Here is a 57671-nt window from a genome sequence, read left to right on the forward strand (position 1 = left end):
TGCCTGTAGGCTTTAAACACATCAGCTCACAAATGGAAGCCGACGACTCACTTATTGGTGGAGAGAGCTCTGGCGGCTTGACCATTCGCGGCCACATCAAAGGTAAAGATGGCGTATTCGCCTCAAGCTTGTTGGTGGAGATGATTTCCGTGACAGGTAAGAAATTGTCTGAACTTCTCGATGAAATCTACGGCAAGTACGGCTATGCCTACATGGCGGAAGGCGATTGCAAATTCAAACCAGCGCAAAAAGAAGTACTGTTCAACAAGATCTATGTGGAAAAACTGTTGCCTGAGTTTGAGTTTGAAATCGAAAAAGTCAACTACGAAGATGGGGCAAAAGTGTACTTCAAGAACGGTGGCTGGATCATTGCCCGCTTCTCAGGTACAGAGCCACTACTGCGAATTTTTGCAGAAATGCAAAATAAGGACACTGCGGAACGTGTTCTTCAACAGTTTAAAGACTTTTTGTCTCTATAACTGACCTTGTGCACTGTCCGAGCACAATCCTATAGGTGAAGAACACTTGCCCGGCATCACCGCCGGGCCTTTTTGTTTTTACCTAAACTCAGGTTGTTTGTGTTAAGCAAAAGCCAGCACGCCTTGAGTTTCCACTTTTACCGTCACGCTATCACCCACATTTAACGCCTGGGATGAAGTCGCCAACAAACGGTCACCATTCACGTCAATCACATAACGGCAATGATCGCCCATAAAGTGCAGCTCCAGTACTTTCACTGCACTCTCTTCATTGGCTTCAATCTGTACATGCTGCGGGCGCAGTAATAACGCACATTCAGCATCAACTGGAATCGCTTGCTGAGCATTCGCTTCGACCAGACCTAAATGGGTTTCAAACTCGCTATCAGAAATACGTTTTGCCGCAAGATAACTGCCACCACCTAAGAAATCCGCGACAAACTTGCTCGAAGGTTGGTAGTACAACTCAGACGCTGTGCCATACTGCTCTATGACACCATGGTTCATTACCGCCATCTTATCTGCAAAAGCAAAAGCTTCTTCACGACTGTGAGTCACAAAAATCGCCGTAACACCCTGCTCTTTAAAGATCTTGCGGATCTCACCAATTAACTCATGGCGAACTTGGGTATCGATGTTCGAGAACGGTTCATCAAGCAGTAGCAGGTCTGGCTTGTAAGCGAGCGATCGAGCAATCGCCACGCGCTGTTGCTGACCACCGGAAAGCTGATGAGGATAGCGATCACCGTAGCCTTTTAGATGCACTAAACCCAACATTTCCTCTACTTTAAGGAGCTTTTGTTGTGCCGTTTCATTCTTCAAGCCAAACGCGATGTTCTCTGCCACAGTCAGGTGGGGGAACAAGGCATAGTCTTGGAAAATCATCCCGATATTACGCTGCTCTGGAGGCAACCAGTTTTCACCATCATCAATAGTAAGGCAGTTTAAGCTCATTTGACCTGAACTTAGTGGCAACAAACCAGCAATGGCTTTCAATAACGTTGTTTTACCGCAGCCACTCGCACCAAGTAGACATACGATTTGCCCTTGCTCTACCTCAAGAGAAAGGGACTCAAGGACAGTTTGAGCGTCATACTGACAAGTTAAGTTTCTAATTGATAGTGCGCAACTCATTAGTGATTTTGCTCCAATGAACGGTTAACAACAACAAGCGGGATCAACCCAACAAGAACCAGTAATACCGCCGGAAGGGCAGCCAATTCTAAATGTTCATCCGAGGCGAAGTTATACACATACGTCGCCAGCGTTTCAAAGTTAAATGGGCGCAGTAACAACGCTGCGTTGAGCTCTTTCATCGACTCAATAAACACTAAGAGTCCGGCGATCAATGCACCGCGTTTTACCAATGGAAAATGCACTCGCCATAGCATGGTATTCGGCGTACAGCCCATGGTTCGAGAGGCCATGTCTAATGATGGAGAAATCTTATTCAAGTTGCTTTCCACGCTGCCAATTGCGACTGCAGAGAAACGCACCACCATAGCGAAGATCAACGCAAACATTGAACCAGAGAAAATCAGCCCCGGTCTGCTCCACTCCATCGCTTTAGCAAAATCGTTAACGCGGTGATCCATAAACAGTACCGCCACCATCACACCAATGGCCAACACGGTACCAGGCACAGCATAACCCATTGAAGATAAACGCATAAAAACTAAGCTAGTACGTCCACCATTGACTCGCTGACTAAAATTAACAACCAAAGCAATCACAACCCCGATAATTGCCGCAATGATCGACACCACGAAACTATTCCACGCGTATTCACGGAACTCAGGCGTCCAGCTTTGAGCAAAATAGGTGATCGCGTAATCAACAAGCTGAAGCAATGGAAATATAAAGGCAATGGCAACTAGGCCCCAACACCAGATTAATGCGCCCCACTTCTTCCATCCTGTTAGCTTATAGCGAAATTCCTCATGGCTATTAAATTGACTTTGGAAAAGCTTTTGCTTACGACGACTGTAACGTTCAGCACTCAATAACAACACGACAACCATCAACATCAACGCAGATATCTTAGCGGCAGCATTAAGGTTCGAGTAACCAAGCCAAGTATCATAAACGGCCGTGGTTAACGTATTGACTGCGAAATAGCTAACCGTGCCAAAATCGCCGATGGTTTCCATTGCTACAAGCGACAAACCAACGGCAATCGAGGGGCGAACCAAAGGCATCGATATACGCCAAAAACTCTCCCAAGGAGAGCACTTTAATAAGCGGGCACTTTGTAATAAGGAAACATTTTGCTCCATAAATGCAGCGCGACACAGCAAATACACATACGGATATAGCACAAGAGAAAGCACAAAAGTGGCACCAGACAAGGTGCGAATATCAGGGAACCAATACTCCCCTGGCCCCCAACCCGTTATATCACGTAAAAAAATCTGGATTGGACCGGCAAAATCAAACCAGTCGGTAAAAATGTAACCAATGATATAACCCGGCATAGCGAGCGGTAGCACCAATGCCCATTGCAACCACTTCTCGGTTGGCAGCTTACACATGGCCATGAACCATGCGCTAGGAATGCCAAGAATAAGGGAAAGCATCATCACACCCGCCGTCAGTGTGACGGTGTTGTAGATGTAAGTCGGCATAACCGTTGCCATTAAGTGGGCGAACAAGTCATCCGTTTCGCCAATGGCGGTATAGAAGATCGCTAAGATCGGCAAAACCAGTAACAGAGCTATCACTCCGCTACTGGTTTTCCATAGAGAACGTTTATCTTTCATTGCCTAAATACTTCAAGGCTATATGAAATATAAATGCAGGTGCAAGTACATCTCATATCCTTTAATCAAATGGGAGTATAGTTATACCCCCACAAGGAATTAAAGGTCAAATTTCACTTCATCTAGAAGCTTAATTGCCGCTTCATGATTTGCAGCAATCTCGTCTAGAGAAATCTTATCCGCAGAGAAATCACCCCACGACTCCACTAACTCAGAACGCTTTACGCCCTCTTTTACTGGATACTCATAGTTCACTTCTGCGTACATTTGCTGTGCTTTATCGCCCGTAAGGAATTCCATTAATTTTACCGCATTCTCTTGGTTTGGAGAGTATTTCGCCATCGCCATGCCAGAGATATTTACGTGTGTACCCGTAGTGTCTTGGTTAGGGAAATTGATGTATACCGCATCAGCCCAAGCTTTCTGCTCTTTATCGTTCACCATCTTACCTAGGTAGTAGCTGTTACCTAGCGAAACATCACAGAGGCCTTCTTTGATCGCTTTAACTTGACCACGGTCGTTACCTTGCGGCTTACGAGCTAGGTTCGCTTTTACGCCTTCTAGCCATTCTTTTGTCTCCGCTTCACCGTGGTGTGCGATCATAGAAGAAACGAGAGATACGTTGTAAGGGTGCTTACCGCTACGAGTACAGATTTTGCCTTTGAATTCTGGCTTTGCTAGATCTGCGTAGTTGAAGTCGCTACCTAGCTTACCAACACGGTCACGTGAAGAGTAAACGTTACGAGTACGTAGCGTTAGAGCAAACCATTCGTTTTCTTTATCTTGGTACTGTGCTGGTACATTTTCTTCAATGATTTTACTGTCTACCTTTTGAACTAAACCTTTGTTAGTCAGTTCCGCTAGACGGCTGATGTCTGTGGTAAGGATTACGTCAGCTGGGCTGTATTCGCCTTCTTGAGCCAACTTCTCTGCTAGACCTTGTTTCGCAAACTTAACGTTTACTTTGATGCCAGTATCTTTAGTGAACTCATTAAACATAGGCTCAACTAGGAAAGGTTGACGGTAAGAGTAGACGTTCACTTCCTCAGCAGCCATTGCCGCTGGAGCCAACGTTGCGCATGTCATCGCGGAAAGGGCTAGCAGTTTTTTCATTGTTCAATCCTTCAATATGCTAATGATAACGTTTATCAGTTGCGTTATTATATGCATGTCCAATTTGAAAACAATGACTCAAATTAAAAAAACCTGCGTTTAGGCAGGTTTTTTAATAGCGACGCAAATTTTATATTAAGCCATTCAGCCTTATTTTACGGTAACAAACTCAGGGTAAGCACCAACACCACAATCATGCATATCCATGCCTTCTAGCTCTTCTTCCTCTGACACGCGGATACCAATCGTTGCTTTTAGGATGGCCCATACCACTAGGCTCGCACCGAATACCCAAGCAAAAATCACTGCCGCACCAAGAAGCTGAGCACCAAACGTTGCATCACCGTTACTTAGTGGCACAACCATTAGCCCAAAGAAACCACACACACCGTGAACTGAGATAGCACCAACTGGATCATCAATCTTAAGCTTATCTAGAGCAATGATGCTAAATACGACTAGAGCACCCGATACCGCACCGATAGCGACGGAGTATAGTGGGGATGGTGATAGCGGGTCTGCGGTAATCGCAACCAGACCTGCCAATGCACCGTTAAGAATCATAGTCAGGTCTGCTTTACCCCATGTTGTCTTACATACGCACAGTGCAGCAATGGCACCTGCAGCCGCTGCTGCATTGGTGTTCAAAAAGATTTGACCTACGGCCGTTGCATTCTCAAAGTCAGACACCATTAACTGAGAACCACCGTTGAAACCGAACCAGCCGAACCAAAGAATAAAGGTACCCAGTGTCGCAAGTGGCATGTTTGAACCTGGAATAGGGTAAATTTCGCCGTTTTTTCCGTACTTACCCTTACGCGCACCAAGCAGCAATACACCAGCTAACGCTGCTGATGCGCCCGCCATGTGTACGATACCTGAGCCAGCAAAATCACTAAAGCCAGCTGCTGATAAGAAACCGCCGCCCCATGTCCAATAACCTTCCATTGGGTAGATGAATGCCGTTAGTACTACGGAGAAGATAAGGAACGACCAAAGCTTCATACGCTCAGCAACCGCACCAGAGACGACTGACATTGCGGTTGCGACAAATACAACCTGGAAGAAGAAGTCCGACTCCAGTGAGTGGTCAGCACCTTCACCTTGAGTACCAATAAGTGCGCCAAATGATGGTAGCCAACCACCTTCGCTGTTATCAACATACATAATGTTGTAGCCGACCAACAGGAACATGGTACAAGCAATTGCGTACAGACAGATGTTTTTCGTTAGAATTTCTGTCGTATTTTTAGAGCGAACCAAGCCCGCTTCCAGCATGGCAAAACCCGCTGCCATCCACATGACTAACGCACCGGAAATGAGAAAGAAAAAGGTGTCGAGTGCGTAACGTAATTCAGTAACCGTGGTTGTTAATTCCATGATAGTTCTCCAATCCATTGAATTCTTAAAGTGCTTCTGCGTCCATTTCACCCGTACGAATACGCACCGCTTGGCTTAGGTCGTAGACAAAAATCTTGCCGTCACCAATTTTCCCTGTTTGAGCCGCTTTGGTGATCGCTTCTACCACGCGCTCTACATTGTCTGCATGTGTCGCGATTTCTAGTTTTACTTTTGGTAGAAAATCGACTTGATACTCAGCGCCACGGTACAACTCCGTATGGCCCTTTTGGCGACCGAAGCCTTTAACCTCTGATACTGTCATCCCTTCAATACCAGCATCAGCCAATGCTTCACGTACATCATCCAACTTAAAAGGTTTTATAATGGCATTTATGATTTTCATTGAATCTTCTCCGCAGCTTTCATCTTTATACACTTTTAATAATCCAATCTGCATGCCAACTTTATAAGCCATTGATTATAAATAAAATAACAAAAACAATAACGTTAAAACAAAAAAAGGCGCACCGAGATGGTGCGCCCTTTTCACAAATATAAGGCAATATGATTTAGATCACCCAAAACTGTGCATCACATGCCCAAAAAGTCTTTCCACTGATCAATCAGGGCACAGAAATCCTCTATACCACAGTTCGCTGTACTCTCTGCATCGTAGAAATCAAACTCACTTTCCATCTCTACTTCATATTCATGCGAAAGTGCATTTTCTTGTACTAACACCTCGTCGCCTTGAATCATCAAACTGATCTCTGAACCCACTAATTTATGTTCTTGAGAAGGTGAAGAAAAAGCCTGATCAACTAACGCTTCAACTTGAGAAATTTTGGCCGGATCTTTTCCAATTTCTTCTTGTAACCATCGACCTACAATCTCATGCCCCATACTGCATTTGACATAGTATTCGCCCATCAAAGTATTACGGATGAATTCAAATTCCATCGAGATTGCCTTTTCGTATCAATTTGGTGCGGAGTATAACGAATTGCGCCCATAAAAAAAGCACCTCAATGAGGTGCTTTGTGTTTGTGTACTCAGCTTATGCTGGCTCTTGGAAGATCACTTCTGCCGCTTTCTTAGTGTACTCATCCATTTTATGGAAGTTCAAGTAACGGTAAGTATCAGCTGCTGTCGCATCGATTTGCTTCGCGTATTCTAAGTACTCTTCCTTGGTTGGGATCTTACCTAGAATCGCGCCTACTGCAGCAAGCTCTGCTGAAGAAAGGTATACATTCGCACCTGTACCTAGACGGTTCGGGAAGTTACGCGTTGAAGTCGACATGACTGTTGCTTTATCTGCTACTCGTGCTTGGTTACCCATACATAGTGAACACCCAGGGGTTTCAATACGAACTCCAGCGCGGCCGTAAATACCGTAGTAACCTTCTTCCGTCAGTTGGTCACGGTCCATCTTCGTTGGTGGCGCCACCCATAGACGAGTGTTAAGTTGACCACCGAATTGCTCTAGCAGTTTACCTGCTGCTCGGAAGTGACCAATGTTAGTCATACAAGAACCGATGAACACTTCATCAATTTGTGTGCCTTGCACTTCAGACAGAAGACGGGCGTCATCCGGATCGTTTGGTGCACATAGGATTGGTTCGTGAATATCCGCTAGATCAATTTCAATGATGTGTGCGTATTCGGCATCTGCATCCGCTTCCATCAGTTCTGGGTTTGCCAACCACTCTTCCATCGCTGTGATACGACGCTCGATTGTACGACGGTCGCCGTAACCTTCCGAGATCATCCACTTAAGCATGGTGATGTTCGAATTTAGGTATTCTTCGATCGACGATTGAGACAGCTTAACCGTACAACCAGCCGCACTGCGCTCTGCAGAAGCATCAGACAATTCGAATGCCTGTTCAACCGTTAGGTGCTCAACACCCTCGATTTCTAGTACACGACCAGAGAATTCGTTGATTTTACCTGCTTTCTCAACCGTCAGTAGACCTTGTTGAATTGCGTAGTAAGGAATCGCATGAACGAGATCACGTAGCGTGATACCCGGCTGCATTTCGCCTTTAAAGCGCACCAAGATTGACTCTGGCATATCCAGTGGCATAACGCCTGTCGCCGCAGCGAACGCAACCAGACCAGAGCCAGCAGGGAATGAAATACCGAGAGGGAAACGAGTATGCGAGTCACCACCTGTACCTACAGTATCAGGTAGAAGCATACGGTTTAGCCATGAGTGAATAACGCCGTCACCTGGACGAAGCGATACACCGCCACGGTTCATGATGAAATCAGGTAGCGTGTGGTGCGTGTTTACGTCAACAGGCTTTGGATATGCTGAAGTGTGACAGAATGACTGCATCACTAGATCCGCCGAGAAGCCAAGACACGCAAGATCTTTTAGCTCATCACGCGTCATTGGACCGGTTGTATCCTGAGAACCGACCGTTGTCATCTTAGGCTCACAGTATTGACCTGCACGCACACCCTCTACGCCACATGCTTTACCAACCATCTTCTGAGCTAATGTGTAGCCTTTGTCTGACGCTGAAGGATCCACTGGCTTAGCGAATAACTCCGTTTCTTCTAGGCCAAGAGATGCACGAGCACGGCTTGTTAAACCACGACCGATGATCAGAGGAATACGACCACCAGCACGAACTTCGTCAAGCAATACTGTACTCAGTTTAAAGCGAGAAATCTCTTCACTGTTTTTGCGCACAACACCTTCGTATGGATAGATGTCAATTACATCACCCATGTTCATGTTTTGTACATCTAATTCAATCGGCAGTGCGCCCGAGTCTTCCATTGTGTTGTAGAAGATAGGCGCAATTTTACCACCTAGACAGATACCGCCCGTGCGCTTGTTTGGTACAAATGGGATATCTTCACCCATAAACCAAAGCACGGAGTTTGTTGCTGATTTACGTGAAGAGCCCGTACCAACAACATCACCCACGTAGGCTAGCGGGATACCGTCTTTTTGTAGCTCTTCAATTTGATTGATAGGACCAACGCTGCCAGGCTGATCTGGGTTGATACCATCACGCTCCATCTTCAGCATCGCTTTCGCGTGTACTGGAATGTCTGGACGAGACCAAGCATCTGGTGCTGGAGATAAATCATCTGTGTTGGTTTCACCCGTTACTTTAAAGACTTTAACGGTGATCTTTTCTGCGACTTTCTTTTTTGAGGTGAACCATTCCGCATCTGCCCAAGATTGTAGGACTTGTTGTGCGAATGTATTGCCTGCTTTGGCTTTCTCTTCTACATCGTAAAAAGCATCGAACATCAGCAATGTGTGAGACAACGCTTTAACTGAGATTGCCGCTAGTAGGTCATCATCTAGCAATTCAACTAGTGGAGCGATGTTGTAACCGCCTTGCATCGTACCTAGTAGCTCAGCCGCTTTTTCACGGCTTACTAATGGTGATGCCACTTCACCTTTTGCTACCGCCGTTAGGAAGCCCGCTTTTACATAAGCAGCTTCATCTACGCCCGGTGGGATACGGTTTTCTAGTAGGTCAAGAATAAATGCTTCTTCACCTTGTGGGGGATTTTTCAGAAGTTCAACAAGTCCAGCAACTTGTTCAGCGTCTAGCGGTTTAGGAACAACTCCTTCGGCAGCACGCTCTTCGACGTGTTTACGGTAGGCTTCAAGCACGACTTTTTCCTCTCATTGCGGTTCCTCCTTTATTAATTACTATTGTTAAAGTAAAGGAGTGAACATCCTTGGAAACTTGGCTCTCCATTGCCCTTGTTTTCATTCAATTCTTGATTGAGAAACAGCGTCGTAGAGGCCAAACTGTGGGCGACAGAATAGCAAATTTAACTTTAAATTAAAATCTCCCCACTTTGACCAACATAGCAACTTACGACTAAAGTCCGGTATATATTAGCTAAATATGCAAAGATTTTGCGGCTCATTACCTTTTTATTTAAATGATGTGCCAACGATCAAGTACACAGCATCTAACTCTTGCTCTGTACGACCGTATGCCAACATGACTGGCCCAATTGGAGAGTCTACCCCAAAGAAAACCGATGCAGCATTATACAGTGGCGCTTCATTGAGCTTCAGATCGTTATCCGACCAAACACCACCGTGTTCAAGCGACGCGCCTAAGTAAACAGGCGCTTCAAACAACCCGAAATCATTGTCCATCCATCGATATCGGTACACTAAGCTCGTAAAAAATAGGTTTTGTCCGATCAAGCTATTTCTAGGAATACCCGATAAATTCAGGAAGCCGCCGATCTCTCTCGGATCGAGTGGAATCGCCGAGTTTTTGCTTTCAACAACGCTGTATTCCGCTTGCCCGACTAAAGTATGACGCTGAAGACTTACCGCGCCTTTAAATCGAGCAGCGATTTCATATACGGTGTCTTCTACGCTGTCATTTGTATTAATTTGGCTAAACCCTTCAGGACTCTTGTCATGAGAAACCAAGTAGTCTAAGTCCAGCAATATTCCTCGAGTGGGAAAAGCAAAATCATCCAGTGTATCTAAGCGGTAGTTGGCGAAAACACCTAAACGCTCATAATCAATATCCCCTGCAGAAGCGAACGTCGATAATTCAATTGTTCCTGTCGAATAACGCCCACCCACTCGAAACTCTTGCCACAATGTTGGCTGCCCCCCCGCGGATAACTCGCCCATAAATTCGGTATACGAGACAGGGAAAAAGTCATAGACCGAACCGAGATCTGGATTTTCAAAATCATTCAGTGGGATATTGCGATTTTCAGAGCGATAACTGAGCTTACCGGAGACAAACAGCTCCTGGCTAGAAAGTACTGGGGAATACAGTTCCGTCTCGATAAGCTTATCGGTGCCCATATCAATGTTAAATGCCAACTCGGCACCATGAGAGTTTAAGTCTGTGAAGTTTGCCGACATTCCAATGCCGTATTGACTGTCAGTCTTGAAATCATCTTCAAGGAAAAAACGAAAGTTAAGGTAGTTGGGTCCCCAAGATTTTTCATTGACATCAAATACCAGCAAGTTTACCCCGTTAATCTCTTCAAAGTGATACGTGATCAATTCGAAACGATCCAACGCATACAGACTGTCCACAGCCTCTTCAATTTCAGCCGTCTCGATAGGGCGCCCTGTTTCTAATTCCAAACGATTGGTCAACAACACATCACTATAATGGGTGTTATTTACGATAACGATTTGATCAACGATACGTTCATCGCCATACACCAGATCTCGGCGTATATCTTGTTTCTGATCGATATACTTTTGGTATTCCGCGCTGGAAAGGCTTAACGCACTCAATTTTGATTTTTGCTTCTTCGTGATTTGGTAACCAGCTTGAAATGCGCTTGGCATCTTATCAAACTCAACCGTCTCCATTTGGCCAACATCTGGACGAAGGTAAACATCATCATCGTTAAGCGTTGCGGCTTGATCTTGAGTACTGCGGCGTACTAAATAGTTGGATAGCTGATCAGCAACCGCAAACAGGCCAGTAAAATCTTCTTTGGTGTTGTAATCAGTACTGATATCGACTGCAATCACAATATCAGCCCCCATCGAACGTGCAACGTCGACGGGCATGTTATTGACAACACCACCATCGACCAACATATGGCCATTGAGTTCATAAGGAGGGAGAGCACCTGGCACCGACATACTTGCCATCATGGCATCAACTAAATAACCATCAGCCAGAACCACCTCTTCTAGTTCCAAGATGTCTGTCGCCACGGAACGATATGGAATAACGAGATCATCGAAAGAGTCAAAACGACCAAGGTTACCCGTGGTCTCTCGCAAAATACGCAACATATTTTGCCCTTGTACCACCCCAGTTGGTGCTCTAATCTCACCAAATCGCACACCTAAATCGGTGTTAATTTGGTATCGGTCTTCATACTCTTTATCACGAACACGGCGTTGGCTACGGTCTACGCGGTCTCGGTAACCACTATTCCAGTCAACACTATAAATAAAGCTTTCAATTTCATCGGCACTCATGCCAGAGGCATACAGACCCCCGACATACGCCCCCATGCTCGTGCCTGTAATGATATCGACAGGAATGTGCATATCTTCAAGTGCTTTGAGTACACCGATATGGGCGGCACCTTTTGCTCCACCACCAGCAAGCACCACCGCAACCTTCGGACGAGCGGCATCTTCTTCGAGAGGTTGAGCAAAAGAAGGGGCTGCAATCAAGAAGCAGACCCAAAACGCAAAACGATGCGCCAATGAATTTGAGGGCAGCTTTTTGAACATTCACATCTTCCTTTACTGAGTATTAATCACCTTACTTTTACTAAGATTTGAACAGCGAAACAAGTCATAGATGGTGTTTTTGATGGTCTTACCAATCAAATAAACTATTCAACCAATTCGACTTTTTCTCACATTGCTGTTTTATCTGCCCCGTTTTATCCCACACTGGCAATTTATGTTGACTACGACAATTCATCTCTAGCGCACCATTAGGTGTTGGCTTAAAGCCCAATGTGGTCACCTCTTTTGGCCACGGCAACTCCAACCTTTCAGGGATACGTTGTGTTAAGTATTCCGCATAAACACGAAGCGCACCGCTTGAACCGGTAAGTTTGGTGGACTTGTTATCATCGCGGCCAAGCCAAATCGTGGTGACTTCACGACCATCTACCCCAACAAACCAACTATCACGGCTATCATTACTGGTGCCTGTTTTTCCCGCCAATGCCGCCCATGAAAACTGACTTTGTAGGAAACGGCCAGTACCTTGCGTAACACCTTGCTTCATCGCATAAGTTGTCAACCATGCGGCTTGCTCATCCACCGCTGGCGCAGAACGAGGCAACGATTGATACAACACATTGCCGTTCATATCGATCACTGAACGTAGTGCGCTCAACTTCGCGCGTTTACCTGAATTCGTCACTGTCTGGTACATCTGTGCGACCTGTAAAGGCGTTAACGAAAATGAACCTAAAAACATCGATGGCACTGGGCGGATCTCATCTTTGTTAACACCCAAACGTTCTAAAGTTGCTGACACTTCTGGAATACCAAGTTGCATACCAAGGCGTACCGTTGGAACGTTGAGAGACTTAGCAAGAGCCATATACAGCGGCACATCACCACGGAACTTACGATCAAAATTACGTGGCGACCATACTGACCCTTTACTGCCTTTCAGGCTGAGCGGTGTGTCATGTAATGTGGTTGCCAAGTTGTATTTCTCTGGTTGTTCCAATGCTGTTAAATAAATAGCTGGTTTCACTAGCGAACCTATCGGGCGGCTCGCATTCAACGCGCGGTTAAAACCTTCATAACCGACTCGCTTCCCCCCCACCATGGCACGAATTTCGCCACTGTGACGATCCACCGCCACCGCTGCCGCTTCTAACTCTTTACCTGCGCGCTTTTCAAGTTCAGGAATTTTCTTGGCGATCGCTTTTTCCATCTTACTTTGCGAGACTGGATCAAGTGATGTAAACAAACGCAAGCCCGTCTCAGCCTTAAATTGATCGCCAACTTTCTCTTTCAGTTCGATATTCAGCTGTTGGAAATACGCAGGTTGGCGACTCGCAATACGCGGCTTGCTTTGTGTATCGAGCGGACGATTTACCGCTTGCTCGTATTGCTCTGAGGTCAGCATGTTTTGCTGCATAAGCAGGCGCAATACCAAATCACGGCGTTCTTTCGTGCGCTCTGGGTATCGAATCGGGTTGTAATAAGATGGCCCTTTCACCATTCCGACTAGCATCGCTAACTGATCAATACGCAACTCTTGGATCGGTTGACCAAAATAGTAGCGTGAAGCCAAGCCAAAGCCATGGATCGCATCACCACCGCTTTGCCCCAAATACACCTCGTTGAGGTACGCTTCAAGAATACGGTCCTTGCTGTAGCGGTAATCCAGAATCAGCGCAATGTACGCTTCACGCACCTTACGCCATAAGGTTTTATCACGAGTTAAAAATAAGTTTTTTGCCAACTGTTGAGTCAGTGTACTGCCACCTTGTACCGTGCGTCCTGCTTTGATGTTGGCGACCAAAGCGCGACCGATCGCAAGTGGAGATACTCCATCGTGTTGGTAGAAGTCACGGTCTTCAGTTGCAAGAAGTGCATCAACAAGAATCTCAGGGAATTGATCACGACGTAAGAACAAACGCTGTTCATTTTGATCTTTTTCCAACATACCCAGCATCTTAGGTTCAATGCGTAGATAACCTAGCTCCCCTTTTGATTCCAACGATTGAATACGCTGTAAACCACTGCTAGAAAAATGCAACATGACATGGCGATCTGGCTCAGGACCATCGGCAAACTCGAATGGGCGACGGATTAATTCAATACGCGTCGATGAAGATGAATACTCCCCCGGATAGCGAGGCTGGCTCACTTTACGGTAATTCAACACATCCAGTTCGTTACGCATCTCTTGAATGGTCAGATTATCGCCCGGACTTAAATTAAGAATGCGAGCATAGACCACCGTAGGCAACTCAAATAACTGACCATCAAAGCGATCTTTCACCACGCTATCTAAATAAATGCCAACAAACACCAATACCGCAGCTAATGCGATCCCCGCTTTCCAACAAAATGACCATAACATCTTCAGCCAAGAGCGTTTATTACGATTTGGCTTTTTCGATGGTGCACGACGAGTACGCTTAGCAGTGCCTTTGCTTGATGCGTGACTTCTCGTCGCGGTGGTTTTCTTCGCTGGCGCCTTTTTTTCGTGCGGCTTTTTTGTATCAGTCATTATTTAATTGTCTTTTTGTTTTCGTTGTCGCTACATGGGTGGCAGGGTCATCTGGCCATACGTGTTTGGGGTAACGCCCTTTCATCTCTTTTTGTACTTCTTTATAACTTCCCGCCCAAAATGCGGCTAAGTCTTTCGTCACCTGAAGTGGACGCTGCGCTGGAGAAAGCAATTCAAGCACCAATCGCTTGCGCCCCAATGCCACGGTCGGTGAAGCGCTTTCGCCAAACACCTCTTGCATGCGCACCGACAATACGGGCTCACTGCCAAATTGGTAACGAATGCGCTTTTTTGAGCCAGTTGGTAAACGGTAATCTTGTGGTAACCATTCATCGATGTTTTGATTCAAAGGCCAACCGAGTCGCGCATTCAGCGCTTCACTCAAGTTCACTTTCTCAAGATCTTTCACCGATGATACCGCACCCATATAAGGCTCTAGCCATTCCTCTAAGCTCTCCAGTAGACTTGTCTCATCAAAACTCGGCCAAGCCTGCTCAGGTAACCACTCCACTGCACAGCGAATACGCTCTAATAAATTATCGGCGGCCGATGTCCAGTTTAAACTCTGTAAGCCGTGACGACGGACATAAGTGAGTAAAGCTTGTGTCATTTTTTCTTTACCCGGGCTTGGCAACGTTTCGCGCTTAATGACCAACTGCCCGAGCTTGAGCTGTTGCTCCGCAATCAATCGCCCTTTATCGTTATCCCAATCAACCATTTCGGTTGAAGAAAAAAGCGTAGCGAAAGCGTCTTGTAAGGTATTGATATCTAGCTCGCAAGCCAAGTGAATTTGGCTCGAATTAGAGTGAGAGCGCATCAAATCTATCGCGACTAAGTACTCGCAGCCACCCAACATTTCTTCTGGTCGACACTCCGCACCATGTCCGTTAGCTAAAGTAAAACGACCGTACTGGTTGGCTCTTTGTTGCGCGATACGATCAGGAAATGCCAAACTCAACACTAAAGGTAATAACGCTTCATCTATCGCAGACAAATTGAATGTAGAACCCAGTTTATGAGCAAGGGTTTGCGCTCGCTTTAGCATCATCGACTTTTTCGGGTGGATACCACTCACCCAGCGATGCAAACTATGAGCAATATTCGCCACATTGCGCTCTGGCTCTTCAATAAGGGCGACCGCTGCCAGCGCGGTATTTAGCATCTTTTCACTATGATGTTGCGCTTGTATGAGCATAGCCGCAGAGCGAGGCTCAACGCCCAACTCATGAGCGATTTTACCATCCGGCGATAATTGCCCTGACTCCGTTAGCAATCGCAAAGAAGCTAACAATTGCTTAGACTGTGCAAGAGAGGCTGCTGATGGGATATTCAACCATTTGAGTGCGGAGATATCGCCGGCCCCCCAAAACGCTAATTCCATCACCAAACTAGCGAGATCGGTGTGGAGAATTTCTGGCTGTGGTACTTGGGGTTGCTGCTTAAACTGGGCCTCAGAATAAAGTCGAACACAGATACCCTCTTCAACACGTCCTGCGCGACCTGCACGCTGTATCGCCGATGACTGTGCAATTCGAACTTGCTCAAGGCGGGTTAATCCATTTTTCAAGTCAAAGCGCGCGACGCGTTCTAGTCCTGAATCCACCACCAGGCGAATACCTTCAATGGTCAACGACGTTTCGGCAATGTTCGTCGCTAGCACAACTTTACGCTTGCCTGAAATCGTTGGAGAGATGGCCTTTTGCTGCTCAGCGAAACTGAGTTGCCCATAAAGCGGGCACACTTCTATGTTATCAGGTAGGTGTGATAAACGTTCTTCCACCTGTTTAATCGCCGCGGCACCAGGAAGGAAAGCAAGCAGAGAGCCAGGCTCTTTGTGCATCAAACTCTCGATCGTTTTTGCCATTGAGGTTGGCAAGTGATCGTTTGTCCCTAAAGGAAAATAGCGCGTTTCCACCTCAAAGCTACGGCCTTGGGATTCGATATAAGCCGCATCGGGTAACAAGGTTTGCAATGCGTCTTGATCGAGCGTTGCCGACATCACCAACAGCTTAAGATCATCACGTAGTGCTTCTTGCACTTCAAGGCTGAACGCTAAAGCGGTATCTGCATGAATACTGCGCTCATGAAATTCATCAAAGATCAGTAGATCGATGCCATCTAACTCAGGGTCATTTTGGATCATTCGTGTCATGATCCCTTCCGTGACAATTTCGAGCTGAGTATGCTGGCTTACCTTTGTCTCACCGCGAACTCGATAGCCCACTCGCTCCCCAACTTGCTCACCCAGTTGCTGCGCTAGGTAACGAGCAATATTGCGCGCCGCCAAACGTCGAGGTTCGAGCATCACGATCTTGCCTGACACAATTTGATTTTTCACAAGTTGCAATGGGAAATAGGTTGACTTACCAGCCCCTGGAGCGGCTTTGAGGATCACTTGATGTTGATTTTTGACCGCCGTAAGTAATTGCGGCATCACGGCTTCAATCGGCAATTGTGACAAAGGAAATACCCTGTGTTGTAATGGTGGCAACATTGTACATAAAACTTTCCCGTCTAAATAAGCAAAATGCATTTCGAACCTACTCTAGAGTCAGCAACTCTGCTCAAACGCTACAAACGCTTTCTTGCCGATATCGAATTAGATAACGGTGAAGTTCGTACCATCCATTGTGCTAACACTGGTGCAATGACAGGTTGTGCAACACCTGGCAACAAAGTTTGGTACTCCACCTCGGATAACCCTAAGCGAAAATACCCAAACAGTTGGGAGCTTAGTGAGACCGCACAAGGGCACAGAATCTGTGTCAATACCGCTCGCGCTAACCAATTAGCCGTCGAAGCCATTGAAAATGATGTTATTTCAGAACTCATTGGATATGACCAACTTCAAACTGAGGTGAAATACGGCAATGAAAATAGCCGAATTGATATCTTGCTCAGCGCAAGCGACAAACCAAAGTGCTATATAGAGGTGAAAAGCGTCACTCTGCTTGATGAAGAAACCCCATCAGGACAAGGCTATTTCCCAGATGCCGTCACCACACGAGGTCAAAAGCACCTGAGAGAACTCACAGATATGGCACAAAATGGAAGTAGAGCCATACTTTTATTCACTGTTTTACATTCAGGCATTGAAAAAGTATCCGCGGCACACCATATAGACGCGAAATATTCAATGTTACTAAAACAAGCACAAAACGCTGGAGTAGAAGTGCTCTGCTATAAAGCAGAACTAAGCGATACTGAAATCAAACTAATTTCTGCTGTTGATTTTATCAATTAATTGAAAAAAATGATGTTATCTTCACAATGACGATAAGTTTATAATTCAGTGATTGCCTGCTTCGTCTCTTTTTGCTATAGATACCCGCCTTAAATTGACTGCATAGCAGTTGACTAGGTGTAAGTAGGAGATGCTGTATGCCAGAATCAAAGAAAAAAACGATAGGCATCCTAGCCATTGCTGGTGTGGAGCCATATCAGGAAAAGCCTGGTGAAGAGTATATGTCACCAGAGCAAGTGGAACACTTTACTAAAATCTTAACAGCTTGGCGTAATCAGCTCAGGGAAGAAGTCGGTCGCACTGTACACCATATGCAGGACGAAGCCGCAAACTTCCCAGATCCAGTTGACCGTGCCTCTCAAGAGGAAGAGTTCAGCTTAGAACTGCGTAACCGTGACCGTGAACGTCGCTTGATCAAGAAGATCGAGAAAACGCTAGACAAAATTAACGAAGACGATTTCGGCTTCTGTGAGTCTTGTGGCGTTGAGATTGGCGTCCGTCGTCTTGAAGCGCGCCCAACAGCAGATCTTTGTATTGACTGTAAAACACTTGCAGAAATCAAAGAGAAGCAAATGCAAGGTTAATCGACCAAGCATTATGATTACTAAAAGGGAGCTCAGGCTCCCTTTTTGTTTTGGTTTAATTTATATACCCAAATAATACCAACCACAGTAAGCAAGTGCTCAACAATAGCGTAGAGGAAATGTTTGAGAACAAAGCGAAAATTTTCGATAACGAGTTATTCTAATATCGAAATTTTTAACGCCATTATCGAGCATTTTCATCAGCTAGAATAAACCACTACATACTACGCTTGGTATAACCTTGAGATACACACGCATGACACGCTACGTAGGTCGATTCGCCCCATCCCCTTCAGGCCCATTACATTTTGGTTCACTGGTTGCTGCTCTGGGTAGTTACTTCCAAGCGAAAGCAAACCATGGTGATTGGTTAGTCCGAATTGAAGATCTCGACCCGCCTAGAGAAATGCCCGGTGCTTCTGAAGCCATCTTACAAGCACTACGAGCTTACCACTTGCTTTGGGATGGGGACGTCGTGTATCAAAGTGAACGACACGACCTTTATCAAGCACAAATTGACGCTTGGCTAGCCAACGGCGATGCCTATTACTGCCAGTGCACGCGTAAGCAAATTAAAGAACATGGTGGCTATTATCCAGGCACTTGCCGCGACAAAGGCTTGCAAGAAGGCGCAATCCGCCTAAAAATGACCCAGCCCATCGCTAGTTTCTTAGATCAGAAACACGGTAGAATAGCGATTCCTGCAGCCTTAGTGAATGAAGATTTCATTATTAAACGTCGCGATGGGTTATTTGCTTATAATCTTGCGGTAGTATTAGACGACATTGATCAAGGCGTCACCGAGGTCGTTCGCGGCGCTGACTTAATTGAGCCCACCGGCCGCCAAATCAGTTTGTACCGAATTCTGGAACAACCTGAGGTACGTTACTTACATTTGCCGTTGGCGATGGACACTAACGGTAATAAGCTGTCAAAGCAGAATCATGCGACAGCCATTGATATCAATGACCCAAAACCAACTTTGCTGCATGCCATGAGGTTTTTAGGTTTTAATCTACCAGGCCATATTAAGTCCGCGAATCTCAACGACATTCTACGTTGGGGATGCGAAAATTGGCGCTTAGAACAGCTTCCATTAGAGATAGAAATCACGCCGTGATTCTCAAATGGCACCGTGTAGGCTATTATTAGCCGCAAAATCAGCCCTTGAGGCTTAGATAACTAACCAAAGCAAAATTGGATTAAACCCAGTAATTGCCAGATGCACATGAATACAAACGACTGTACAACAAGCGAACCTGCCACTATCCCAGAGCTCGCTCTCAATGTAATAACTCGTGAAGAGCACAACATTTCGCGTAAGCACATCAGTGATAATGCACTGAAGGTACTATATCGCCTAAATGGTGCTGGTTTCGATGCTTTTCTTGTGGGTGGCGGGGTTCGAGACTTACTGCTAGGACAAAAGCCCAAAGACTTTGATATTGCGACTAACGCAACACCTGAGCAAATCAAGCAATTGTTTAGAAACTGCCGCTTGATTGGCCGACGTTTTCGTCTTGCCCACATTATGTTTGGCCGAGACATCATCGAAGTCGCCACCTTCCGTGGTCACCACCAAGAGCAAAAAAATAAAAACATCTCTCAGCAATCAAAAGAAGGGATGTTGTTAAGAGATAACGTCTACGGCACCGTTGATGAAGATGCCGAACGTCGCGACTTCACGATAAACTCGATGTACTACAACATCGCAGATTACTCAATTCACGATTACGCTCGTGGGATTGAAGATTTAGAAGATCGTCTTATTCGCCTGATCGGTGATCCTGAAACTCGTTACCGCGAAGATCCAGTGCGCATGTTGCGTGCGGTCCGCTTTGCCGTAAAACTCGACTTCGACATCGAAGAAGACACGGCAGCACCAATCGAAGAGATGGCGCCACTACTGCGTGACATCCCGTCAGCACGTCTATTCGAAGAGTCACTAAAGCTGCTTCAAGCAGGTCACGGCCTAGAGACTTACCACCTGCTACGTGAATACAACTTATTCCAACAGCTGTTCCCTGCGATTTCTGAACACTTCACTGAAGATTACGAATCTCATACAGAGCAAATGCTGGATTTGGTATTGGACTCAACAGACATTCGTATCGAAGAAGGTAAACGCATCAATCCAGCATTTATGTTTGCTGCGATGCTGTGGTACCCGCTATGTGCCCTCGCTGACAAGCTAATGGAGCAACATAACCTATGCCACTACGATGCGATAATGGAAGCAAGTAACATCATCCTTGATGATCAAGTTCGCACGATTGCCATTCCACGTCGTCATACCGCCACCATTCGAGAAATTTGGCAGCTACAATTACGTCTTCCACGACGCAATGGTAAGCGCGCATCTCGTCTGATGGAGCTCAATAAATTTAGAGCTGGCTTTGATTTCCTTGAAATGCGCGGTGAAATTGAAGGTGGAGACACTCAGAAGCTTGCCAAATGGTGGGAAACTTTCCAAAATGCTGGGCGTGAAATGCGTCAAGCGATGGCAGCAGACCTTGATGGCCAATCACCAAAGTCTGGCCCTCGTCGCCGTAAAACCTATCGCAAGAAAAAAAGTAAGCCTAAATCATGATCACAGCATACATTGCGGTAGGCAGTAACTTGGCTGATCCCGTCAGCCAAGCAAACGTCGCGATCGAGGCACTCAAAACTCTACCCAATTCAGAGTTTATTCAGGCTTCTTCGCTATACAGCAGCACACCGATGGGTCCGCAAAATCAGCCGGATTACATCAATGCCGTAGTAGCAATCAATACCAATTTGATGCCCCTTGAGTTACTTAATTGCACCCAAGCAATTGAGCAAGAGCAAGGGCGTGTCCGTAAAGACGAACGTTGGGGGCCAAGAACGTTAGACCTCGACATTATTCTATACGGCAATGAGGTGATTAATTCCGAGAGACTGACAGTTCCACACTATGGAATGAGAGAGCGCGAGTTCGTACTCTACCCTCTTGCGGAAATTGCACCAAGTTTACAACTCCCTGATGGGACCGAGGTCTCGTCGCTACTTGAACGAGTAGACCGAAATGGCCTCCGTATTTGGCAGTCATAGCCAACTCCTAGTAAGGATAAAACAATGAAAAAAATAACCATTAACGATCTGATTAAATGCAAACAAGAAGGTCGTAAGTTCGCTAGCTCAACCGCATACGATGCCAGCTTTGCCCAGCTATTTGAAAGCCAAGAAATGCCAGTCCTATTAGTCGGAGACTCTCTAGGTATGGTTCTGCAAGGTAAAAATGACACATTACCAGTAACGGTTGAAGACATCGCTTACCATACGCGCTGTGTACGCGCAGGCAGCCCAAACTGTCTATTGATGGCAGATATGCCATTCATGAGCTACGCAACACCAGAGCAAGCGTGTGAAAACGCGGCAACGTTAATGCGTGCTGGTGCTAATATGGTAAAAGTCGAAGGCGGCGATTGGTTAGTCGATACAGTAAAAATGCTGACTGAACGCGCCGTACCAGTGTGCGCGCACCTTGGACTGACCCCTCAATCTGTTAATATTTTTGGTGGTTATAAAATCCAAGGCCGTGATCAAGAAAAAGCCGATCGCATGGTTAAAGATGCACTTGCACTACAAGAAGCCGGCGCTCAAATCGTTTTACTCGAGTGTGTACCTGCCGAACTGGCAGCTCGCATTACACAAGTACTTGATGTACCAGTGATCGGTATCGGTGCAGGCAACGTGACTGACGGTCAAATTTTGGTGATGCATGATATGTTCGGTATTTCAGCGAACTACATGCCTAAGTTCTCGAAAAACTTCCTTGCTGAAGCCGGAGATATGCGCACTGCTGTGGCAAAATACATTGCTGACGTCGAAAGCGGTGAATTCCCTGACGACGCTCATACTATTGCCTAGAGGATAAATGCATGCAAACTTTTGCGGAAATTTCAGCCGTTCGTGAACAAATTAAAACCTTTAAACGTGAAGGTCGTAAAGTGGCATTTGTCCCAACCATGGGTAACCTTCATGAAGGCCACTTAACACTGGTTCGTAAAGCGCGCGAATACGCTGATGTCGTTGTCGTAAGCATCTTTGTTAACCCGATGCAGTTTGAACGTGCAGACGATTTAAATAACTACCCTCGTACGCTTGAAGAAGACCTCAACAAGCTGAGCGGCGAAGGGGTAGAGGTGGTATTCACTCCAACACCAGAAATTATCTACCCTGAAGGGCTTGATAAACAAACTTTTGTCGATGTCCCTGGGCTGTCTACCATTCTTGAAGGCGCGTCTCGTCCAGGCCACTTCCGCGGCGTAACGACCATTGTCAACAAGCTATTCAATATCGTTCAACCAGACGTTGCATGTTTTGGTGAGAAAGACTTCCAACAACTTGCTGTGATTCGCAAAATGGTCGAAGATCTGGCGATGGATATCAACATCATTGGCGTACCAACTGTACGTGAAATGGACGGTCTTGCGATGAGCTCGCGTAATGGTCTGCTAACGATCGATGAGCGACAACGCGCACCGGTATTGGCTCGCACCATGCGTTGGATCAGCAGTGCAATGCGTGGCGGTCGTGATGACTATGCATCGATTGTTGAAGATGCAAATGACCAACTACGTGCAGCCGGCCTGCTGCCAGATGAAATCTTCATTCGCGACGCTCGTACACTGCGATCGATCACTGCAGAAACGACTCAAGCCGTCATTTTAATGTCGGCCTTCCTAGGAAAAGCACGCCTAATTGACAACCAAACCGTTGATATAGCAGTTGAAAGCAAAGAAGAAGCAGAGTCAAACGAAACGAATTCAACAAACGCTGAGTAAACAGAACGCTCAAATGAAAAAAGGTCGACGCTAGGTCGACCTTTTTTTATCAATTTGAAGCGCCCAGCCTATGAACGCAAACCAATGCCCTTAGTGATCAAATAGTGTGCGACGGCATACAACGCGACGATGAACACAGTCAGTACGCTGAACGAGGTCACAATGCCCACATCAGAAACACCAAGGAAACCGTAACGGAAGGCATTCACCATATAGACGATGGGGTTTAGCTTCGATACCCCTTGCCAAAAATCAGGCAGCAAACTAATCGAGTAGAATACCCCGCCAAGGTAAGTCAGTGGCGTTAATACAAACGTAGGAATAATCGAAATATCATCAAACGATTTTGCGTATACGGCATTAATCAGTCCACCCAGCGAAAATACCACAGAGGTCATAAAGACAGTCGCAATAATAATGCCCCAGTGATCCACTTGCAGATCAACAAAAAACAGCGATACGAAGGTAACAATGGTGCCCACTAACAAACCACGGACCACCCCCCCCATCACAAAGCCTAGGATGATAATGTAGTTTGGCACTGGCGCCACTAGCAGCTCTTCAATGTTGCGCTGAAATTTAGAACTGAAGAACGACGATGCGACATTCGAATAAGAGTTGGTAATAACTGACATCATGATCAAACCCGGCACGATGTATTCCATGTAACTGAAGCCATTCATTTCACCAATACGAGAGCCAATTAGGCTACCGAAGATAATGAAGTACAACGTCATGGTAATCGCCGGTGGCACTAAGGTTTGCACCCAAATACGTGTGAAACGATTGATTTCTTTGGTTAGCAGACTACTAAAAGCGGTCCAATATAACAGGTACATTATTGGTTACCTCCACGCACGATGCTAACAAACAGTTCTTCCAGACGGTTCGCTTTGTTACGCATAGAAAGCACTTTGACACCATGTTCAGATAACTGACTGAACACTGAGTTCAGCCCTTGGCTCTTATCTAACTCAATTTCCAATGAGCCATTAAGCATCGTTTGGCTATTCACACCTTGCAGAGTAGGCATGACACCATCGAACTCCACATCTAAGATAAAGGTTTCTACTCGTAGTTTGCCTAAGAGCGCCTTCATGGTTGTGTTCTCGATCAGCTCACCTTTGTTGATGATGCCTATGTTACGGCACAGCATTTCCGCCTCTTCGAGATAGTGCGTGGTCAAAATGATCGTAATGCCCTGTTCTTGGTTGATCTCTTTTAAGAAATCCCACATTGAACGACGCAGTTCGATATCCACACCCGCTGTGGGCTCATCAAGAATCAACAATTGTGGTTCATGCATCAACGCTCGTGCAATCATTAAACGGCGCTTCATACCACCAGATAAGTTACGAGCACGCTCTTTGCGTTTTTCCCACAAATCCAGCTTAGTTAAGTATTTTTCAGCCCGCTCTTTCGCCAGCACTTTCGATACGCCATAGTAGCCTGCCTGCTGTATTACAATCTGCTCAACCGTCTCAAACTGATTGAAGTTGAATTCTTGTGGCACTAACCCAAGATTCTGTTTAGCAAGCTCAAGGTGCGTATCCATGTCGTATCCGAACACTTTTGTGGTGCCAGAGGTTTTATTGACTAAAGAAGCGATAATACCGATCGTGGTCGACTTACCGGCCCCATTCGGCCCTAAAAGCGCGTAAAAGTCGCCTTTCTCTACTTTAAGGCTAATTCCCTTCAACGCCTCAAAGCCACCCGCATACGTTTTGCGAAGCTGTTCTATTTCTAATGCGTACATAGCGTATTCATTGCCATCTGTTCATGAATTGTGATTGCCAACGCCGATTGGAATAACGCATGCTGACGCAATCGTCGACCAACGGTATTGCACTTAAGTTGAATTAGTCTATCGTCGAATGACGATGATTACAATTAAACCTTTCCGCAATATTGGAAATAATGAGTGCTCTAACAAAAAAGCGCCGCGAGATTGCTCTGACAACGCTTTAAAGATAAATGACTTCAGTTACATGGTTGGCATCCGGTGTTCGTCGGGTTCCACATGCTTCACTGCCGCATTTAGCGCCTCATAGCGGAACTTGTAGGTATTCGCATCAGGCACTAAGTCAATCACGTGGAACTTCTCTAACTGCTCACGCGTGCGCAGGTTGGGACACAACAAATACACTTCACAGTTTGCATCTAGGGCGTCCTTAATCGCATTCTCCAGTGCGAGTCCCACGGTCACATCAATCATAGGCACATCGGTCAAATCGAGGATCATCACTTCATAATCGGCAATGCTGGTATGCTGACGAGAAATAGCTTTAGAGACACTGAATATCATCGGGCCTGACAGATAAAAGAACAGGACTTTGCCATTAGCACTATCTAGTAGTCCACGTTCACTGTCCGTTAGTGGCACATCGTCTTCATCTGCATCACTGATCGCTTTTACTTGGCGGGCTTGCTCACGGCTCAGTCGCTCAATAATGATAATATTGGAAATAAATACGCCAAGGCCTACCGCAACAATTAAATCCACAAATACGGTCAATAGCATGACGCCATACATGATCACCATACCCGGAAAACTGACTTTATGCGCTCGTTGTATAAAACTCCAGTCGAGAATGTTGAAACCTACATATACCGCAATACCTGCAAGCACCGCCATTGGGATCGGCTCAGTTAAGCCACTTGCCACCAAGACCACCAATGCCAGAATCAACGCACGAATCACACCGGACAGTGGCGAGCACGCTCCCACCTGAATGTTGGTTACCGTGCCCATGGTTGCCCCCGCACCGGGCAGCGCACCAAACAAGCCAGAGATCATGTTCGCCAAGCCTTGACCACGCAACTCTTTATCTGAGTCATGCTCTTTACGCGTCAGGGAATCACCAATCACCGCCGTTAGCAAGGTATCAATACAGCCCAATGTTCCAAGTACCAATGCATCGATGACCATTTCGGTGAACATCGCAGGGTCAATATGCGGAACAACCAGTGATGGCAATCCCCCTGGAATTTCACCAATGCGGCGAATATCTTCAGCATCAAACAACATCACCGACAGCAACGTCACCGCAACAAGCGCCACTAACTGAGCTGGCACATATTTACGATACTGCGTCGGGAAGAAGAACAAAATACCTAAAGTCAGGAGACCTAAAAATAACTCACTGAACTTAAGGTTAGAGATGGTATCTGGCAGTGCCGATAATGTGCCAATAACGCCACCAGTAGGGGCGGCATGTCCAAGCAGAGGAGATAATTGCAAGATGATAAGAATGACACCGATGCCAGACATAAAACCGGATATCACGCTGTACGGCATTAATGTGATGTATTTACCAAGCTTCAGCGTACCGAGCACGACCTGGAATGCCCCTGCCATCATGACCACAGTAAACGTCATTGCCAAGCCAGTTTCTGGATATTTGGCCATCATGCTGGTTAATACCGCCGTCATGATCACCGTCATCGGGCCGGTTGGCTCTGAAATAAGCGTGTTAGAACCACCAAATAGTGAAGCAAACAGCCCCACCATAATTGCGCCCCACAAGCCCGCTTCTGCACCTGCTCCAGAAGCCACACCAAAGGCGAGGGCGAGAGGAAGTGAAATAATGGCGGTTGTCACACCACCAAACAGATCCCCTTTCAGGTTGATATCCTTAAAGCGACGACCGAACATCGAATTTGCTCCCAGCATTAAAAATACAAAATGATATCAATCTACCAAATATTTTGATAAAGAAAAAAAGCAAAAAAAACCTCTAAGTACATAGGCTTATTCGCTTAATGAATGATGGCTGCATATTTTATGATTTTAACGACGAGAACTAGTCAGATGAGTCATCTTTGATGAATATTTATCGGGATCGTAATTGTAACATTGTGTATAGTTACAGCGCTGATCGCTTTATTAGCACTGGAGAGTGGTTGGTCTTTTTGATTTTTAGGGAAGTAGATTGTCAGATGCCGGAAATTAAACAATTATTCGAAAATAATTCAAAGTGGTCAGAAGAAATCAAATCGGATCGTCCTGAATATTTTGCAAAACTCGCACAGGGCCAGAAACCAGATTTCCTTTGGATTGGCTGTTCAGACAGCCGCGTACCAGCAGAACGATTAACTGGACTTTACTCTGGCGAGTTATTTGTTCACCGCAATGTGGCTAACCAGGTCATCCACACCGACCTGAACTGCCTATCTGTGGTGCAATACGCCGTCGATGTCCTTAAGGTAAAGCACATTATTGTTTGTGGACACTATGGTTGCGGAGGCGTTAATGCTGCTATCGACAACCCTCAACTTGGCCTCATTAATAACTGGCTGCTCCACATCCGAGATATCTACTTCAAACACCGTACCTACCTCGATCAAATGCCTCAGGAAGATCGCGCTGATAAACTTGGGGAGATCAACGTTGCTGAACAAGTCTATAACCTGGGCAACTCAACCATCATGCAAAATGCGTGGGAACGCGGTCAAGATGTCGAAATTCATGGCGTGGTTTATGGTATTGAAGATGGCCGATTAGAATACTTAGGCGTTCGTTCTCATTCGCAAGAAACCGTAGAAGCTTCCTATCAAAAAGCCCTTTCCGCTATTTTAAATGACGACAAAAAATTGCTTTGTCGATGAGTTTAAAAAAAGCGCCCTTTGAGATCAAAGGGCGCTTTTTTTTAATTTTCAAAGTTCCTACGCAATCATTACTCTTGCGGTACAACCTTACCAATGTATGGCAAATGGCGGTATTTTTGAGCGTAATCGATACCAACACCCACAACGAATTCGTCAGGAATCGCAAAGCCAAACCAATCCACTGGCACGTCAACTTCACGTCGTGATGGCTTGTCTAGCAATGTACAAATTGCGATAGATTTTGGCTCACGTAGCGACAGAATTTCGCGGATCTTATTTAGGGTATTACCCGTATCGATGATGTCTTCTACGATCAATACATCTTTGCCTTTAATATCATCGTCAAGATCTTTTAGGATACGAACATCACGCGAGCTTTCCATCGTATTACCGTAACTTGAAGCGGTCATGAAATCGACTTGGTGAGTCAGTTCGATAGCACGCGCCAAGTCGGCCATAAATACAAATGAACCACGTAGCAAGCCTACAAGCACCAGATCTTCACTGCTCTGGTAACGCTCTGTAATTTGTTTACCTAATTCACGAATTCGCTCCTGAACGTCTTGCTCAGAAATCATGACTTCTATTGTATGTTTCATACTGTGCTCAATTTGTTTGTGGGTTGAGGTAAGTCGTACGCAAACGATCACCCTGTCTTGCGGCTGTAGTGTATCACCACGATCAGTGGGTGAAAAGTCGCATACTTGATCCACGCTCCGTTTGGTGTACGCCTCAATTTTAAGACATTTCCAGCAGCATATCGCATCAATAATGACATTGCTGTCTATAAATTAACCATAAAATATTGACCTTGCACATATGCACCATTAGACTCATCAATGCTTAAAGTAATAATTAAAAAAAATCAATTAGGGGGATTACCCCCAATATTATCAACTCAATGGCAAGGAAAATGGATATGGACTCTATTGCAAAGAGGCCTCGTACTAGGCTTTCACCTATAAAACGTAAACAACAACTAATGGAAATCGCGTTAGAAGTGTTTGCTCGTCGTGGCATTGGCCGTGGTGGCCATGCTGATATTGCTGACATTGCTCAAGTTTCGGTTGCGACGGTTTTTAACTATTTCCCAACTCGTGAAGATTTGGTTGACGAAGTGTTGAATCATGTGGTACGTCAGTTTTCTAACTTCTTATCAGATAACATTGACTTAGATCTTCACGCTCGTGAAAACATCGCCAATATCACCAATGCAATGATTGAGCTTGTCAGCCAAGATTGCCACTGGCTAAAGGTATGGTTCGAATGGAGCGCATCAACGCGTGATGAGGTATGGCCATTATTTGTGACTACCAACCATACTAACCAACTGTTGGTGCAAAACATGTTCATCAAAGCCATTGAGCGTGGTGAAGTGTGCGATAAGCATGAACCGGGAGATTTGGCTAACCTATTCCACGGCATTTGTTACTCAATTTTTGTTCAAGCTAATCGTTCAAAAACCGAAGTAGGACTCACGAACCTAGTAAACTCATACCTAGATATGCTTTGTATCTACAACCGTGAGCACTAAGGTTTCGCTCCCCAACTTCCAAATAAGTGTGACAAGTCCACCTCGATTGGTGGGCTTTTTATACCTACTATTATTGACATGTCTGATATAAAAAAACCGCTGACGAATCAGCGGTTTTTATCATTTAATCTTCAAGAAAAATTATTTTTTCTTTTTCACTGCTTTTTTGTTTGGAAGATCAGTGATTGAACCTTCAAATACTTCAGCAGCCAGGCCCACAGACTCGTGTAGCGTTGGGTGAGCGTGGATGGTTAGAGCGATGTCTTCTGCATCACAACCCATTTCAATTGCAAGGCCGATTTCACCCAATAGTTCACCACCGTTAGTACCAACGATAGCACCACCAATTACGCGGTGAGTCTCTTTATCAAAGATAAGCTTAGTCATACCGTCTGCACAGTCAGATGCAATTGCACGACCTGATGCTGCCCATGGGAATGTCGCCACTTCGTAGTTGATGCCTTCCGCTTTCGCTTCTTTCTCAGTCTTACCAACCCATGCCACTTCTGGCTCAGTGTAAGCAATTGAAGGAATCACTTTAGGGTCGAAGTAGTGTTTCTTACCAGAGATAACTTCCGCCGCTACATGGCCTTCATGCACACCTTTGTGAGCAAGCATTGGTTGACCAACGATGTCACCGATAGCGAAGATGTGCGGTACGTTAGTGCGCATTTGCTTATCAACATTGATGAAGCCACGCTCATCAATTTCAAGACCTGCTTTTTCACCATCGAATAGCTTACCGTTTGGCACACGACCGATAGCAACAAGAACCGCATCGTAACGCTCAGCTTCAGCTGGCGCTTTTTTGCCTTCCATTGAAACGTAGATACCGTCTTCTTTCGCTTCAACTGCTGTTACTTTCGTCTCAAGCATTAGCTTGAACTTGTCTTTGATACGCTTAGTATAAACTTTAACGATGTCTTTATCCGCGGCAGGGATAACTTGGTCAAACATCTCTACTACGTCGACTTTAGAACCTAGAGAGTGGTAAACCGTACCCATTTCTAGACCGATGATACCACCGCCCATGATAAGCAGTTTTTCTGGTACTTCTTTCAGTTCTAGCGCATCCGTTGAATCCCAAATACGTGGGTCTTCATGCGGGATAAACGGAAGTTTGATTGGGCGAGAGCCCGCTGCAATGATAGCGTTATCGAAGTTAACTGTTGTTGACTCGCCTTCGCCTTCTACAAGGATAGCGTTAGGGCCTGTGAACTTACCGTAGCCGTTAACCACTGTCACGTTACGCATCTTAGCCATGCCGCTAAGGCCGCCAGTCAGTTGGTTTACAACTTTCTCTTTCCAGATACGGATCTTGTTGATGTCTGTTTGTGGTTCACCAAAAACGACACCGTGATCAGCCATCGCTTTCGCTTCTTCAATCACTTTTGAAACGTGAAGAAGCGCTTTTGATGGGATACAACCTACGTTAAGACATACACCACCTAGGGTGCTGTAACGCTCAATTAGTACGGTTTCAAGACCTAAATCCGCACAACGGAATGCCGCGGAGTAACCAGCAGGACCAGAACCAAGTACAACAACTTGGGCTTTAATTTCTTTGCTCATTTTGACCTCTTGTAGTCATTATCCCTAACAGGCTGAGTGAGTATTGATTCTTTATATTTAAAGTCAGTTCGTTATAAACCGTTATTTCAGACCGGCATCAGTTTACAGAGATGTTAATGGTGTGAAAAGTAAATCAATTTAGCCTGTGAGCTAGACAACAATTCGACAATGAAAAGCCTCTTTTCATTCTCCAATTGTTCGGTAATTCAATTAACAGAGGCGGCAATGTGCCGCCTCTCAATCATCTCATCTTAATTAAAGAACAAGACGACGGATGTCTGATAGGCACTCATTTAGGTAAGTAATGAAGCGCGCACCTTCAGCACCATCGATCACACGGTGGTCGTATGATAGAGATAGTGGAAGCTGTAGGCGTGGTTCAAATTCTTTACCGTTCCATACTGGCTTCATCTCAGACTTAGATACACCAAGGATACCCACTTCTGGTGCGTTTACGATTGGCGTAAATGCTGTACCACCGATGCCACCTAGGCTTGAGATAGTGAAACAGCCACCCTGCATGTCTGCCGCTGTTAGCTTACCAGCACGTGCTTTCTTAGAAACCACCATCAGCTCTTCAGATAGCTCGTAGATGCCTTTCTTGTTCACATCTTTAAACACAGGAACAACTAGACCGTTTGGCGTATCAACAGCAATACCTACGTTTACGTACTTCTTAAGAATGATGCTTTCGCCATCTTCAGATAGTGAAGAGTTAAACGCTGGGAACGCTTCTAGCGCTTTAGCGACTGCTTTCATGATGAACACAAGTGGCGTGATCTTCATGCCCGTGTCTTTCTTCGCTTCGATTGCATTCTGCTCTTTGCGGAATGCTTCTAGCTCAGTAATGTCTGCGTTATCCCACTGTGTAACGTGAGGGATCATCACCCAGTTACGGTGCAGGTTTGCACCAGAGATCTTCTTGATTTTAGAAAGCTTCTGAACTTCAGTTTCGCCAAACTTGCTGAAGTCAACTTTTGGCCAAGGTAGTAGACCAAGCGCTGAGCCGTCACCGCCTTTGCCAGATGCTGCTGCACCAGACTCAAGACGCTTAAGCGCATCTTTAACGTAGTTTTGAACGTCTTCTTTTAGGATACGGCTCTTACGACCAGAACCCTTAACCTTAGATAGGTTAACGCCAAACTCACGAGCTAGACGACGAACCACTGGAGATGCGTGTGCGTAGTCATTGTTCTCTTGGAAGTCGCCAGTTGCTGCTGCCGCTGAAGCTTCAGCTTTTGGACGGTCCGCCGATGCGGCCGGAGCTGCTGCCGCCGCTTGAGCTGGAGCCGCTGCAGGTTCAGATGCCGCTACAGGAGCTGCGCCTGCAACTTCGAATACCATAATCAGAGAGCCAGTTGTTACTTTATCGCCAGCGGCAATCTTGATTTCTTTAACAGTACCAGCGAATGGCGCTGGTACTTCCATAGACGCTTTGTCGCCTTCAACAGTGATTAGAGATTGCTCTTCTTCTACTGTGTCGCCAACCGCTACCATTACTTCAGTAACTTCAACTTCGTCACCGCCGATATCTGGAACGTTGACTTCTTTCGCTGCTGATGCCGCTGCTGATGCCGCTGGAGCTGCCGCAGGTGCTTCTACTGCTGCAGGAGTCGCTGCTGCGCCTGAACCTGTGACTTCAAATACCATTACTAGAGAGCCAGTAGAAACTGAGTCACCAGTAGCGATTTTGATTTCTTTAACGATACCAGCGAATGGTGCTGGTACTTCCATAGAAGCTTTGTCGCCTTCAACAGTGATTAGAGATTGCTCTTCTTCTACTGCATCGCCAACTGCAACCATGATTTCAGTCACTTCTACTTCGTCGCCACCGATATCTGGAACGTGAACTTCTTTAAGCTCAGCCGCAGTAGGAGCCGCTACTGGCGCCGCTTCAACTGCTGGAGCAGCTGGTGCTTCTACTGCACCTTCCGCTTCAAAAATCATGATTAGAGAACCTGTAGAAACAGAATCACCTTCCGCTACTTTGATCTCTTTTACGATACCCGCTTGAGACGCAGGTACTTCCATAGACGCTTTATCGCCTTCAACCGTGATCAGTGACTGCTCTTCTTCAACCTTGTCGCCAACGCTTACAAGAATCTCAGTTACTTCAACCTCATCAGCACCAATATCCGGTACAATAATTTCGATTGCCATTGCTTATCTACCTTTTAATTAAGCGTTGTCTTATGCGTATAGCGGGTTAGTTTTTTCAGTGTCGATGTTGAACTTAGCAATAGCTTCAGCCACAACAGACTTCTCAACATCACCACGTTTAGCCAATTCAGTTAGCGCAGCAACGACTACATAGCCAGCGTTAACTTCGAAGTGGCGACGTAGGTTTTCACGGCTGTCAGAACGACCGAAACCATCCGTACCAAGAACTTTGTAAGACTCAGTCGGCATAAATGCACGCACTTGCTCAGCATAGTTCTTCATGTAGTCCGTTGCTGCGATTGCAGGCTCACTACCAAGAACCGTTGTGATGTAAGGTACTTTCGCTTCCGCTTCAGGGTGAAGCATGTTGTAACGCTCAGCGTCTTGGCCGTCACGAGTTAGCTCATTGAAAGACGTCACAGAGAACACATCAGAGGCTACGCCGTACTCTTCACTTAGGATCGTCGCTGCTTTGCGCACTTCATTCATGATAGTACCAGAGCTCATTAGCTGAACTTTGCCCTTACTACCCGCGTGAGACTCAAGCTTGTAGATACCCTTACGAATGCCTTCCTCAGCGCCTTCTGGCATGGCTGGCATTGCGTAGTTTTCGTTCATTACCGTTAGGTAGTAGAACACGTTCTCTTGCTCTGGGCCGTACATGCGACGGATACCGTCTTGCATGATAACCGCGAGCTCGTAAGCAAACGTTGGATCGTAAGAGATACAGTTAGGGATGGTGTTCGCTTGGATGTGAGAGTGACCATCTTCGTGCTGTAGACCTTCACCGTTCAGTGTTGTACGACCTGCTGTAGCACCTAGTAGGAAGCCACGAGCTTGTTGGTCACCTGCAAGCCATGCCATGTCACCAATACGTTGGAAACCGAACATTGAGTAGTAGATGTAGAACGGGATCATTGGAAGATCGTTAGTGCTGTAAGAAGTCGCAGCCGCAACCCAAGACGCCATTGAACCGAGTTCGTTGATACCTTCCTGAAGAACCTGACCAGATGTCGCTTCTTTGTAGTAAGAAACGATGCCTTTATCTTCAGGTGTGTATTCTTGACCGTGTGGGTTGTAGATACCAACCTGACGGAATAGACCTTCCATACCGAATGTACGAGCTTCATCACAGATGATAGGAACAATGTTCTTACCGATGTTCTTGTCTTTCAGTAGGATATTTAGCGTACGTACGTAAGCCATTGTCGTTGAGATATCACGCTTCTGCTCACCGAGTAGTGGTGCAAATGCATCTAGCTCAGGCACTTTGAATTCTTGAGTGAATTTAGGCAAGCGAGCTGGCGTGTAACCATGTAGTGCTTTACGACGAGCATGTAGGTATTCGTACTCAGGTGTACCTTCTTCCAGTTTCAAGTATGGAAGTTCTTTAATCTTCTCATCTGAAAGAATGTCTTGTAGACCCAGACGATCACGCAGGTGCTGAACATGAGTCATGTCCATTTTCTTCACACCGTGTGCAATGTTCTTTCCTTCTGCTGCGTCACCCATGCCGTAACCTTTAACCGTCTTAGCTAGGATTACGGTTGGCTTGCCACCTGTCTCTTTCGCATTGTTGAATGCAGCGAATAGTTTAGATGAGTCGTGACCACCACGCTTAAGTGCAAAGATTTCGTCATCCGTCATATCGGCGACAAGTGCCGCAGTTTCTGGATACTTACCAAAGAAGTGCTCACGTACGTATGCGCCATCTTTAGATTTGAATGTCTGGTAGTCACCATCGATCGTTTCATTCATAAGCTGAAGAAGTTTACCAGACGTATCTTTCGCTAGAAGTGCATCCCAGTTGTTACCCCAGATAACCTTAACAACGTTCCAACCAGCACCTTTAAACAGGCCTTCTAGTTCTTGAATGATGCTACCGTTACCCATAACAGGACCGTCTAGGCGCTGTAGGTTACAGTTGATTAGGAAACATAGGTTATCCAGCTTTTCACGCGCAGCGAAAGAGATAGCACCACGTGATTCTGGCTCATCCATCTCACCGTCGCCTAGGAACGCGTACACACGTTGAGCTGAAGTATCTTTCAGGCCACGACCTTCTAGGTACTTAAGGAAACGCGCTTGATAGATAGCAGAGATCGGGCCAAGACCCATAGATACGGTCGGGAACTGCCAGAACTCAGGCATGAGTTTAGGGTGCGGGTATGATGGGATACCTTTACCGTCCACTTCTTGACGGAAATTGTCTAGCTGCTCTTCTGTTAGACGGCCTTCAACGAATGCACGAGAGTAAATACCCGGAGAGATGTGACCTTGGTAGTAAACCAAATCGCCACCGTCCGTCTCGTTTGGAGCGCGGAAGAAGTGGTTGAAACACACTTCGTAGAACGCAGCGGCTGACTGGTAAGAAGCCATGTGACCACCTAGGTCTAGGTCCTTCTTAGAAGCACGCAATACGATCATGATTGCGTTCCAACGAATAATCGAACGAATACGACGCTCAAGCGTCACATCACCAGGGTAAGCTGGCTCTTGTGCTGCTGGAATAGTGTTGATGTAGTTTGTGTTGATGCCCGTTGGCATATCAACGCCGTCTAAGCGTGCTTTTTCTAGAACAGTTTCTAGTAAAAACTGTGCACGCTCTACACCCTCTTCACGAACAACGGATTCAAGGGCCTGTAGCCAATCTTGAGTTTCCAATACGTCTACGTCATGCTTCATGTCAGACATGGCGATCTATCCTTCTGTTGGTTGGATCTGATTATTTAAGTAAGCGATTCTTTATTAAGAATCGTTACCTTGCTGAATTCGACGCAGAGAACGCTCTCGTCGAGACTCTTCTCGAGTCAAATCCAACAATATTTCTTCAATATAAGCTAAGTGCGAATGGGACATTTCACGCGCCTTTTCTGGCTGTCCAGAAACAATCGCATCCACGATATTAGCTCTGTGTTTACTTACTTTATCGACCACTTCAATGCGGCGATGTAAGAGCTTTAGATTCTGTAAAACATTTTGCTCAAGCAAAGGAGCAAGACTACGCACAATGTGAAGTAACACCACGTTGTGTGCCGCTTCAGTCAAGGCGATAAGAAACTGCATCACTGCAGCCGCTTCAGCCTCAACATTGTCTCGCTTCTGCTCTTCACTGATTTGTTTCAGGCAAGCCTGAATTCGTGCAAAATCTTCCTCGGTACCACGCAATGCAGCGAAATACGCTGAAATGCCTTCCATCGCATGGCGCGACTCTAGCAAATCAAGCTGAGTTTCTGAGTGAGAGGACAACAAATTAAGCAAAGGATCAGAGAAACTTTTCCAGATGTTTTCGCTAACGAATGTGCCACCGCCTTGACGACGAGTCAGCAGACGCTTTGCTTCTAAGCGTTGAATAGCTTCACGGATGGATGGACGAGACACATCGAACTGTTTCGCCAGTTCGCGCTCAGCTGGCAACTGCTGCCCCGGAGACAATGTTCCTTCCACTATCAACCTTTCCAGCTCTTGTTCAATAACATCAGAAAGTTTCGGCTGACGAATCCTTTGATAAGCCATAATTTATTGTTCTTCTACTCTTCCTGGTAATTGGTCATACCAATTTTAAGATGGTGCAGAAATTAACATAATTAAAACGCCACTGTCCAGCCAAAAGTTGACCCAAATCATAGAACAGGGCGACTTTAAACACAGCGATAACAAATGCCCATTAAAACAGCAATAAAATTGGTATGACCAATTACATAAACAAAACAGTCACAATGCATCTGTGCTAATTATTTTGATCAAGAAAGACAAAAAATGACAAAACCATCCGCACAACCTGTCTTCAAAACCGACATAAATTAGAATAAGTGTCGTTATTATTTTACAAACGATGGTTTTTATTACATCCAAAAAAGGCATACCCAACGGTATGCCTTATCGATTATCGCGGCCATCAGTTACATTTTCGCTACAAGTTGCTAGTGACTTGATGCCTGAACTTCACCCAATCAAAGCTTAGACCAGGATCACTTTTTCTCAGTGGCGCGATAAACTGATGTCCCGTGATCCTTGTTGGAGTAATTAAAGGGTAAGTTTGCATCACCGCGAGGGCCAAGCAAGTAAGTGATTGATATTGTTCTTCTGTATAGGCGATAAACTCCGTTCCTTCTAACTCAATACCAATCGAATAGTCATTACAACGCTCCCTGCCAGCAAAGCTTGATTGGCCCGCATGCCACGCTCTATCAAGAAAAGAGACAAACTGAACAATCTCTCCATCACGCTTAATCAAGCAATGTGCCGAAACGCCCATTTTGTGAATCACTTCAAAAAAAGGATGCGCATTAGGGTCAAGACACCCCATGAAAAAATCTTCTATATATGGGCCACCAAACTGACCCGGCGGTAAACTAATGTTATGCACCACCAGTAAAGAGATATCTTCTTTATCTGTGCGAGCATCAAAAAATGGCGATGGAACGTGTTTTGCTTTCGTCAACCAGCCATTCTCGATTTGTAGATGCATATCAACCTCACTAGTTTGTAAATTAACTGCTGAAATTATTAACACCGGAGAGTATCATTCGTTGCCCTCTCCCTTTCAAGACAAGATTTGCGATGAAGAACACACATAACAGCCAAGAACGCTTAGCCTACCTTAAGCAACAACTCCCTCTTGAAATCACTCGAGCCGTTGCCGATACCTTAAAAGAAGACCTAGGTGGCACGTTGGATGCGGACAAAGACATCACCGCATCGCTCATTCCTGTTGACGCAATTAACACTGCCACCATTATTACTCGTGAGCATGGCGTGTTCTGCGGTCAAGCATGGGCGGATGAAGTTTTCAAACAGCTTGGCGGCAAAGTCTCGATTGAGTGGCATGTAAAAGATGGCGATCACGTCGAGCCAAACCAAACACTATGTACGTTAACCGGCCCTGCTCGTGACTTGTTAACGGGTGAGCGCAACGCAATGAACTTTATCCAGACCCTTTCGGGTTGCGCGACCATTACAGCACAGTACGCAGAAAAAATTGCTCACACAGAGTGTCGCCTATTAGATACGCGTAAAACGATTCCAGGTCTGCGCAGCGCATTAAAGTACGCCGTGGCCTGTGGTGGCGGATTTAACCACCGCATCGGCGTATTCGATGCCTACCTGATTAAAGAGAATCACATCATTGCCTGTGGTGGCATTACTCAAGCGATCACCACGGCAAAAGAGCTCAACCCTGGTAAACCGGTTGAAGTGGAAACGGAAAGCTTGGACGAGCTAAAAGAAGCGATCGAAGCGGGTGCCGACATCATCATGCTCGACAACTTCAACACCGAGATGATGCGTGAAGCCGTAGAAATGAACGCTGGTCGCGCTGCATTAGAAAACTCTGGCAACGTCACCCTAGACACCATCGCCGAATACGCAGAAACCGGTGTAGATTACATCTCGGTAGGGGCATTAACTAAGCACCTAAAGGCGATGGACCTGTCGATGCGTTTCAAGTAATCAACAAAATTAACTCTTGCAATCTCATAGAGTTAATATCATCAAAGCCCAATAAAGAGCCGCTTGGCTCTTTATTTTTATCCTTTTAAAACAACCCCACTCGCAAAAGCTTGTATGTAATGTGCAACGTCACATTAAAGATTTATACCTCACTCGAATGGCAGTCCCCAGTCCATTTCCTCCGTTTTCAACTCTCCCTACTCTTCGCTTATTCCAACTCAATTAGTATGAATCATTGTTAAGGGAACATGATGAAAACGAATAAACAGAAGAAGCAGCAAGGCTTTACGTTAATTGAACTGATGATTGTGGTGGCCGTAATTGGTGTTTTGTCAGCGGTAGCAATCCCCGCTTACAAAAACTATGTAAAAAAATCTGAAGCTGCTGCTGGAATGGGCACAGTACGTGCCCTTTTAACTAATATTGATATGTACATTCAGGAAAATGGCTCATTTCCGGCGACTGGTAACCTTGCAGATCTTGGAGCCTCTGCTGGTATGAACACCCTTGGTGAAATCGAATTAACTCAAGATGGAAGCGTCTCAGAGGCCGGAAGCGTTGCATTTAACTTTGGCACTAACGCAACACTCAATAATACAAACATCACATATACTCGAAGTGCCTCAGGCTGGTCTTGTAATAACACTACAGGACAAACCATTAAAATCTGTGACTAAAATAGTGCTGACCAACCTCTCAACGGTGCTTCGTCAAGCTGGGTTACTGACCTTAGCCCAAGAAGCATCGTTAATTGAGCAAGTGAAAACGTCTGGCATTTCGATGCCGGAGGCTTTGCTCCGTTCTGGGTTATTTCATTCTCATGAACTCAATGAGCACTTAAGTGCCATCTTCGGCTTGTCTTGCACCTCGCTCAATCAATATGAATACGTCTCCCTGTGCCAACAACTGGGGCTGCGCGATCTGATCACGCGATACAATGCCTTACCACTCAACCGTAGCTCTTCCACATTGATTCTCGCAGTCGCAGACCCAACCAATTTACAAGCCGAGGACGATTTTCGTTTCGCAACCGGATTGCAAGTTGAGTTGGTACTGGCTGACTTTCGTGAGCTAACGGCTGCCATCCGGCGCTTGTATGGGCGCACCATTGGACAAGAGCAATCTGGCTTAAAAGAGATCAACCAAGATGAACTGGCGAGCTTAGTTGAAATTGGTGACGATGAAATAGATAACATTGAAGACCTTAGCCAAGACGAATCACCGGTCAGTCGTTACATCAACCAAATATTGCTCGATGCAGTACGCAAAGGCGGCTCCGATATCCACTTTGAGCCTTACGAAAACATGTACCGAGTGCGCTTGCGCTGCGATGGTATTTTAATTGAAATTCAGCAACCACCCACGCATTTAAGCCGTCGCCTCTCTGCTCGCATCAAAATTTTATCAAAACTCGACATTGCCGAAAGGCGCTTGCCGCAAGATGGGCGAATAAAGCTCAAACTGAACCAAGACACTGCGATTGATATGCGCGTATCCACACTACCGACTCTGTTTGGTGAGAAGATTGTATTGCGTTTGCTTGACAGCAGTTCTGCTTCACTGGATATCGACAAGCTAGGTTATAACGACCAACAAAAACAGCTTTACTTAGACGCGCTGCGCCGTCCACAAGGCATGATCCTTATGACAGGCCCAACGGGGAGCGGCAAGACCGTTTCCCTGTACACAGGATTGAGCATTCTGAATAAGCCGGAGATCAACATCTCTACCGCTGAAGATCCAGTTGAGATTAACTTACCTGGTATCAATCAAGTTCAAGTGCAACCCAAGTTTGGTTTAGGTTTTACAGAGGCGCTGCGCTCTTTCTTGCGTCAAGATCCCGATATTGTGATGGTCGGTGAGATACGTGATCTGGATACCGCAGAGATCGCGATTAAAGCCTCGCAAACCGGCCACCTAGTGCTTTCCACTCTGCATACAAACTCAGCCGCAGAAACCGTCATTCGTCTCTCTAATATGGGGGTAGAACGTTTTAATCTCGCCTCTTCGCTTAGCTTGATCATCGCTCAGCGTCTAGCGAGAAAGCTGTGCCCTCACTGTAAACAGCCTCAAGAGCCCAACGCTCAACTGCAACACATTGGGATTGTCAGTACTGATCATCTCTTTCAGGCCTATCCTGACGGCTGTAACGAATGCACCCATGGTTACTCAGGCCGAACTGGTATTTATGAAGTGATGCGTTTTGATGACTCCCTGTCTCAAGCTCTGCTCAAAGGCGCATCCGTACATGAGCTTGAACAGCTCGCCATAGCAAATGGTATGCAAACCCTAAAAGCATCTGGCATCGAAAAGCTCAAACAAGGCATCACCAGTTTTAGTGAGCTTCAACGCGTGCTCTATTTTTAGTTCTTTTTGTTTTATTAGGCTGTCATCGATTTTATGAAAACCACCGCACCTCAACTTAAAAACTTCCGCTGGAAAGGTATCAATAGTTCTGGCAAAAAAGCCTCTGGACAAGTGCTTGCGATGACAGAGTTCGAAGTCAGAGAGCGTCTCGATGCGCAGCACATCAAAATCAAGAAGCTCAAAAAAAGCAGCATCTCATTACTAACAAAGCTAAGTCACCGTGTTAAAGGCAAAGACATTACCGTATTTACGCGCCAAATTGCCACCATGCTCGTCACTGGAGTGCCCATCGTCCAAGCGCTCAAGTTGGTATCAGAAAACCATCGAAAAGCAGAAATGAAATCAATCTTAATGAACGTCACTCGTGCGGTAGAAGCGGGGACGCCGCTATCAAAAGCGCTACGCAGTGCCAGCGCGCATTTTGACCCACTCTATACCGACTTGATTGCGACAGGGGAGCAGTCCGGTAATTTGGCTCAGGTGTTTGAGCGCCTCGCGACTTATCGCGAAAAAAGCGAGCAGTTACGAGCAAAAGTGATCAAAGCACTTATTTACCCTGCAATGGTCGTGCTCGTCGCGTTAGGCGTATCCTACCTTATGCTCACCAAGGTAATTCCGGAATTTGAAAAAATGTTTTCCGGCTTTGGTACCGACTTACCTGCCTTTACCCAAATGGTATTAAGCTTATCTGCATGGACACAAAATTGGGGCCTCTTCATTGGATTAACGGCCCTACTCTTACTGATTTCATCGCGTATTATGGCCAAACGCTCTGACCGCTTCCGCCTAATAATGGCCAGAGCCAGCTTGTGCTTTCCCATTCTTGGCCCTGTGCTTTCTAAGGCCGCCATCGCCAAGTTCAGTCGGACACTTGCCACCAGCTTTAGTTCGGGGATTCCAATTCTCACCAGTTTAAAAACCACTTCAAAGACATCCGGTAACATGCATTACCAACTCGCTATTGAAGAGGTATACCGTGATACTGCTGCGGGCATGCCCATATACATTGCTTTGCGAAACTGCAACGTCTTTCCTGAACTTGTATTGCAAATGGTGATGATTGGTGAAGAATCCGGACGTCTAGACGAGATGCTCAATAAAATCGCGACAATTTATGAGTTCGAGGTCGACAACACCGTCGACAATTTAAGTAAAATTTTAGAGCCATTGATCATCGTCTTTCTCGGCGTGGTCGTGGGTGGCTTGGTCACCGCAATGTACCTACCGATCTTTAATTTAATGAGCGTATTGGGATAGAATGTAATCCAAGCAAATTAATCCCATCAAAACAGCGCCTTGCTAATTTGATTTACGCTCAAGAGACAGATATGGAAGTATTCCAGTACTACCCTTGGCTATTCGTCGTGTTTGCCACGATTTTTGGTTTAATCATCGGTAGTTTCCTCAACGTTGTTATTTATCGATTACCGAAGATCATGGAGCTAGAATGGCGGCGTGATTGTGCTGAATCTTTCCCAGAATACCATATTGAGCCTCCTAAAGAGCGCTTAACCTTGAGCGTACCGCGCTCTTCTTGTCAGCAATGTGGCACCCCTATTCGGATTCGAGATAACATCCCTGTCATCAGTTGGCTGCGACTAAAAGGCAAGTGCCACAACTGTCAGTCATCGATCAGCGTCCGCTACCCGTTCATCGAACTGCTCACCGCCATTTGTTCGGGTTTTCTCGCCTTTCATTTCGGTTATAGCGACTTCACTCTTGCGCTAGTTTTCTTTACCTTTGTGTTGATTGCAGCCACGTTTATCGACCTTGATACTATGTTGTTGCCAGATCAACTTACTCTGCCATTAATGTGGACTGGTATCGCTCTCGCACTCACGGAGATCAGCCCTGTGAGCCTGCAAGATTCCATTATTGGCGCTATGGCTGGTTACCTGTGTCTTTGGAGTGTTTACTGGGGGTTTAAACTCCTAACAGGCAAAGAAGGCATGGGCTATGGTGACTTCAAACTGCTCGCGGCACTTGGTGCTTGGCTCGGTTGGCAATCGCTGCCGATGATTATTTTACTATCATCCGTCGTTGGTGTTATTTTCGGTCTTATTCAATTACGTTTACAAAAACAAGGCATCGAGAAAGCGTTCCCGTTTGGGCCTTACTTAGCCATTGCGGGCTGGGTGAGCCTTATTTGGGGCAACCAAATTCTCAACTGGTACTTCACATCGATTCTAGGAGTGTAAATGGCTTTCGTGATTGGCCTAACTGGTGGTATTGCAAGTGGCAAAACCACCGTGGCAAACCTATTCAAACAGCAATTTCAAATTGACATTGTGGATGCTGACATCGTCGCCCGTGAAGTGGTTGATCCGGGAACGCCCGGACTGAATGCCATCATTGCACATTTTGGTCCTGATATTGTCCATGAAGATAACACCTTGGATAGAGCGAAATTAAGAGAAAAGATTTTCTCTTACCCCGAAGAAAAAACATGGCTTAACGCATTATTGCATCCAATGATTCGTGAAAAGATGATTGAAGACTTACAACAAGTCACCTCCGATTACGCCCTTTTGGTTGTCCCCTTGCTGATAGAAAACAAACTTGATAGCTTGTGTAATCGTGTTCTTGTTGTGGATGTCGATCCTCAAACACAAATCTCCAGAACAGTGAAACGCGACAACGTTAGCGAAGAGCAAGCAAAGGCTATCTTGGCGTCCCAAGCATCAAGGCAGCAGCGGCTCGCCTTGGCGGATGATGTGGTTAAAAATAACCCTCACGACCCTGATCTTTTGCTTCAAATCACAGATTTGCACCAAAAGTACCTAGCCATGTGTAAGAAAAATCTGCGAAAATAGACCTAATACATACCAAGGCTGATGTTAATGACCACGCACAAATTTGAACATCCATTAAATGAAAAAACTCGCATCTATTTGAGAGTCGAATCGTTGCTGCGTCAGGCTCACTTAGCCTCAGGTTTTGCTGACAACCACCAATACCAGCTTTTCTTTCGAGCACTGTTCGATATGGTTGAAATCTTCGAGCAGATCCAACTAAAAAGTGAGCTAGCGAAAGATCTTGAGAAACAGCGCCTTGCTTATCGCAATTGGTTCAATGTCGACGGTGTTGATCAACAAGCGCTGAGCGAACTCTTAAAAGAGATCGATGTAATTCATAGCCAATTGATGGCGGCGGAGCGCTTTGGCCAATCACTGAAGGAAGACCGTTTTTTAAGCTCTATTCGACAACGCTTTAACCTTCCTGGTGGCTCATGTTGCTTTGACTTACCCGCACTACATTACTGGTTACATTTGCCTATTGATCGTAAGCAACATGACGCGGGCAAATGGCAAGCTAGCCTCAAGCCATTGTCTGATGCCCTGAACCTTTGGCTCAAACTGACTCGAGAAACGGGTCACTTCAAGGATCAGATTGCACGTACAGGCTTTTATCAAAGTGATGCCGAAGAAGCGAATATTCTCCGCTTACACATTCCTATGGAATACGGTGTATATCCTATGATTTCAGGGCATAAAAACCGTTTTGCCATTAAGTTTATCGCCTTTGAAAGCGGACAGGCATGCACTCAAGACGTCGAGTTTGAGCTCGCTGTTTGTAGCTAAACCAAACTCACACTACTATTTTTATACTTCTTTTAACCTCAACTCCGTGGGACTATTTAACCATGTCTAAAATTACTATCGTTCAATGCCCGCAATGTGGTACCGATGTTGAATGGGGCGAACAGAGTCCTTTCCGCCCTTTCTGTAGCAAAAAGTGCCAAATGATCGACTTTGGTGAATGGGCAGATGAAGAGAATACTATCCCTGGTGCGCCGGATATGTCTGACAGTGATGGTTGGTCGGAAGACCCATACTAAGTTCTCAGTTCTAAAATTTGAAAGTTGACGTGAAAGCGTCAACTTTTTTATTGCCCGTCAGAAAACCGTTCTCTTTCGCTTTTCTAGCACTCTCTGCTTGAGCGCATTCCCATTTAAAATTAGGTTTTATTTCATATCGTTAAGTAAATTGTATGTTTCACATACATCAGCAATATATTTAGCTAAGAACGCAGATATTTTTCATTCTACCCAGAAAGAAGCGCGGAGTTTACGCCAGTAAATGAGCACCGATGACAACGGTAGAAAGGGAAATAGCCAGTTATAAGCAAACATAAAAAAACGGAGCCCAAAAGGACTCCGTTTACTATGAGAACGCTAGTTATAGCATTATTTCTTAGCAAGTTTCTCTTTGATACGAGCAGACTTACCAGAACGGTCGCGTAGGTAGTACAGCTTGGCACGACGTACTGCACCACGGCGTTTAACTTCGATGCTATCAACAACTGGAGAGTGAGTTTGGAATACACGCTCAACACCTTCACCGTTAGAGATCTTACGTACAGTGAAAGCAGAGTGAAGACCACGGTTACGGATTGCAATTACAACGCCTTCAAAAGCCTGTAGACGCTCACGTTCACCTTCTTTTACCTTAACTTGTACAACAACAGTGTCACCTGGTGCAAATTTAGGTAGGCCTTGCTTCATTTGCTCTTCTTCAAGAGCTTTGATGATGTTACTCATTTTCTAAATTCCTAGAATAAACTGATACTAAATAAATTAGGTTACTTTGCGTTATGTTCAGTGATGAACTCAGCAAGTAATTGTTCCTGTTCGTCAGTCAGAGCTAGGTTTTCCAGGAGCTCTGGTCTTCTTATCCAGGTACGGCCAAGCGACTGTTTTAGTCGCCAACGACGAATGTCCTTATGGTTGCCTGACATCAGTACCGAAGGCACTGCTTTGTCATCCAACATTTCAGGGCGCGTATAGTGAGGGCAATCTAACAAACCATTCGCAAAAGAATCTTCTTCTGCTGACGCAAAATCCCCTAACACCCCCGGAATAAACCGAGAGACAGAATCAATTAACGTCATGGCTGGAATTTCACCACCCGTCATCACAAAATCCCCAATTGACCATTCTTCGTCAACTTCAGATTGAATGATACGCTCATCTACCCCTTCGTAACGGCCACAAATAAGAAGCAAATTCTCATTTGTTGCCAGTTCTTCAACCCCTTTCTGGTCGAGTTTTCGACCTTGAGGAGAAAGGTAAATAACTTTCGTCTTACCCGGTGAGGCTGCTTTCGCGGTATGAATGGCATCGCGCAAAGGCTGTACCATCATCAACATACCAGGACCACCACCGTAAGGTCGGTCATCGACAGTGCGATGTTTGTCATGAGTGAAATCACGAGGATTCCAAGTCTCAATAGACAAAAGACCTTTTTTAACCGCTTGACCTGTTACCCCAAAATCAGTAACAGAACGGAACATTTCAGGAAAAAGGCTAATTATGCCAACCCACATGTGTTCTCTCGCTCTGTAATTTTGGCGATTAGAATCCAGGATCCCAGTCAACTTCGATCCGTTGAGCTTCGCGATCCACTTTAATGATCACTTGCTCTTCAAGGAACGGAATTAATCGTTCCTTCTGCCCAAAAGCATCTTTTAGATTTGCTTTAACCACTAGAACATCGTTTGAACCAGTTTCTAGAATGTCAGTAACGACACCCAGATCGTAACCTTTCGTGGTTACCACTTGCATCCCAAACAATTCACGCCAGTAGAACTCATCTTCTGACAATTCAGGCAGTACCGCAGGGTCTATCGCAATTTCAAAGTTCGTCATCAGTTGCGCGTCTTCACGAACATCTAATCCTGCTAGCTTGCATACATAGCCTTGACCATGGCGCTTCCAGCTTTCTACTTTGTACTCAACCCACGAACCCTTTTGGTTAACAAACCAAGGGCTGTAATCAAAAATGCTTTCAGCATTGTCTGTGTAGGAAAAAACCTTGAGCCAACCACGAATGCCGTAAGTAGCACCAAACTTGCCTACAACAATTCTATTGTCGCTCATCGTTTCTTTACCTTTCATCGACATAAGCTAATTTCTACTTCTTAAAAAGAATTAAGCCGCTTTTTGAGCGTCTTTAACTAGCTTAGCAACGCGGTCAGATAGAGACGCGCCTTGACCAACCCAATGGTTAACGCGGTCTAGGTCTAGACGTAGACCTTCTTCTTGACCTTGTGCAGTTGGGTTAAAGAAACCAACTTTCTCGATGAAACGGCCAGTTGCAGCGTTACGGCTATCCGCAACTACGATTTGATAAAATGGACGCTTTTTAGCGCCGTGACGTGCCAAACGAATGGTTACCATGTCGTCCTCTTTGCTTTCTCAAAAATAAAATTAACCCCAAAAACCATTTATAAATTAAATAGCCTGGGGTCTCGTGCCAAAATAAAGCTCCGGAATTTTACTCTTATCCCGGTTCAATGCAAGGGGTTTAGCTACTTTTTCACCAACATAAATTAAAATTTAAGTTTGTGATGCAGCTAACACCCTGAAACTAAAGTGTAGGCAATCGATTAACGACCAAATGGGTTGAAGCCGCCGCCTCCACCCATACCGCCGCCCATCATGCCTTGCATGTTGCGCATCATGCCTTTCATGCCGCCCTTTTGCATTTTCTTCATCATCTTCTGCATCTGGGTGAACTGCTTCAATAGACGGTTAACGTCTTGAACCTGGACACCTGACCCCGCAGCGATACGCTTCTTACGCGAACCTTTAATGATTTCTGGACGCTGACGCTCTTTCATCGTCATTGAGCTGATGATAGCTTCCATCTGTTTGAACATCTTATCATCAACTTTATCTTTCACATCTGACGGCAATTGAGACATGCCTGGAAGCTTATCTAGCATGCCCATCATGCCGCCCATGTTGGTCATTTGACCTAACTGTTCACGGAAGTCTTCTAAGTCGAAGCCTTTTTTCTCTTTGAACTTCTTGGCTAGCTTTTCTGCTTTTTCTTGGTCAACGTTGCGTTGTAGGTCTTCAATCAGCGACAGTACGTCACCCATACCAAGAATACGTGATGCTACACGATCTGGATGGAATGGCTCTAGCGCGTCAGTTTTCTCACCGACACCCAAGAATTTAATTGGTTTACCTGTGATGTGACGAACCGATAACGCTGCACCACCACGCGCATCACCGTCAACCTTGGTTAGGATAACACCTGTTAGCGGTAGTGCATCACCAAAAGCTTTCGCTGTGTTCGCCGCATCTTGCCCCGTCATTGCATCAACCACGAATAACGTTTCAACTGGGTTGATAGCCGAGTGGAGATCTTTGATCTCACCCATCATCTCTTCATCAATCGCCAAACGACCTGCAGTATCGACAATCAGAACGTCGTAGAATTTCTTCTTCGCGTGGTCAATCGCTGCGTTCGCGATATCAATCGGTTTTTGATCCGCTGAAGATGGGAAGAAGTCGACACCAATGTCTGATGCTAACGTTTCTAGCTGTTTGATCGCCGCAGGGCGGTAAACGTCGGCAGAAACAACCAAGACTTTCTTCTTGTCACGCTCTTTTAAAAGCTTAGACAGTTTACCTACCGACGTGGTTTTACCCGCACCTTGTAGACCCGCCATCAAAAGCACAGCAGGCGGTTGTGCCGCTAGGTTCAAAGCTTCGTTAGACTCACCCATGACCGATTCAAGTTCAGTTTGAACGATCTTGATGAACTCCTGACCCGGGGTCAGTGATTTAGAAACTTCTACACCGACTGCTTTTTCTTTTACACGGTTAACAAACTCACGGACTACAGGAAGCGCAACGTCCGCTTCCAGTAGCGCCATGCGTACTTCACGTAGGGTTTCTTTAATGTTGTCTTCAGTCAGACGACCTTTGCCACTGATATTCTTCAGCGTTTTGGATAATCGATCCGTTAAATTCTCAAACATTTTTGTCTCTTCGCTAAAATGGCGATTAATTAGGGTGAGTATACCTTAGCCAACGTCACAGTCATACCCGTACTGCCTCTCTATTCCTATATCGTGGACAACGTTGTGAATTTCAACATCTCATCTCACATGATTGTTGAGGTATCTACCGTAGCCCCAAAGCGCAATGCAAGGTATAATTTTCACCAAATTGCACAACAACCTATAGAATTCATGGATAGCTTAATTGCCATCGCGGCAGCCATTCTTTATGTTTTGGCGATTGCGACTATCATACCCGGACTCTCTCAGCAGTCAGGAATCAAAGCAAAAACCGTATTTGCCAGCGCAGCCTGTGCACTTGTTTTCCATGCTTGGATACTGAGCGATCTGATTTTCAACGCCTCAGGGCAAAACCTCAGCATTTTAAATGTCGCCTCACTTATTAGCTTTATTATCTCTTTAGTCATGAGTGTGGCGATGTTGAAGAATCGTTTGTGGTTTTTACTGCCCGTCGTGTACAGCTTTGCTGCGATCAACTTATCTGCTGCCACATTCTTGCCTAGCACCTTCATCAAGCATTTAGAAAACGACCCTAAACTACTCATTCATATTTCTTTCGCACTGTTTTCTTATGCGACATTGACCATTGGCGCCTTGTACGCCCTGCAACTCGCCTGGCTTGATCATAAGCTTAAAACAAAGAAAGCATTAGTGATTAACCCCAATTTGCCACCATTAATGATGGTGGAACGTCAACTGTTCAAAATCATCTTAATTGGTAACTTATTGTTAACGGGTACGCTCATCACTGGCTTTGCTTTTGTGCATGACATGTTTGCACAAGGAAAAGCGCATAAGGGCATTCTTTCTTTCATTGCTTGGGTGATTTACTCCGTCCTACTGTGGGGTCACTACCATAAAGGCTGGCGCGGCCAAAAAGTCACTTGGTTTGCCGTTGCAGGTGCGACTCTTTTGACTCTGGCCTACTTTGGCAGCCGATTTGTTCAAGAGATCATTCTTAATTAATTCAATGAAATAAGGAACCAATGGTTCCTTATTCTTTATCTATCGAGATAAATAAAATAGAGTACCCCTTAGTGGATTGATTTCAAGGTCATGCTTGGCCATAAATACACCAAACATCGACAAGGAACAGCAACGTTTTGGACGACATATCTACGGGTATATTATTTGCGCTACTCGCGTGTCTGATCGTCATATCAGGTTACTTCTCCGGTTCAGAAACAGGGATGATGTCTTTGAACCGTTACCGCTTAAAACACTTAGCCAATAATGGGCATAAGGGAGCGAAGCGAGTCGAAAGGCTGCTCGATCGCCCTGATCGCTTGATTGGTCTTATTCTGATCGGCAATAACCTCGTCAATATTCTTGCGTCTGCCATTGCCACCATTCTTGGTATGCGCATGTATGGTGATTTGGGTGTCGCGATTGCCACTGGTGCACTCACCATGGTGATTCTCGTCTTCGCAGAGGTGACACCAAAAACCATCGCCTCACTGTATCCAGAGCGCGTATCGTACGCGAGCAGTATTCTCCTGACGATTTTAATGAAGCTTCTATCTCCGTTGGTATTGTTAGTCAACTTTATTACCAATGGCTTTATTCGCCTGCTTGGCGTCAAAGCGGACCACTCGACAGAAGATCACCTCAGCTCAGAAGAGCTGCGCACGGTAGTGAATGAAGCAGGAGGGCTAATCCCTCGCCGTCACCAAGACATGCTGGTCTCCATCCTCGATCTTGAACACGTCACGGTTAATGACATCATGGTGCCGCGTAACGAAATTACCGGTATCGACATCAATGACGACTGGAAGTCCATTGTTCGCCAGCTCACTCACTCGCCCCATGGCCGAATTGTGCTCTACCGCGATCAAATCGATGAAGTCGTTGGCATGCTGCGTTTGCGTGAAGCATATCGCTTGATGCTAGAGAAGAACGAATTCAACAAAGAGACCCTGCTACGCGCAGCCGATGAGGTGTACTACATTCCAGAAGGCACGCCGCTCAATGTGCAAATGTTGAAGTTTCAACGCAACAAGCAACGTATTGGCTTAATTGTCGATGAATACGGCGACATTAACGGTCTAGTGACGCTAGAAGATATCTTGGAAGAAATTATTGGCGAGTTTACGACCTCTATTTCACCTAGCTTATCGGATGAAATCACCCCCCAAGGTGACGGCAGTTTTCTAATTGAAGGCAGCACCAACATTCGAGATATCAATAAAGGTTTGAAGTGGAAATTACCGACCGATGGCCCAAGGACGCTAAATGGCCTTATTCTTGAACATTTAGAAGACATCCCAGAAAGTCACCTCAGCGTTCAAGTTGCTGGGCACCCGATGGAAATCGTCAACATTGAAGAGAATCGCATCAAACTTGTGAAAGTGTACCCGAAGCTAAAAAAGAGCAGCTGATGTTCCTATTCCTGTGAACAAAAAAAGAGCCTGATATCATCAGGCTCTTGTTCATTAGAATGCTTATGGTTAGTCGATGCGTAGTTCTTTTAGCATGGACTCTGGCAGTGCCAACTCATCATTCTTATTTACAGACACACCAGCATCGAGAATATTTTTCGCAATTTGCTGCGCTTCTCCTAGTGAGTGCATTGCTGCCGTGCCACATTGGTATTCGTTCAGCTCTGGGATCTTATTTTGGCTTTCCACCTTCAATACGTCTTCCATAGAAGCAATCCAAGCGTCTGCTACTTGCTGCTCTGAAGGCGTACCAATCAAGCTCATGTAGAAGCCAGTGCGGCAACCCATTGGTGAGATATCGATGATTTCAACACTGTCACCATTGAGATGGTTACGCATAAAGCCCGCATATAGATGCTCAAGCGTATGAATGCCTCGCTCAGAAAGAATATCTTTGTTGGGTGCAGTAAAACGTAAGTCGAATACCGTGATGGTATCCCCTTTCGGGGTCTGCATAGTTTTTGCCACGCGCACCGCTGGCGCATGCATGCGAGTGTGATCAACGGTAAAGCTATCTAATAAAGGCATTACATCTCTCCTGATTGTAACCACCAACACCGAAGGTATTGGTATTGATTTCTATTTATTCCCCCAAAAAGACAATCATTCGGGGACTAAAAGAACCAGCCGCTGTTGTCTTCCAGTTCCTGACGACATTGCTTCAGCTGCCAGCCATACGTTTTAGCTGTTTGCTCGACGCGTCTTGCGACCTTAATCAAGTTCGGCTTACTCTTATAAGTACCTCGCTTATAACCACCACGCCCCTCATGGTAAGCAAGATATTGGTTATATGGATCCCATAATGAGGTGCCTAATTGTCGACGAGTCTCATGAGTGTACCAACCAACAAACATCATTGAGTCATCAAAGCTAGTACGTGACCCACCTTGTCCCGTTGCTTTCTGAAAATCTTTCCAGGCAGGGTCCTGGGCTTGAGCATAACCGTAAGCACTGCTCACTCGTCCCCATGGAATAAAGCCTAGAATATAATTTTTCGGAGGCTTTGCATCATGACGAAAACTACTTTCTTGCTTAAGAATAGCCATCGCGACATTGATTGGTGTCCCCCATTCCTCTTCCATGTCCTTGGCATCTTCATACCAACCAGATTTTTCTCGGAAAATTTCACATAGGTTATCTTGCTGCTTTGGGGGCGCAGTCGCACAACCGGCTAACAATACACTCCCGAACACCGAGACCACTAATGGCTTAATGTTCAATCCCTGCCCTTACTACTTTATGCTTATTTAGATAAGCATTGGTATTATTGTTTTAGATAAGCAAAGTAGTCTTCTAAAAAGTCATCAAACGACAAGGTGTCGCTTTGCTCTGCTTGTTGTTGTTTCCCAACTGAAGTGGTCACTTCCGTTTCCATAATAGTTTCTGAGTACTGCTCGTAACGATGAGCAAGATTTTCTTCACGGAACTTCATGCCTAATGCACAGCCCACTTTGCCTAATCCACCGTACTCTTTGGTCAGTTCAAGCAGCTGACCTGAAATCGTCAACTCTGGATCATCAATCCATTCTTCTAACTTATCACATACCGCTTGATAAGCATTGCCACCCACAACCGTGTCCATTTCAAACGCGATTTGACGAAGTTCAGCGAATACACGATGAGCCCAGTCTTGTAGAGATAAACGCTCACCTTGACAGCCGATTTGTAACATCAGCCCTTTTTCACGACCAGAAACAATCACCTTGTTCCAGTTGTCACGCCAGCATGCAAGCTCGCAATTGTCCATCGGTTCAGAATCAGAAAGCGCCGCCCAAGTGAGAAATAGGTCGAGGAAGCGAACTTGCTCTTCACTTACCCCTACCGCACTAAATGGGTTTACATCCAACGAACGAACTTCAATGTACTCTACACCGGCACGATTAAGTGCTTCTGATGGTTTCTCACCGCTCTTCGTCACTCGTTTAGGACGAATTGGGGCATAAAGTTCATTTTCAATCTGCAGAATATTCGAGTTCAGCTGACGATATTCGCCATCGACCTTCACACCAATCTGAGCAAACTCTTCTGACGGATGACGAATCGCATCACTCAAACCATCAAGATACTGTTCAATGCTGTTAAAGCCAATCTTAAGTACACTTTGCGCGCTGTTGGTGTAACCGAGATCACTTAGGCGTAGCGATGTCGCTTTTGGCAAGAATAACGTGCCACCAATTTTCTCAAATGGCAGATCGGTTTCACGACCTTGGATAAAAGAGCCACATAAGGCAGGAGAAGCACCAAAGAAATAAGGGATCATCCAACCAAAGCGATAGTAGTTACGGATCAGAGCAAAGTAAGCCGCGGATTTGGTGTTTTGACGCGCCTGCTCATCTTGTTCGCCATACAGCGCATCCCAGAATGATTCCGGGAATGAAAAATTAAAATGCACGCCAGAAATAATCTGCATTAAACTGCCGTAACGGCGCTTCAGGCCTTCACGGTAAAGCGTTTTCATTTTTGCTGCATTGGATGAACCATACTGAGCCAATTGAATGTCATCTTCACTGCCTACGTAACATGGCATTGAAAGTGGCCACATTTTCTCTTCACCCATTTTGGTTTGTGTAAAGTGGTGAATGTCTTTCAACTGCCCCATCAATTCAGAAACCTCATGGGAAACTGGAGTAATAAACTCCAACAGAGATTCAGAAAAGTCTGTGGTGATCCACTTGTTTGTGAATGCTGAGCCCAAGCCCTCTGGGTGAGGAGTGGTTGCAAGGCGTCCATCCTGACGATAACGCAAAGTTTCTCGCTCAACACCACGTCCAAACTGCGTAAATACTTCTGGGTTTGATGCAACTTGTTTTAGTCGCGCAGCAAAATCAGTCAAAATGAGGTTCGCTTATATTGGGAGCAGGTCACTTACCAAGACGAGTAAGTGAAAGCTAAATTATTGATATATAATCCATCTAGATAAATAACCCATCAAAAAGTCATTTATCTAGTTAGAAACGAATAGCGGAGAGTCTCCTCTCCGCTATTAAATGTGTACTCTATCGAATGATTTCAAGCTCTTCCACGTCTTTCCCCAACTTTTCTAGTTGAGGACGAAGGGATTTTGCATCCCCGACGACGACGATTTGATAATCATTCGGATCAAACCATTTTTGCGCTAACGCATCGAGTGTTCGTTTGTCCACGGTATCAACAATAGCATTACGTTGTTGTAAGTAATCTTTGTCTAAGTTGTACTTCAAAATATCACTGATGAGTTTGCCTTTTTGTGTTGGTGTTTCATATTTCAGTGCATCTTTTTGACCGACCGCTTGGCGCATAAATGTCATCTCATCATCAGTCATGCCGGCTTGCGAGTATTCATTCAGCTCATTTTCCATTTCAACGATAGATGCCACCGTCGAGTCTGCACGCACTTGTGCTGTAAATACAACCGAGCCCGTTTCTACATTACCTGAGAAGTAACCGAATGCCCCATAAGTGTAGCCTTTATCTTCACGTAAGTTTTGGTTAATGCGGCTATTGAAATTACCTGATAAGTTAAAGTTCGCAAGTTGGCTTAAATAGAAGTCACCCGTCGCATCATAAGGCATGCCTTGACGAACCAACATCACCACACTTTGCGGTGCTCCAGGCTTATCCACGAGATGAATTTTTTGCTCACCTAACGGCAAGATGCTCTGTGGAGCATAAAGCGGCGCGGCCTCATCTTCCCAGCTTGACCAAAACGCCAGTTGCTTTTGGATATCTTGCTTGGAGATATCACCAACCACCACAATCTGTGCACTTTGCGGCGTATAATGCTTGGTATAGAAATCTCGTACATCGTTCAATGTTAGGGCATTCAAGCCTGCTTGCGTGCCATCTTTCGGACGGGCAAATACGGAATCCCCATAAAGTACTTGCCGGCTTGCTTGTGACGCCATCCAGCTCGGGTTTTGTTGCTCATATACCAACCCCTCTAACGCTTGCACTTTCACACGCTCAAAGTCTTCCTCTTTGAAAGCAGGAGATAAAAGCATCTCTTCAACAATCTTTAAGGTTGGCGCTAGATTTTTTGCTAACGATGAAACACTGATGTTGGTCGTGTAGCCTGATGCTTCCACCGAAATCATGCTACCTAGCTTATCCAGTTCAGCTTGAATATCTTCGACGCTGCGCTTAGTGGTACCTTCTTGCAACATTGCTGCCGTCAATTGCGCAAGTCCTTCTTTACCTTTATCAACGAAGCGTGTTCCCGCAGGTAGACTAAATTGCATCATCACGGTTGGCGTTTCAGTACTCACTGTCCCTAACAATTCAGAACCGTTGTCGAAATGAATGCCGTACAATTTTGGCATGGTTGCTTCAACCGGAGCCCCCGCAGGTGGCTGAACCGAGCGTTCAAAGTTATCTGTTGCACGACGGTAAGCTAATTGATCATCGGTTATCTTTTGATATTCTGGAAGCGTGCGTTTTGGCGTGACGAACGTTGCAGGTTTCACTGCAAGATCTACTTTACCTTTCGGTACCACGCTCAACGTCACTTTATTCTTGCCTTGGATAAAGTCACTGTACGCTTTTTCCACTGACTCTGGCCTCACCGCACGGATCTGCTCGAGCTGTTTTTCAATCAAATCTGGCTGACCGAAGAAGGTTTGATTTGAAGCCAATTGAGTCACTTTGCCTTTCACGCTTTCCAGGGCAAAGATCGCGTCTGCTTCCGCTTGCCCTTTCAATTGGTCAAGACGATCTTTCGTTACGCCCTCTTTACTGAACTTATTCAGTGACTGCATCAGTTCATCATAAAGTTTAGACAAGTCGCCTTTCTCTCCAGAATCGCCCATCGCGTAGACATAGAAGTTACACGACAACTCAGCACAATCATGGAATGAGCCTGCATCCACCGCTTTTTGAGTCTTCACCAAGTCTTGGTAAAGAAGGCTATTGGTACCGCTACCTAGCACACTAGATAAAGTATCGAGTGACGCTTGGTTGGCTTCACCACTGTAAGTGGTTGGCCAGGCGATCATGACCATTGGTTGTTGAATACGATCTTCCAATGTAATGAATTTATTCTCTTCAAGCTTCGCAGGTTGCTTCGGCGCGTTATCGACTTCTGGACCACGAGGAATTGAGCCAAAGTACTTGTTAACCCACGCTAGGGTTTGCTCAACATCAATATCGCCACCAATGGTAATGACCGCATTGTTCGGGCCATACCAGCGAAGGAAAAAGGCTTTCAGATCGTTAACATCAACACGGTCTAAATCTTCCACATAGCCGATCGTTTGCCATGAATATGGGTGACCTTCAGGGTATAGCGCTTCCGCCATACGTTCCCAGATCAAACCATAAGGGCGGTTGTCATAACGCTGAGCACGCTCATTTTTTACCGTTGAACGTTGAATTTCGAATTTCTCTTGTGACACCGCATCCAATAAAAAGCCCATACGATCGGATTCTAACCACAACATTTTCTCGAGTTGATTCGCCGGGACAGTTTCAAAATAGTTCGTGCGATCGCGGTTAGTTGTACCATTTAACGTACCACCCGCTTCGGTGATGATTTTAAAGTGCTGTTGATCACCCACGTTTTCTGAGCCTTGGAACATCATGTGCTCGAAGAAGTGAGCAAAGCCAGATTTACCGATATCTTCACGTGCTGAGCCAACGTGATAAGTCACATCAACATGCACCAGTGGGTCTGAATCTTCCGGAGCAAGGATCACCGTCAGACCATTATCAAGTTGATATTTCTGGTATGGAATTTTGACCTTGCCAGCTTCTGTTTTCGACGACTCAACGAAAGTCACTCCATCAGGCAGTGAAACCGGGGCGTTTGATGCACAGCCCGTGATCACCAACAGTGAACACGTGCTAACCCAAAACATTCTCATGCGCTTTCCTTAAAATAAACCGAAATAGATAGCGGCTAGTAGACTGTACCTTGCCGCTTTACCTAAAAATATAACAACCATACACGGCAGAAATTTCATCCTTAACCACCCTGCAGCTAAACATAGCGGGTCGCCAATCACTGGCAACCAGCTAAAAAACAATCCCCAGTAACCGTACTTTGCCAACCACTTCAATGCCGTGTGGCCATGTTTTTCATCTTGGGTTTTATTGGGGATCCAGAGCCCAAGCCAGTAATTGGTGAGACCGCCGAGGGTATTACCAATTGTGGCAACGGTAATGATAGAAGATACGGAATACTGATTTAATGAAAGAGTGGCGATCAATCCTGCTTCTGAGCCACCCGGTAACAAGGTGGCACTGAGAAATCCCGTCATGAACAACACCCATAATGCAGAATCAGAGAACCATAACGCTAAGTTTTCAAAGGCAGCATTAAATGCCTCTAACATGTCATATCAAGCAATATCTTGCCTCGCGTCCGTCCGGATTCAACTTGCCTGTGGGCATCCACAACCTCACTCATCGGATAGACTTGTTGAACTTCAGTTTTCAGTAACCCGACGCCCACCATATAAAGTAAAGTGTCGAGTTGCTCGCGATCAGGTTCGACCAACATTCCACTGGCTTCAAAACCAAGTAGCTTTGCTTTCTCACAAATCAGCTCAGCGGTGATGGTTGGAAGGGTAATGACTCTTGCATTATCAGTAAGACACTTGAGCGCATCTAATGCCGCATCGCCACCGACAAGATCAATCAAAACATCCACATCTTCAACACGTTCAGACACTGGAGCAAATTGATAGTTCACTGCGTGCGCCCCTAATGTGGCGA

Annotated in this window: 50 protein-coding genes (2 of these 50 cut by a window edge); 20 read left to right on the top strand and 30 right to left on the bottom strand. The window is 45.6% G+C overall.

What is annotated here, in order from left to right:
- Positions 1-479, top strand: partial view of a phosphoglucomutase/phosphomannomutase family protein gene (locus ACVA54_RS10790; protein ID WP_099079864.1) — the final stretch only. It extends 934 nt beyond the left edge of the window; 479 of the gene's 1413 nt are visible here — the last part of the coding sequence; its start codon lies beyond the left edge, outside the window; it ends in the stop codon at positions 477-479.
- A 102-nt stretch (positions 480-581) separates the two neighbouring features.
- On the opposite strand, the gene ACVA54_RS10795 is transcribed toward ACVA54_RS10790, so the two are convergent.
- The 10 genes from ACVA54_RS10795 to hrpB all read right to left on the bottom strand — a co-directional run bounded on the left by ACVA54_RS10795 (position 582) and on the right by hrpB (position 16861).
- Complete coding sequence (locus tag ACVA54_RS10795) at positions 582-1613, bottom strand: ABC transporter ATP-binding protein (RefSeq protein WP_099079863.1); 1032 nt, start codon at positions 1611-1613, stop codon at positions 582-584.
- Positions 1613-3238 carry an ABC transporter permease gene (locus tag ACVA54_RS10800; protein ID WP_446596099.1) on the bottom strand — a complete coding sequence of 542 codons (1626 nt, stop codon included), beginning with the start codon at positions 3236-3238 and terminating at the stop codon, positions 1613-1615. Before ACVA54_RS10800 ends, ACVA54_RS10795 begins: the two co-directional genes overlap by 1 nt.
- A 99-nt stretch (positions 3239-3337) precedes the next feature.
- Entirely contained in the window at positions 3338-4351 is a 1014-nt protein-coding gene (locus tag ACVA54_RS10805; RefSeq protein WP_446608775.1) for a Fe(3+) ABC transporter substrate-binding protein, read from the bottom strand.
- Between the two features lie 150 nt (positions 4352-4501).
- Positions 4502-5731: an ammonium transporter gene (locus ACVA54_RS10810; RefSeq protein ID WP_099079860.1), complete on the bottom strand. Its 1230-nt coding sequence runs from the start codon at positions 5729-5731 to the stop codon at positions 4502-4504.
- A 25-nt stretch (positions 5732-5756) separates the two neighbouring features.
- The gene (locus ACVA54_RS10815) at positions 5757-6095 is read right to left on the bottom strand and encodes a P-II family nitrogen regulator (protein WP_099079904.1); all 339 of its coding nucleotides are present in this window, start codon (positions 6093-6095) and stop codon (positions 5757-5759) included.
- A gap of 188 nt (positions 6096-6283) precedes the next feature.
- Positions 6284-6652, bottom strand: a complete 369-nt coding sequence (locus ACVA54_RS10820) for a YacL family protein (protein WP_099079859.1) — start codon at positions 6650-6652, stop codon at positions 6284-6286.
- Positions 6653-6749: 97 nt separating this feature from the next.
- Positions 6750-9338, bottom strand: coding sequence for a bifunctional aconitate hydratase 2/2-methylisocitrate dehydratase (acnB, locus tag ACVA54_RS10825; RefSeq protein ID WP_099079858.1), 2589 nt, complete (start codon positions 9336-9338; stop codon positions 6750-6752).
- 270 nt (positions 9339-9608) lie between these two features.
- Entirely contained in the window at positions 9609-11921 is a 2313-nt protein-coding gene (locus tag ACVA54_RS10830; RefSeq protein WP_119463526.1) for a patatin-like phospholipase family protein, read from the bottom strand.
- A gap of 88 nt (positions 11922-12009) precedes the next feature.
- Complete coding sequence (gene mrcB / locus ACVA54_RS10835; RefSeq protein WP_099079856.1) at positions 12010-14400, bottom strand: penicillin-binding protein 1B; 2391 nt, start codon at positions 14398-14400, stop codon at positions 12010-12012.
- On the bottom strand, positions 14393-16861 hold the full coding sequence (gene hrpB, locus ACVA54_RS10840; RefSeq protein ID WP_446649603.1) for an ATP-dependent helicase HrpB: 2469 nt from the start codon (positions 16859-16861) through the stop codon (positions 14393-14395). The genes mrcB and hrpB overlap by 8 nt, the downstream gene beginning before the upstream one ends.
- Positions 16862-16927: 66 nt before the next feature.
- On the opposite strand from hrpB, the gene sfsA reads away from it, so the two are divergent.
- The 7 genes from sfsA (at position 16928) to panC (ending at position 23036) form a co-directional block, all read left to right on the top strand.
- Entirely contained in the window at positions 16928-17644 is a 717-nt protein-coding gene (sfsA, locus tag ACVA54_RS10845) for a DNA/RNA nuclease SfsA (RefSeq protein WP_099079855.1), read from the top strand.
- A gap of 137 nt (positions 17645-17781) precedes the next feature.
- Positions 17782-18228: an RNA polymerase-binding protein DksA gene (gene dksA / locus ACVA54_RS10850; RefSeq protein WP_099079854.1), complete on the top strand. Its 447-nt coding sequence runs from the start codon at positions 17782-17784 to the stop codon at positions 18226-18228.
- A gap of 256 nt (positions 18229-18484) precedes the next feature.
- A complete protein-coding gene (gluQRS, locus tag ACVA54_RS10855) occupies positions 18485-19348 on the top strand; it encodes a tRNA glutamyl-Q(34) synthetase GluQRS (RefSeq protein ID WP_119463527.1) in 864 nt (287 codons plus the stop codon).
- Positions 19349-19450: 102 nt separating this feature from the next.
- Positions 19451-20818: a polynucleotide adenylyltransferase PcnB gene (gene pcnB, locus ACVA54_RS10860; RefSeq protein WP_172438137.1), complete on the top strand. Its 1368-nt coding sequence runs from the start codon at positions 19451-19453 to the stop codon at positions 20816-20818.
- Complete coding sequence (gene folK / locus ACVA54_RS10865; RefSeq protein WP_099079852.1) at positions 20815-21300, top strand: 2-amino-4-hydroxy-6-hydroxymethyldihydropteridine diphosphokinase; 486 nt, start codon at positions 20815-20817, stop codon at positions 21298-21300. Before pcnB ends, folK begins: the two co-directional genes overlap by 4 nt.
- Positions 21301-21324: 24 nt before the next feature.
- Positions 21325-22119 carry a 3-methyl-2-oxobutanoate hydroxymethyltransferase gene (gene panB / locus ACVA54_RS10870; RefSeq protein WP_099079851.1) on the top strand — a complete coding sequence of 265 codons (795 nt, stop codon included), beginning with the start codon at positions 21325-21327 and terminating at the stop codon, positions 22117-22119.
- 11 nt (positions 22120-22130) lie between these two features.
- On the top strand, positions 22131-23036 hold the full coding sequence (gene panC, locus ACVA54_RS10875; RefSeq protein ID WP_099079850.1) for a pantoate--beta-alanine ligase: 906 nt from the start codon (positions 22131-22133) through the stop codon (positions 23034-23036).
- Positions 23037-23104: 68 nt separating this feature from the next.
- On the opposite strand, the gene ACVA54_RS10880 is transcribed toward panC, so the two are convergent.
- From ACVA54_RS10880 to ACVA54_RS10890, 3 genes are all read right to left on the bottom strand, one after another.
- A complete protein-coding gene (locus ACVA54_RS10880) occupies positions 23105-23875 on the bottom strand; it encodes an ABC transporter permease (protein ID WP_099079849.1) in 771 nt (256 codons plus the stop codon).
- Complete coding sequence (locus ACVA54_RS10885; protein ID WP_099079848.1) at positions 23875-24792, bottom strand: ABC transporter ATP-binding protein; 918 nt, start codon at positions 24790-24792, stop codon at positions 23875-23877. Before ACVA54_RS10885 ends, ACVA54_RS10880 begins: the two co-directional genes overlap by 1 nt.
- Before the next feature lie 228 nt (positions 24793-25020).
- Positions 25021-26691 (bottom strand): SulP family inorganic anion transporter, encoded by a 1671-nt coding sequence (locus ACVA54_RS10890; RefSeq protein WP_099079847.1) that lies wholly within the window; start codon positions 26689-26691, stop codon positions 25021-25023.
- 284 nt (positions 26692-26975) lie between these two features.
- Here ACVA54_RS10890 and can point away from each other — a divergent pair, with 284 nt between their 5' ends.
- Positions 26976-27644 (top strand): carbonate dehydratase, encoded by a 669-nt coding sequence (can, locus tag ACVA54_RS10895; protein ID WP_099079846.1) that lies wholly within the window; start codon positions 26976-26978, stop codon positions 27642-27644.
- A gap of 68 nt (positions 27645-27712) precedes the next feature.
- On the opposite strand, the gene hpt is transcribed toward can, so the two are convergent.
- Positions 27713-28243: a hypoxanthine phosphoribosyltransferase gene (hpt, locus tag ACVA54_RS10900; RefSeq protein WP_099079845.1), complete on the bottom strand. Its 531-nt coding sequence runs from the start codon at positions 28241-28243 to the stop codon at positions 27713-27715.
- A gap of 320 nt (positions 28244-28563) precedes the next feature.
- Here hpt and ACVA54_RS10905 point away from each other — a divergent pair, with 320 nt between their 5' ends.
- Entirely contained in the window at positions 28564-29178 is a 615-nt protein-coding gene (locus tag ACVA54_RS10905) for a LuxR/HapR/OpaR family quorum-sensing transcriptional regulator (RefSeq protein WP_099079844.1), read from the top strand.
- Positions 29179-29319: 141 nt separating this feature from the next.
- Here ACVA54_RS10905 and lpdA read toward each other — a convergent pair whose 3' ends face one another.
- The 5 genes from lpdA to ampD all read right to left on the bottom strand — a co-directional run bounded on the left by lpdA (position 29320) and on the right by ampD (position 37381).
- Entirely contained in the window at positions 29320-30750 is a 1431-nt protein-coding gene (lpdA, locus tag ACVA54_RS10910; protein WP_099079843.1) for a dihydrolipoyl dehydrogenase, read from the bottom strand.
- 255 nt (positions 30751-31005) lie between these two features.
- Positions 31006-32910 carry a pyruvate dehydrogenase complex dihydrolipoyllysine-residue acetyltransferase gene (aceF, locus tag ACVA54_RS10915; RefSeq protein ID WP_099079842.1) on the bottom strand — a complete coding sequence of 635 codons (1905 nt, stop codon included), beginning with the start codon at positions 32908-32910 and terminating at the stop codon, positions 31006-31008.
- A 30-nt stretch (positions 32911-32940) separates the two neighbouring features.
- On the bottom strand, positions 32941-35604 hold the full coding sequence (gene aceE, locus ACVA54_RS10920) for a pyruvate dehydrogenase (acetyl-transferring), homodimeric type (protein ID WP_099079841.1): 2664 nt from the start codon (positions 35602-35604) through the stop codon (positions 32941-32943).
- A 54-nt stretch (positions 35605-35658) separates the two neighbouring features.
- The gene (gene pdhR / locus ACVA54_RS10925; protein ID WP_099079840.1) at positions 35659-36426 is read right to left on the bottom strand and encodes a pyruvate dehydrogenase complex transcriptional repressor PdhR; all 768 of its coding nucleotides are present in this window, start codon (positions 36424-36426) and stop codon (positions 35659-35661) included.
- Positions 36427-36823: 397 nt separating this feature from the next.
- Positions 36824-37381, bottom strand: a complete 558-nt coding sequence (gene ampD, locus ACVA54_RS10930; protein ID WP_119463529.1) for a 1,6-anhydro-N-acetylmuramyl-L-alanine amidase AmpD — start codon at positions 37379-37381, stop codon at positions 36824-36826.
- A gap of 92 nt (positions 37382-37473) precedes the next feature.
- Here ampD and nadC point away from each other — a divergent pair, with 92 nt between their 5' ends.
- From nadC to yacG, 8 genes are all read left to right on the top strand, one after another.
- The gene (gene nadC / locus ACVA54_RS10935; protein ID WP_446596088.1) at positions 37474-38361 is read left to right on the top strand and encodes a carboxylating nicotinate-nucleotide diphosphorylase; all 888 of its coding nucleotides are present in this window, start codon (positions 37474-37476) and stop codon (positions 38359-38361) included.
- Positions 38362-38612: 251 nt separating this feature from the next.
- A complete protein-coding gene (locus ACVA54_RS10940) occupies positions 38613-39038 on the top strand; it encodes a pilin (protein WP_099079837.1) in 426 nt (141 codons plus the stop codon).
- A gap of 4 nt (positions 39039-39042) precedes the next feature.
- The gene (gene pilB, locus ACVA54_RS10945) at positions 39043-40728 is read left to right on the top strand and encodes a type IV-A pilus assembly ATPase PilB (RefSeq protein ID WP_446608815.1); all 1686 of its coding nucleotides are present in this window, start codon (positions 39043-39045) and stop codon (positions 40726-40728) included.
- Between the two features lie 33 nt (positions 40729-40761).
- The gene (locus tag ACVA54_RS10950; protein WP_446649604.1) at positions 40762-41985 is read left to right on the top strand and encodes a type II secretion system F family protein; all 1224 of its coding nucleotides are present in this window, start codon (positions 40762-40764) and stop codon (positions 41983-41985) included.
- Between the two features lie 71 nt (positions 41986-42056).
- A complete protein-coding gene (locus ACVA54_RS10955; protein ID WP_446596082.1) occupies positions 42057-42926 on the top strand; it encodes a prepilin peptidase in 870 nt (289 codons plus the stop codon).
- Complete coding sequence (gene coaE / locus ACVA54_RS10960; RefSeq protein ID WP_099079833.1) at positions 42927-43541, top strand: dephospho-CoA kinase; 615 nt, start codon at positions 42927-42929, stop codon at positions 43539-43541.
- A 27-nt stretch (positions 43542-43568) separates the two neighbouring features.
- The gene (gene zapD, locus ACVA54_RS10965) at positions 43569-44309 is read left to right on the top strand and encodes a cell division protein ZapD (RefSeq protein ID WP_099079832.1); all 741 of its coding nucleotides are present in this window, start codon (positions 43569-43571) and stop codon (positions 44307-44309) included.
- Between the two features lie 62 nt (positions 44310-44371).
- Positions 44372-44566, top strand: a complete 195-nt coding sequence (yacG, locus tag ACVA54_RS10970) for a DNA gyrase inhibitor YacG (protein ID WP_099079831.1) — start codon at positions 44372-44374, stop codon at positions 44564-44566.
- Positions 44567-44914: 348 nt separating this feature from the next.
- Here the strand turns inward: yacG and rplS are convergent, their stop codons facing one another.
- The 5 genes from rplS to ffh all read right to left on the bottom strand — a co-directional run bounded on the left by rplS (position 44915) and on the right by ffh (position 48501).
- Positions 44915-45268 (bottom strand): 50S ribosomal protein L19, encoded by a 354-nt coding sequence (gene rplS, locus ACVA54_RS10975; protein ID WP_099079830.1) that lies wholly within the window; start codon positions 45266-45268, stop codon positions 44915-44917.
- 41 nt (positions 45269-45309) lie between these two features.
- A complete protein-coding gene (trmD, locus tag ACVA54_RS10980; RefSeq protein WP_099079829.1) occupies positions 45310-46053 on the bottom strand; it encodes a tRNA (guanosine(37)-N1)-methyltransferase TrmD in 744 nt (247 codons plus the stop codon).
- 28 nt (positions 46054-46081) lie between these two features.
- Entirely contained in the window at positions 46082-46630 is a 549-nt protein-coding gene (gene rimM, locus ACVA54_RS10985) for a ribosome maturation factor RimM (RefSeq protein ID WP_099079828.1), read from the bottom strand.
- A gap of 27 nt (positions 46631-46657) precedes the next feature.
- Positions 46658-46906, bottom strand: coding sequence for a 30S ribosomal protein S16 (rpsP, locus tag ACVA54_RS10990; protein WP_004410028.1), 249 nt, complete (start codon positions 46904-46906; stop codon positions 46658-46660).
- A gap of 209 nt (positions 46907-47115) precedes the next feature.
- Positions 47116-48501: a signal recognition particle protein gene (gene ffh, locus ACVA54_RS10995; protein WP_119463534.1), complete on the bottom strand. Its 1386-nt coding sequence runs from the start codon at positions 48499-48501 to the stop codon at positions 47116-47118.
- Between the two features lie 213 nt (positions 48502-48714).
- On the opposite strand from ffh, the gene ACVA54_RS11000 reads away from it, so the two are divergent.
- Both ACVA54_RS11000 and ACVA54_RS11005 read left to right on the top strand, forming a co-directional pair.
- The gene (locus tag ACVA54_RS11000) at positions 48715-49509 is read left to right on the top strand and encodes a cytochrome C assembly family protein (protein WP_099079901.1); all 795 of its coding nucleotides are present in this window, start codon (positions 48715-48717) and stop codon (positions 49507-49509) included.
- 137 nt (positions 49510-49646) lie between these two features.
- The gene (locus ACVA54_RS11005) at positions 49647-50921 is read left to right on the top strand and encodes an HlyC/CorC family transporter (RefSeq protein ID WP_099079826.1); all 1275 of its coding nucleotides are present in this window, start codon (positions 49647-49649) and stop codon (positions 50919-50921) included.
- A 69-nt stretch (positions 50922-50990) separates the two neighbouring features.
- Here the strand turns inward: ACVA54_RS11005 and luxS are convergent, their stop codons facing one another.
- From luxS to ACVA54_RS11035, 6 genes are all read right to left on the bottom strand, one after another.
- A complete protein-coding gene (luxS, locus tag ACVA54_RS11010; RefSeq protein WP_099079825.1) occupies positions 50991-51509 on the bottom strand; it encodes an S-ribosylhomocysteine lyase in 519 nt (172 codons plus the stop codon).
- 86 nt (positions 51510-51595) lie between these two features.
- Positions 51596-52201, bottom strand: coding sequence for a transglycosylase SLT domain-containing protein (locus ACVA54_RS11015; protein ID WP_119463535.1), 606 nt, complete (start codon positions 52199-52201; stop codon positions 51596-51598).
- Between the two features lie 44 nt (positions 52202-52245).
- The gene (gene gshA, locus ACVA54_RS11020; RefSeq protein WP_446649605.1) at positions 52246-53814 is read right to left on the bottom strand and encodes a glutamate--cysteine ligase; all 1569 of its coding nucleotides are present in this window, start codon (positions 53812-53814) and stop codon (positions 52246-52248) included.
- 163 nt (positions 53815-53977) lie between these two features.
- Positions 53978-56818, bottom strand: a complete 2841-nt coding sequence (locus ACVA54_RS11025) for a M16 family metallopeptidase (protein WP_099079822.1) — start codon at positions 56816-56818, stop codon at positions 53978-53980.
- A gap of 9 nt (positions 56819-56827) precedes the next feature.
- On the bottom strand, positions 56828-57289 hold the full coding sequence (locus ACVA54_RS11030) for a YqaA family protein (RefSeq protein ID WP_099079821.1): 462 nt from the start codon (positions 57287-57289) through the stop codon (positions 56828-56830).
- On the bottom strand, positions 57283-57671 hold the end of the coding sequence (locus ACVA54_RS11035) for an NADP-dependent oxidoreductase (RefSeq protein ID WP_099079820.1). It continues 562 nt past the right edge of the window; 389 of the gene's 951 nt are visible here — the last part of the coding sequence; its start codon lies off the right edge, out of view — the gene reads right to left on this strand; it ends in the stop codon at positions 57283-57285. The genes ACVA54_RS11030 and ACVA54_RS11035 overlap by 7 nt, the downstream gene beginning before the upstream one ends.

The sequence above is a fragment of the Vibrio sp. PNB23_22_6 genome (assembly GCF_052877535.1).

Coding starts and splice junctions, on each gene's coding strand:
- lpdA (WP_099079843.1), bottom strand. CDS start 30,750: ATGAGCAAAGAAATTAAAGCCCAAGTTGTTGTACTTGGTTCTGGTCCT.
- can (WP_099079846.1), top strand. CDS start 26,976: ATGCCGGAAATTAAACAATTATTCGAAAATAATTCAAAGTGGTCAGAA.
- ffh (WP_119463534.1), bottom strand. CDS start 48,501: ATGTTTGAGAATTTAACGGATCGATTATCCAAAACGCTGAAGAATATC.
- ACVA54_RS10940 (WP_099079837.1), top strand. CDS start 38,613: ATGAAAACGAATAAACAGAAGAAGCAGCAAGGCTTTACGTTAATTGAA.
- folK (WP_099079852.1), top strand. CDS start 20,815: ATGATCACAGCATACATTGCGGTAGGCAGTAACTTGGCTGATCCCGTC.
- aceF (WP_099079842.1), bottom strand. CDS start 32,910: ATGGCAATCGAAATTATTGTACCGGATATTGGTGCTGATGAGGTTGAA.
- ACVA54_RS10810 (WP_099079860.1), bottom strand. CDS start 5,731: ATGGAATTAACAACCACGGTTACTGAATTACGTTACGCACTCGACACC.
- ACVA54_RS10885 (WP_099079848.1), bottom strand. CDS start 24,792: ATGTACGCATTAGAAATAGAACAGCTTCGCAAAACGTATGCGGGTGGC.
- ACVA54_RS11000 (WP_099079901.1), top strand. CDS start 48,715: ATGGATAGCTTAATTGCCATCGCGGCAGCCATTCTTTATGTTTTGGCG.
- coaE (WP_099079833.1), top strand. CDS start 42,927: ATGGCTTTCGTGATTGGCCTAACTGGTGGTATTGCAAGTGGCAAAACC.
- pdhR (WP_099079840.1), bottom strand. CDS start 36,426: ATGGCTTATCAAAGGATTCGTCAGCCGAAACTTTCTGATGTTATTGAA.
- ACVA54_RS10880 (WP_099079849.1), bottom strand. CDS start 23,875: ATGTACCTGTTATATTGGACCGCTTTTAGTAGTCTGCTAACCAAAGAA.
- ACVA54_RS10905 (WP_099079844.1), top strand. CDS start 28,564: ATGGACTCTATTGCAAAGAGGCCTCGTACTAGGCTTTCACCTATAAAA.
- hpt (WP_099079845.1), bottom strand. CDS start 28,243: ATGAAACATACAATAGAAGTCATGATTTCTGAGCAAGACGTTCAGGAG.
- ACVA54_RS10820 (WP_099079859.1), bottom strand. CDS start 6,652: ATGGAATTTGAATTCATCCGTAATACTTTGATGGGCGAATACTATGTC.
- ACVA54_RS10830 (WP_119463526.1), bottom strand. CDS start 11,921: ATGTTCAAAAAGCTGCCCTCAAATTCATTGGCGCATCGTTTTGCGTTT.
- trmD (WP_099079829.1), bottom strand. CDS start 46,053: ATGTGGGTTGGCATAATTAGCCTTTTTCCTGAAATGTTCCGTTCTGTT.
- gluQRS (WP_119463527.1), top strand. CDS start 18,485: ATGACACGCTACGTAGGTCGATTCGCCCCATCCCCTTCAGGCCCATTA.
- aceE (WP_099079841.1), bottom strand. CDS start 35,604: ATGTCTGACATGAAGCATGACGTAGACGTATTGGAAACTCAAGATTGG.
- ampD (WP_119463529.1), bottom strand. CDS start 37,381: ATGCATCTACAAATCGAGAATGGCTGGTTGACGAAAGCAAAACACGTT.
- ACVA54_RS10950 (WP_446649604.1), top strand. CDS start 40,762: ATGAAAACCACCGCACCTCAACTTAAAAACTTCCGCTGGAAAGGTATC.
- sfsA (WP_099079855.1), top strand. CDS start 16,928: ATGCATTTCGAACCTACTCTAGAGTCAGCAACTCTGCTCAAACGCTAC.
- zapD (WP_099079832.1), top strand. CDS start 43,569: ATGACCACGCACAAATTTGAACATCCATTAAATGAAAAAACTCGCATC.
- ACVA54_RS10800 (WP_446596099.1), bottom strand. CDS start 3,238: ATGAAAGATAAACGTTCTCTATGGAAAACCAGTAGCGGAGTGATAGCT.
- ACVA54_RS10955 (WP_446596082.1), top strand. CDS start 42,057: ATGGAAGTATTCCAGTACTACCCTTGGCTATTCGTCGTGTTTGCCACG.
- pcnB (WP_172438137.1), top strand. CDS start 19,451: ATGCACATGAATACAAACGACTGTACAACAAGCGAACCTGCCACTATC.
- rimM (WP_099079828.1), bottom strand. CDS start 46,630: ATGTCGATGAAAGGTAAAGAAACGATGAGCGACAATAGAATTGTTGTA.
- nadC (WP_446596088.1), top strand. CDS start 37,474: ATGAAGAACACACATAACAGCCAAGAACGCTTAGCCTACCTTAAGCAA.
- rplS (WP_099079830.1), bottom strand. CDS start 45,268: ATGAGTAACATCATCAAAGCTCTTGAAGAAGAGCAAATGAAGCAAGGC.
- ACVA54_RS11025 (WP_099079822.1), bottom strand. CDS start 56,818: ATGAGAATGTTTTGGGTTAGCACGTGTTCACTGTTGGTGATCACGGGC.
- yacG (WP_099079831.1), top strand. CDS start 44,372: ATGTCTAAAATTACTATCGTTCAATGCCCGCAATGTGGTACCGATGTT.
- ACVA54_RS10890 (WP_099079847.1), bottom strand. CDS start 26,691: ATGTTCGGTCGTCGCTTTAAGGATATCAACCTGAAAGGGGATCTGTTT.
- ACVA54_RS10815 (WP_099079904.1), bottom strand. CDS start 6,095: ATGAAAATCATAAATGCCATTATAAAACCTTTTAAGTTGGATGATGTA.
- dksA (WP_099079854.1), top strand. CDS start 17,782: ATGCCAGAATCAAAGAAAAAAACGATAGGCATCCTAGCCATTGCTGGT.
- mrcB (WP_099079856.1), bottom strand. CDS start 14,400: ATGACTGATACAAAAAAGCCGCACGAAAAAAAGGCGCCAGCGAAGAAA.
- rpsP (WP_004410028.1), bottom strand. CDS start 46,906: ATGGTAACCATTCGTTTGGCACGTCACGGCGCTAAAAAGCGTCCATTT.
- panC (WP_099079850.1), top strand. CDS start 22,131: ATGCAAACTTTTGCGGAAATTTCAGCCGTTCGTGAACAAATTAAAACC.
- ACVA54_RS10795 (WP_099079863.1), bottom strand. CDS start 1,613: ATGAGTTGCGCACTATCAATTAGAAACTTAACTTGTCAGTATGACGCT.
- luxS (WP_099079825.1), bottom strand. CDS start 51,509: ATGCCTTTATTAGATAGCTTTACCGTTGATCACACTCGCATGCATGCG.
- ACVA54_RS10805 (WP_446608775.1), bottom strand. CDS start 4,351: ATGAAAAAACTGCTAGCCCTTTCCGCGATGACATGCGCAACGTTGGCT.
- panB (WP_099079851.1), top strand. CDS start 21,325: ATGAAAAAAATAACCATTAACGATCTGATTAAATGCAAACAAGAAGGT.
- ACVA54_RS11030 (WP_099079821.1), bottom strand. CDS start 57,289: ATGTTAGAGGCATTTAATGCTGCCTTTGAAAACTTAGCGTTATGGTTC.